Origin of the sequence: Pseudomonas sp. Je.1.5.c (genome assembly GCF_051129895.1) — a bacterium.
GTDB lineage: Bacteria > Pseudomonadota > Gammaproteobacteria > Pseudomonadales > Pseudomonadaceae > Aquipseudomonas > Aquipseudomonas urmiensis.
Genome location: NZ_JBCPSP010000008.1, coordinates 1 through 57,017 on the forward strand (window position 1 = coordinate 1; position 57,017 = coordinate 57,017).

Here is a 57,017-nt window from a genome sequence, read left to right on the forward strand (position 1 = left end):
CATTCTTTATCGGCGCTTTGGTGGAAGGGGTGGGGCGATGTCTCCCACGGTCTGTACTGCTGCGAACAGTCAGAATCGGGCATTTAGTCCCACCACCCCTTCAAGTCTAACCATACAAGCGGGCTTGCCCCGCGATGACGTCCGACAATCCACCCCATTTGTCACTATCGCCAGATAACGCCAGCCCAGGCGCCGCCACTAACTTCGCGCCTTCAGGAACCCGAAGCGCAGCGTAGGGCCGGGATGGTGGAGCGCAGAATTTTTTGGTTACTTTTTTTTCGCCTGAAACAAAGTAACCCGCCGTAAGGGCGGAAGGTGCCAGTGGCATCGCCACATCCAATGGATAAGCTCGCAGCCCAAGAGTCCAAGAGCGTGCAAGACCATTACCCCAAACGTCTAACTAAAGACGATGCTTTTAAATATCTACTGCGAAAGTGAGAATTATTCCGCCACCTACTTTGGTCGTATTGAGTTGCACGCTTAGTTACAGGGTTGAGCGATTTCTTGATCCAGATCATTACAGTCAGCAATTATTTTAGCTAATCAGCCCGTTGATCGATAAAACTTATCAAATGATCGAACGGGTCAATTGGCTCACTTGTTGTAGGGTCATTACAATGGCGGGCGCGTGCTGATTTGACGCATGGGGCGGGTAGAAAATTAGCCGGCCTCTTCGCGGAAAAGCCCGGCCTACTGGGGTTGTAGCGTCAATGAACGCTACGCGACCTTTGTGGGAGCAAGCCGGCCCGCGAAAAGTAAACCGCCGATTTCGACAACTAACGCCGCGTCGGCCTAACACTCCGTCCACGGACTTTTTCACACTTCATAACAGAGTGGCCCACGCCACCGCGCCTACTTGCCTGTGATTAACCCGGGCCTGCATGAGGAGAAATTCATGGCACTTGGCAGACGACAGTTCTTCAAACTTTGTACCGCCGGTGCGGCGGCAGCCACCACTGTTTCGCTCGGCTTCGGCCCGGCAGTGGCCAATGCCAGCCAATCTCGCCAGTACAAACTGCTGCGCGCCAAGGAAACCCGCAACAACTGCACCTATTGCTCGGTCGGTTGCGGCATCCTGATGTACAGCCTGGGCGATGGCGCGAAAAACGCCAAGGCGCGGATCTTCCACATCGAAGGCGACCCCGATCATCCCGTAAGCCGCGGCTCGCTATGCCCAAAAGGCGCTGGCCTGGTCGACTACATCCATAGCGAGCAACGCCTGCTGTACCCCGAGTACCGCGCCCCAGGCTCGGACAAATGGCAGCGGATCAGCTGGGACTATGCCATCGACCGCATCGCCCGGCTGATGAAGGATGACCGCGACGCCAACTTCATCGAGAAGAACGCCAAGGGCGTCACGGTCAACCGTTGGCTGTCGACCGGCATGCTCTGCTCTTCGGCAGCCAGCAGCGAAACCGGCTCGCTCGACCAGCGCTTCACCCGTGCCCTGGGCATCCTTGGCACCGATAGCCAGGCGCGGGTGTGTCACGCGCCGACCGTTTCCGCCCTGGCGCCGACCTTCGGCCGTGGCGCGATGACCAACAACTGGGTCGACATCAAGAACGCCAACGTGGTGCTGATCATGGGTGGCAATCCGGCCGAGGCGCACCCGGTGGGCTTCAAGTGGGTGATCGAGGCGAAGATTCGCAACGGCGCCAAGGTCATCGTCGTCGACCCACGGTTCAACCGCAGCGCCTCGGTGGCGGACATCTACTCGCCCGTACGCGCCGGCTCCGACATCACCTTCCTGATGGGCATGGTCAACTACCTGCTGACCCACGACCGCATCCAGCACGAATACGTGCGCGCCTACACCAACGCCTCGTTGATCGTGCGCAGCGACTACAGCTTCGATGATGGCCTGTTCAGCGGCTACGACGCCAAGAGCAAACGCTACGACCGCAGCTCCTGGGCCTATGAATTGGACGAGCACGGCCACGCCCGCCGCGACCTGAGCCTGAGCCACCCGCGCTGCGTGTTCAACCTGCTCAAGCAACACGTCAGCCGCTACACCCCAGAAGTGGTCAGCCAGATCTGCGGCACGCCCATGGACGACTTCCTGGAAATCTGCGAGATCATGGCCAGCACCAGCGCGCCGGACAAGACCGCGACCTTCCTCTATGCCCTGGGCTGGACCCACCACACCACCGGCGCGCAGATGATCCGCGGTTCGGGGATGATCCAGTTGCTGCTGGGCAACATCGGCATGGCCGGCGGCGGCGTCAACGCCCTGCGCGGGCACTCCAACATCCAGGGCTACACCGACCTGGGCCTGCTCTCGCAGCGCCTGCCGGGCTACATGAACCTGCCGTCCGATGAGCAGACCACGCTTGCCACCTACCTCAAGCAGACCACGCCCAGTGCCCAGCTGCCCGACCAGGTCAACTACTACCAGCACACGCCCAAGTTCTTCATCAGCCTGATGAAGAGCCTGTACGGCGACAAAGCTACCCGCGACAACGACTGGGGCTTTGACTGGCTGCCCAAGTGGGACGACAGCTATGACGTGCTGAACTTCTCCAACCGCATGTACGAGGGCAAGGTCAACGGCTACATTGCCCAAGGCTTCAACCCGATTGCCGCTTTCCCGGACAAGAACAAGGCTGCCCAGGCGCTGGCCAAGCTCAAGTTCCTGGTGATCATCGATCCGCTGGCCACCGAGACTTCGAGCTTCTGGCAGAACCACGGCGAGTCCAACGATGTCGATCCTGGGCAGATCCAGACCGAAGTGTTCCGCCTGCCATCGAGTTGCTTTGCCGAGGAGAATGGCTCGATCGTCAACTCCGGGCGCTGGCTGCAATGGCACTGGGCAGGCGCCGCGCCACCCGGCGAGGCCTGGCATGATGGCAAGATCCTCGGCCACCTGTTCATGAAGCTGCGCGAGCTGTACCGCACTGAAGGCGGCGCGTGCCCCGAGCAGGTGCTGAACATGGCCTGGGACTACAAGAATCCCTACGACCCTGACCCGGAAGAAGTGGCCAAGGAGTCCAATGGCTACGCCCTGGCCGACCTGCGCGACGACAAGGGCAACCTGATCTTGCGCAAGGGCCAGTTACTGGACAACTTCGGCCAGCTGCGCGACGACGGCAGCACCATGTGCTTCAACTGGGTCTTTGCCGGCTCCTGGACCGAGGCTGGCAACCAGATGGCCCGGCGCGACAATGCCGACAGCGGTTTGGGCTGCACCCCGGGCTGGGCGTGGGCCTGGCCGCAGAACCGGCGGATTCTCTACAACCGTGCCTCGGCCGACCCGCAGGGCAAGCCGTGGGATGCCAAGCGCAAGGTCATCGGTTGGGACGGCAGTCGCTGGAGCGGCATCGACGTGCCCGACTTCCCGGTCAACATCGCCCCGGGCACCCAGACCAACCCGTTCATCATGCTCCCCGAGGGCGTGGGCCGGCTGTTCTCGGTCGGCGCCATGAACGATGGGCCGTTCCCGGAACACTACGAGCCGACCGAAAGCCCGCTGGCGCAAAACCCGCTGCACCCCAATGTCAGCAAGAGCCCCACGGCGCGGCTGTACGACAGTGACCGGGCGCGCATGGGCGACCGTAAAGAATTCCCTTATGTGGCGACCACCTACTCGATCACCGAGCTGTTCCGTCACTGGACCAAGCACTCCAAGCTCAACGCGATCATCCAGCCCGAGCAGTTCATCGAGATCGGTGAACTGCTGGCCAAGGAAAAGGGCATCGTCCAAGGCGACCTGGTGCGGGTCACTACCAAGCGGGGCTATATCAAGGCCAAGGCGGTAGTGACCAAGCGGATCCGCCGCCTGCAAATCGACGGGCAGCCGGTCGACACCATCGGCATCCCGTGCCACTGGGGCTATGAAGGCGCGACCCGCAAGGGCTTCCTGGCCAATACCCTGACCCCTGGCATCGGTGATTCCAACACCAACACCCCGGAATACAAGGCGTTCCTGGTGAACGTGGAAAAGGCCTGACGGAGCGACTGACATGTCCCTGCAATCCCAAGACATCATCCGCCGTTCGGCGACCCACGCGTTCACCCCGGCGCCGCGCGCGCGCGATCACCAGGCCGAAGTGGCCAAGCTGATCGATGTGAGCATCTGCATCGGCTGCAAGGCCTGCCAGGTCGCGTGCAATGAATGGAACGACCTGCGCGATGAAGTCGGCCATAACGTCGGTGTCTACGACAACCCGGCCGACCTCACCGCCGATACCTGGACCTTGATGCGCTTTGATGAGCACGAGAACGAGGCGGGCAAACTCGAGTGGCTGATCCGCAAGGATGGCTGCATGCACTGCGCCGACCCTGGCTGCCTGAAAGCCTGCCCACAACCGGGCGCGATCATCCAGTACGCCAATGGCATCGTCGATTTCCAGTCCGAGCACTGTATTGGCTGCGGTTACTGCGTGGCCGGTTGCCCGTTCGATGTGCCGCGCATCAGCAAGAAGGACAACAAGGCCTACAAATGCACGCTGTGCGTCGACCGGGTGACGGTCGGCCAGGAGCCCGCCTGCGTCAAGACCTGCCCGACCGGTGCGATCAACTTCGGCAGCAAGGCCGACATGCTGGTGCAGGCCGAGGAGCGCGTTACCGAGCTGCACGGCCGCGGCTTTGCCGGCGCGGGTATCTATGACCCGCAAGCGGTGGGCGGCACCCATGTGTTCTATGTGTTGCAACACGCCGACAAGCCGCAGCTGTACCACAAACTAAACCCAGATCCGCGCATCAGCGGCGCCATCGAAGGCTGGAAAGGCTGGCTCAAGCCAGTGGCTGCGGCAGCGTTCTTCGCCACCCTCGCCGGTACGGTGTTCCACTACATCGGCGTTGGCCCTAACGAAGTCGAAGAAGATGAGAAGGAGAGCGCATGATGAACAAGGACAAACTGATCCTGCGGACCCGCTTCATCGACCGCGCCAGCCACTGGTTCATGGTCATCTGCTTCTTCATGGTGGCGCTGTCGGGGCTGTCGTGGTTCTTCCCGTCGCTGAACTGGCTCAACGGCGTGTTCGGCACGCCACAGCTGGCGCGCATCCTCCACCCGTTCCTGGGGGTGGTAGTGTTCGTGGTGTTGATGTTCCTGTTCGTGCGCTTTGTGAAGTACAACCTGCCCGAGCGCCAGGACGCGATCTGGTTTCGTAACGTCAAGACGGTGCTGGCGGGCGATCACAGCAAGCCCTTGCAGATCGGTAAATACAACGCCGGGCAGAAGATCCTGTTCTGGGGAATCATGGGCCTGATCAGCCTGTTGATGCTCAGTGGCGTGGTGATCTGGCGGCCGTGGTTTGCCGACTATTTCAGCATCCCGTTGATTCGCATCGCGCTGTTCACCCATGCCGTGGCCGGGATCTCGCTGATCTTGCTGATTATTGGCCACGCCTACCTGGCGTTCTGGGTCAAGGGTTCGATCCGCGGCATGGTTACCGGTTACGTGTCGCGTAGCTGGGCCAAATCGCACCACGACCGCTGGTACCAGCAGATTTCCAAGAGTGACAAGAAATGAGCAGCATCAAGTTAACCCCCGTGGAGCAGGCCAGCGGCGGCGTGGGCGAGATCAGCGCCTTGTTGCTGCCGCAGCTGCGCAACCACTACGGCCAGCGTGCGGCGCGTTTGCGCCAGTTGGCCGAGGGCCATGATCAGGCTGCGTACCTGGCATTCGCCGCGCGCATTGCCCAGGCCCAGCAGGCGCTGTTGGACAACCTGCCGGTGCCCGACGAAGAGCTGCAGACCCTGGCAGGGCGGGTAGGCGAGGGCGCGCCACTGGATGTGCGCAGCCTGCCGCGTTCGGCCTATTGGCAGGCGCTGCTCAAGCAGTTGCTGGAGCACCTCACGGCCGATGCCAGCGCGCCCGTGGCTGCCGCATTGCGGAGCATTGCCAGCATGACTGCCGAGCAGCGTGAAACCTGCGCAGAGCATTTGCTGCACGGTCGCTACGACCAGGTTGGCAGTGGCCAGGCGGTGTTCTTCTGGGCGGCGCTGATGCTCTACTTCAGCCAGCTTGCTGCGGCCTTGCCGGCCAGCGCCCAGGCGGCTGTCGGCGAGCAGCGCCAGTATTGCCCGGTGTGCAGCAGTGCGCCGCTGGCCAGCGTGATCCTCACCGGCAAGCGGGCCGGCCTGCGTTACCTGCAGTGTGGATTGTGCGAAAGCCGCTGGCATATGGTGCGGGCCAAGTGCAGCAACTGTGAAAGTACGGGCAAGCTCGACTACTGGTCGCTGGATCGCCAGGACAGCGCGGTGAAGGCCGAGAGCTGTGGCGACTGCGAAAGTTACCTGAAGGTGTTTTATTACGAGCATGATCAGGGGCTGGAGCCGGTCGCCGATGACCTTGCATCCTTGCTCCTGGATGCTGAGCTTGAGCGCGAAGGGTATGCCCGCAGCAGTATCAATCCGTTTTTGTTCCCGGGTTGAAGGGTTGACCGATTCATCGCTATCGCGGGCAAGCCCCTACAGGGTTTGAGGTATTCGGGTAGAGGCGGGCTTGCGCCGCGGTGGCGAGGGTGCGGCATAATGCTGACTTTTCGGCCGATCAGTCTGATCGCCACGGAGGGCATGCTGCATGCTGGCTTCGCTGTTCGCTGTTCTGGCTCCGGTGTTCATCGTCGCAGGCATCGGCTATGCCTGGGCCCGCAGCGGTATCGACTACCCGACCGAATTCATCGCCCGCATCGTCATGACCGTCGGTACCCCAGCCTTGGTCTTGTCGACCCTCAGCCGGACCAAACTGGACCAGAGCGCCTTCACCAGCATGGCCCTGGCCTGTGTGCTGTGCATGGCAGGCATGGCCCTGGCGGGCGTCATTGTCAGCCGTCTGTGCGGGCGGGACTGGCGGGTGCTGCTACCGGCGTTCATGTATCCCAACACCGGCAACATGGGCTTGCCGGTCAGCTTGTATGCGTTTGGCGAGCACGGCCTGGCGCTGGCGGTGGCGTTCTTCCTGACCTTGTCGATCTTCCAGTTCACCCTGGGTATTGTGCTTTCCGGCAACGCCAGCTCGGTCAAGGCGATGCTGCGCAACCCGATCGTGATCAGCCTGGCCGGGGCGATGCCGATCATCTTCTTCAACCTGGAGCTGCCGCGCTGGCTGGCCAATACCGCAGATCTGCTGGGGGGCATGACCATCCCGCTGATGCTGCTGACCTTGGGGGTGTCGCTGGCCAGCATTCGCCTGCATCACGTCGGCAGCGGCATGCTGCTCGGCGGCCTGCGCATCGTGCTGGGTGGGGCAGTGGGCTGGGGCGTGGGCGCGCTGCTGGGGCTTGAGCACATGGAAAAGGCGGTGCTGATGGTGCAGTCCTCGATGCCGGTGGCGGTATTCAACTACCTGCTGGCGGTGCGCGCCAACCGCTCGCCGGAGCAGGTGGCGAACCTGGTGATGTGTTCGACGGTGTTGTCGTTTGTCTGGTTGCCGGTGGTGCTGGCCTGGTGGCTCTGAGGGAGGGCGTTGCCCTGTGCTCAAAAAACGCTTCGCTCCACCATCAGTCCCGCCGTGGCGGGATCCCCTCGCGCCGGCGCGAAGGGACCCGTAGCGCAGCGCAGGGCCGTATGTAGGAGCGAGCGGTTTTGCTTACTTCTCCCAAGAGAAAAGTAAGCCGCCGTAAAGGCGGAAGGGGCCAGTAGCGCCGCCACCTCAAACGGATAAGTTCGCAAGCGGCCCTGGGCATCACTTGGCAATCAATCGCTCATGCACCCAGCCGTTGTTGGTCAGCACCATCGCGCGGGTTTCCTTCAAGGGTGCCTGGGCACTGGCAACCACTTTGTCCAACCCAGAGAGGTTGGCCTTGACGCCATCATTGGCCGTCCACGGCGGCAGGTCGGTGATCGTGTAGGCGTAGGTCACTCGCGAGATTTTCTGCCCCATCATCTCGCCCGGTTCAGTGTACTGATCGATCCCGGTCACTTGCGCCTTGCCAAAACACAGCCCCCCGACGGTCTTGCCATTCATCAGCTTCTGGCCATCGGCCTTGTAGTACTTGCGACCTTCGTCAGTCAGGTCATAGGCGTAGTAGATGTCGGTACGCGCTGGCTGCCAGAGGCGCTCGGGGACTTCAGTGCGAGAGATCTCTTTCTCGCTGACCACACCCACCTGGGCCAGGGCATGCAGGGCCTTGTTGGTGCCGTTGACGTCGAAGTCCTTGGTTTTGGTCGGGAACGAGCTGACCACGAAACAATGCGGGTACTGGGTGTCGAGGTAGGCTTGGGCGGCTTGCCGGAAGTTGGCTTCGGTGGCGTCCTTGGTGTCCGAGCAACCGGCCAGGGTGGCCAATAGCGCTAGCGGTACGAGCGTCCTGTACATGGTCGTGCGTCCTTGAATAGCGGAGTGCGAAAAGATGCCGGAATGACCGGTGGGTCGGGATTAAAACCCACGCGCTAGAGGGGCGCAATCGTGGCAAGACGGCATCGGGACGCATTTGGCAAAGCGTTGCTGCGCGCAGTGCAGGGTAGTTTTGTGGCTAACCCTAGCCTCATTCATACCCACACCCGCAGTTCACTCGGCACCCGTGCGCTGCAGCGCTTGAATCAGCGCCCCAAGGCACTGCTCAGGATCAGGCTCAGGACGCCCGCCAGCTCAAGGCGAACAAGGTCTGGGCAGGGACTTGGAAGTGAATCTGTCCGCCTGTGCAATCGACCGCTGCCGGGCGGCTGCGGCTGTCGGGGCCGAACAGACTCAGTGAAGGACAGGCGCGACCGACACCTTGCAGGGTCACGTGTTGCTGACGCTCAGCCTTGTTCACGCCGAGCACGCTGCGCTGGCGGTCGCGGGCCATGGCCAGGGCATCCACCTCGAAGGCGCTGTTGTCCATCCGTTGCACCTGATCGAGCCAGTGCGCCTGGATGAACTGCTGGGCAAGGCCGACGGGTTTCAATTCGAAGCGGTCTTGGCCGGGCAGGCGAATCATGCCCTTCATGTGGTCGGGATCATCTGCCGCCTGGAACCAGTTGAGCATGTCGAGCAGGCCATCCTGAGCCGAATTGATCGCCACCGAGGCCCACCATAACGAGGCGAAGTGGGTTTCCTGTTCGTAGGGGCTGACACTGGGGCCTGGGGAAATGTTGGTCTGGTCGAGCAGCAGCGCCTTGCGTGGCCGGCCCTCGGCGTTGATACCGACCACTTCAGCGGCGCGCCGCACGCTGTCGCGGTAGACGCGGGTGGCCAGCAGGTCGCGCACCATCCATTCGTGCCAGGCCAGGGCGTCGATCTGCGGCTCGGACTCCTTGAGCATGCGCCGCGCCCAGTCGATCCCGCGGTGCTGCTCACCGCGTGTGGTGAACGGGCCGTTGACGAAGCGCGAGCTGGCTGGCATGGCGATCCGCACCCCGGCCTCGCGCGCACCCGGGTAGGCGCGCACGTGTCGGTCCATGGCGTCGAAGTAGCGCTTGTAGGTGGCGTAGTCGGGGTAGTTGTAGTTGGGCTCGTCGGCAAACGACAGGTAGTGGGTGCCCTTGCCGCCCAAGGCTACGGTGGCCGCCAGCCAAGCGTCCAGGCCGGCCAGGCTCTGGCTGTTGGCTTGCAGGTCGTTACGGCGCTGGCTGGCGACCATCAGGGTGATGTTCAGGTTGATGCCGGCTTGCTCCAGGTAGAAGCGTCTGAAGGCATCTTCGTAGTGCGGGCGGTTGGCGAGGATGTCGACTGCGGTATAGAAACCGCCAGCGCGTGGCTTGAGCGTCTCCAGGGCGCCCCGGCTGGCCGGCGGTGGTAACAGGTAGGGCAGGGCCAGGCCCAGGCGCGGGGTGGGGCCGAGCATTTCCTTGTGCAGCTGCAGTTCGGCACGCCCTGGATCCTGGCGCAGTGGCTGCAAATGTTGCGCACGTTGGGCGAACAGGTTGGCCGTGCCGTCCAGCCAGAACGCTGCCTTGCCGCTGCCGTGAAGGCGCAAGCGCCAGACCTGTTCGGTGGCGCTGACTGGCAAGGCGGTCTGGTCGTAGCGTGGATAGTCCTTGTAGGCCTTGAGCTTGAGGGTGACCTGGGTGCGGTCGCCCAGGCGCTCGGCCTGCAGGCTGTTGACCCCGCCGAAGTACTTGCCTGCCAGCACCGCCCGCTCACCGGCAGCGACTTTGAAGTACAGCTCGACGCCATTGGGCGTTTCGGCGCTGAAGTGCACCTTGGTCGGGGAGAACAGCGCTACGGTGTTGTCATCGTGCTCGATGCGATAGCTGCGAAAACTGTAGCCAGGTACCTCCAGGCGGTAGGCGGCGGCGCTGGCCGGTAACGCCCAGACCTGCTGGCCACGGCCTTCGCTAGCGGCAATGAAGCGTTCGCCACGCAAGCGCCCCTGGCCATCGAGCAGGTACAGCCGCTCTTCGTTGGCGTTGGTCTGCCAGGCCGGCACCCAGCTGACCCGCACGCTATCGTCGCGTGCCGGCTGCAGGTACAGGCTGCCATCGCGAATATCGCCCCAACGCATGGGGGCCGCCTGGGCCAGGGTGCTGAATGCGCAGATCAAAACCGCCAGCGTTCGTTTCATACGAGCCCTTGCCTGGATGGGTTACCCATTAGTGAAATGGCCTTGGGCCATTATCTGCTGCACAACAATAGCCGGGTTAACCTTCAATGGTGTAACGCCGGTGTTGCATGCGATAAACGGTAGGCGCTTTACGCCAGCGCTGAAGGGCTGCTTTTATATTTAATTGTTGGATTTGATTTCAGTTTTTTACGCCGCGTTTTTTTGACGCGTTAAAGCGTCAAATTAACTTGGCATGAGCGGTCCTTGCTCTTTATTAGCGTGATGCTAACGTGACATCGTCTAACGAAATTTAGGTGATCAACCGCGATGCCAAAAGCCTGGCGCCGGTTTTTTTCAAGGCTTCGTTAGACCTGATCCAGAAGGGGTAATCAAGGAAAGGGCTTGGCTATGAGCGCGCAAGGGCGTTTCCATTCGCTGGACAGCTTCCGCGGCCTGTTTGCCCTGTCGGTGGTCGGCTATCACCTGCGGGTCAGTGGCAGTTTTACCGAGCTGGCGTTCTTTCGCCATGCCGAAGTGTTCGTGGCATTCTTCTTTGTGCTCAGTGGATTTGTCCTGGCGCACGCTTACGGCAATAGCGCGCAGTTCAACTTTCGCCGGTTCTTTATTTCGCGCACCTTCCGCTTGTTGCCCCTGCACCTGTTCATGCTGGCGGTATTCATTGTTTTGGAAGGCGGTCGTTATATTGCTTTTCAACAGGGCATGGAGTTCAACAATGCGCCGTTTACCGAGCGCTATGCGCCTGCTGAAATTCTGCCCAATGCACTGTTGCTGCAGTCCTGGACCCATTGGACCAACCCCTTGTCGTTCAACTACCCGTCCTGGAGCATCAGCATCGAGTACTACACCTACATGATCTTCGCCTTGCTCTTGAGCATTGCCGCTGGCCTGCGCCAATGGGTGTGGGCGGCATTGGTGGTGGCAGCACTGGGGCTGATGCATGTGGGTAATGGCTTGTTCACTATCGAGGCATTGCGCGGCTTGGCTTACTTTTTCACCGGCTGCCTGATCTACACCCTGTACCTCAAGCTTGCCCACTTCGAACGCCCCGGCTTCTGGCTGATGTCGCTGCTGGAGGTGATTGCCGTGGCGGCCGCCTTGCTGTTCGTGGTCAGCGACTTTGAAGCCAAGGCCTTGGTCGCCAGCCCGCTGTTCGGCAGCATCATCCTGATCTACGCCTTTGACGGTGGCGCAGTAGCACGCGTGTTGACCGGGCGCTGGTTTGCCTTGTTCGGCAAGTTGTCCTACTCCATTTACCTCACCCACGCGGCGATCCTGTTTTGCGTGGTGTCGGCGTTCATGCTGATCAAGAAGCTGATCGGCATCGATATCGCGCCGATGATCGACGGCACGCGTTACCTGGATACCGGCAGTGCACTGCTGAACAACCTGGTGGCGTTGCTGGTAGTGGCGATGGTGGTGCTGGTGTCGATGTTCACTTACCGCTACGTGGAAATGACCGGCCAGAACCTTGGCCGCGCACTTGCCAACAGACACGCGAATAAAAGCCCGGTGCTGGAGTCGTAAACCGGCTACGTCGCGCTACCGCCTCCCGAGGCTGACTGAAAGGATGTGGCCATGACCTCCGTTGCCCTGGCTCCGGCTGACAAGCTGGACAGTATTCAAATGCTGCGCGCCATCGCCGCGCTGGCGGTGGTGTTCTTCCACCTGCCGCTGTTTCGCAATGGCGATTGGGGCGTAGATATCTTCTTTGTCATCAGTGGCTTCATCATGGCCATGGTCACCACCCCGTCAGGCAGCCATTTCTTTACCAAGCGCCTGATTCGGGTGGTGCCGTTGTACTGGCTGGGCACGATCGGGGTGTTTTGCGTGGCGTTGGTATTGCCCAGCCTGCTGGACAATACCCGAGCGGACTTGACCGGCCTGGTCAAGTCGTTGCTGTTCATTCCCTACCAGAAGGGCGAGTTCGTGCAGCCGCTGCTGTATCTGGGCTGGACGCTGAACTTCGAGATGTTCTTCTACGCCGTGTTCGCCCTGTCCATGGCGATCAGTCATCGTTATCGGTTGTTGATCTGTTCGGGCTTGCTGCTGGGGTTGGTCATGCTCGGTCAATGGCTGACCTTCGAGAGCCTGTTGGCCAGGTTCTATACCCAGCAGATTCTGCTCGAGTTTGTCCTGGGCATGGGCTGCTATGTGCTATATGCACGTACCGCGAGCTGGCGCGCAGCGCCGGGCGGCTCGGCTGGGCGCGCCGCGCTGGTGTTGATTGGCTTGCTCGCCCTGGCCTATATGCCGTTGTCGGCCAGCCTGGGCGAGGACGTCGGGCGTGGAGTGGGGCGCGGGATACCGGCTGCGCTCATCGTCATCAGCCTGGTGCTGGGCTTGTCGCGAACCAGCTTGCCCAAGCTGCTGGTGCTGATCGGGGACGCCAGTTACTCGCTCTACCTGTTTCACCCGTACATACTGAAGGTGTTCAACAAGGTGTTCCACGTGTTCGATGCGCCGGGTGTGCTGGCTTATGTGATGGTGCCGGTGAGCATTGGCCTGTGCTGCGTGGTGGCAATCGCGGTCTATCGGCTGGTCGAGTTGCCACTGACCGGCTGGTTGCGCGTGCGCCTGATCGACCGCCGCACAGTGTGTGGCGCTACGCCGGTAGCGCCAGCGGGCAATGCTCAATCGTGAGCGGGATGTGCCTGCTCTGCGTGCTCGCGGGTATCGATGCTGACCACCACCGACATTCCCGGGCGCAGCCGCTGTGCCTCGGGCTGATCGGCGTCGACCGTGATCCGAACCGGGATCCGCTGGGCGATCTTGACGAAGTTGCCGGTGGCATTGTCAGCCTGCAACAGGGCGAACTCTGAGCCGGAGGCTGGCGAGATCTGCTGCACATGGCCGTAGAGTTTCAGGTGGTCCAGGGCATCCACGGTAAAGCTCACCGGTTGGCCGATGCGCACCTTGGCCATCTGCGTTTCCTTCATGTTGGCGATCACCCAGCGCGCGTCGGGCACTAGGGCCATCAACTGCGCCCCGGAATTGACATAGGCCCCCAGACGCGTGCCGATCTGCCCCAGCTGGCCATCACGCGGCGCGGTTACCCGGGTGTTGTCCAGATCGATGCGCGCCAGCTCCACGGCGGCCTTGGCGTTCTCTACCGAAGCCTCTAGCGCTGCGCGGTTGACGATCACGGTTTGCAGGTCCTGGCGGGCGATCTCCAGGGCGGCCTTGGCTTGCGCCAGGCTCGCTTGGGCAGCGGCGTGGCTGGCGCGGCTGACGTCCAGCTCGCGGCGCGACACCGACCCGTCGCTGACCAGCGCCTGGTTACGGCGCAAGTCGGCCTGGCTCTTGTCGGCCTGCGCTGCGGCATCGGCGATCGCCGCCTGGCGTTGGGCGATGGTGGCCTGGGCGCTGTTGCGCTGTTGCAGGTTATTGGCCAACGCCGCTTGCTGTTGTTGCAGTTGGGCAATCGATTGGGCCAGGCGCTGTTTGTAGATGCGGTCGTCCAGGCGCACCAGCAGGTCGCCGGCCTTGACGAATTGGAAGTCATGCACTGGCACTTCGACGACGTAGCCGGCCAGTTGCGGGCCGATGATCGTCACCAGGCCGCGCACCAAGGCGTTCTCGGTGCTTTCGATGGCGCTGCTGAAGGGTGGCAGGCGCCAGGCGTAGAGCACCAGCAGGATACCGGCCAGGGCCACGCCGGCAAAGGTCATCGAGGACAGCACGCGCACCCGCCGCGAACGTGCGGGGCTGCTCGGTTCGTTGGGCGGGGTGAGGCCTTCCGGGGTTTCGGCGATGGCGGTGGTAGAGGTGGTCGGTGTCTCTTGAGTCATCAGGTTCAAGCGCCGCTGGTGGTGTCGGAAGGGCGTGCTGTGCGAGTCGTGTACCAGACCCAGAGGCTGCGTAGCAAGATCCACAGCATGGTCAGCACGGCAATCGTGCCGATCAACATGAACACATCGTTGTAGGCCAGCACATTGGCTTCGCGGGTGGCGGCATTGGCCAACAGGCGGGTGCCGACTTCGCTGCGCAGGCCGGGGTCGGCGATGATCCCGGCATAGCCGCTGCCGCCGCTCTGCACCCTGGCGTTGACCAGCGGTTCGAGCCGGCTCAACTGCTCGGCGAGGTTGCTCGAATGAAACTTCTCGCGCACGGTCTGGAAGGTGCCTAGCAAGGCCGCGCCGATCAAGCCGCCGAGGTTGTTACAGATGCCGAACATCACCGAAAAACTCACCAGGTTGCGTGGGTTGGCGCGCACATGGCTGATGCCCAAGGCCATCGACGGGCCGAGAAAAAACGTGCTGCCGAAGGCCAGCATGAACTGGCTCAGGTACATCTGCGCAGGTCGGGTCAGGTTGCTTGAGCTACTGTCCATGAACGCCCCGCTGGCCATTAGCGCGAGCGAGACGAACAGCGGCATCACCAGGTGCTTGGGGTTGATGGTCAGGGCACTGGTGGCAAGCCCGGCGACCGCGCCGAGCAACATCACCCAGTACAGGCTGCGCAGTTGTTCGTTGCCCAGGTTCAGGGTTTGCAGAAAGCCCACCGCGCCGGTCGATTGCTCGGAGGTGACCATGCGGATCAGGATCACGCACAAGGCCAGGCGGATCACTGCCGCGCTGCCTAGCCAGCGGGTCATCAGCAGCGGGTTGCTGCGGTTGTGCTCGATCGCCAGGCCCGCGCAGATCAAACCGATCGCCGCTGCCAGGGCGACGCCGATCCATGGCGCATCCAACCACCAGTCGATACGCCCCAACGACAGGGCGGCGCAGAGCAGGGCGGTGCCGCTGGCCATCAGCGAGAAGGTGAGAAAGTCCAGCGGCTCGAAGGTTTTGAAACGGTCACCCGGGGGCAATTTGAGCAGCAACACGCAGCCCAATGCGGCCAGTGCCAAGCCCAACTCGAACATGTACAACCCGCGCCATTCGGCGATTTGCAGTAAATCTTCGGAGAACACCCGGGCCAGCGGTACGGCCAACTGCGAGGCGCCCAGGCCTAGTACCATGGCCTTCAAGCGCCACTGCGCAGGGAAGGCCTGGATCATGTAGTACAGGCCCAGTGAGCTCAGCGCGGCCCCGACCATACCGTGCGCGGCCCGCACGGCAATCGCCGAGTTGAGGTCGTTGACGAACAGGTGGGCGAAGGTCACCAGTGCGTAGAGCACCAGGAACACCTCGGTGAAGGCGCGCAGGCCGAACTGCTGGCGGAACTTCACCAGCAACAGGTTCATCGACACGTTGGTCATGACGAACGCCGCCGGTAGCCAGGCCATCTCGGCGGTGGTGGCGCCCAGTGCGCCCTGCAGGAAGGTCAAGTTGGCGGTGACCAGCGCGTTGCCCAGGCCGCCGGTGATCGCCACTAGCAAACCGACGGCGCCGTAGGCCAGGCGTGTGCCTGGGGCGTGCAGGGGGGTCGACGGAGAGCCGGGCAGGGTGGGTTTTTCGTGGGGCAGCCACTGGCGGGGGGTGTATTTGTCCATTGCAGGTACGGGGGCCTGGTTCGCGTAGGCAAACTCTACGCGAGCTGCCTGGCAAAGGAAATTTTCAGATGGGCGATTGATCCTGAGCGGATGGGCTTAGTTCCGGCCTCTTCGCGGGCAAGCCCGCTCCCACAGGGTTCCGGTTGTTCTCGGGGGCAGTGGGTGCTCAGGTACAGGCTGCTGCACTCAGGTCTCTTGGCAGGTCAGTATTTTATTAGCTTCAACCGGACCCCTTTGGGGGGCGGCTGTTCTCGGGTTCAGTGGGTATCCAGGTGCAGGCTGCTGTATTGAGGACCCTTGGCAGGTCAGCATTTTATTAGGTTCAACCGGGCCCCTGTGGGAGCAGGCTGTTCTCGGGGTCAGTGGGTGTTCAGGTACAGGCTGCTGCACTCAGGTCTCTTGGCAGGTCAACACTTTTCAGGTCCAGCCGGGGCCCTTTGGGAGCAGGTTGTTGCCGGGTTAGGTGGATATCCAGTGCCAGGCTGCTGTACTCGGGTTCCTTGGCAGGACAGCACTTTTCAGGTCCAACCAGGACCCTGTGGGAGCGGGCTTGCCCGCCAAAAGTACGACGCCGCTTTCAGCCGGCAAGCAATTGCCGCTCCTTGGCCCGTTTGGCATGGGTCACCGACACTTCGCCGGGCAACGCCACGTTGTTCTTTACCGCAAGAATCTCGGCCATGACGCTCACGGCAATCTCCGCCGGGGTCTTGCTGCCGATGTAGATGCCAATAGGTCCGTGCAGGCGCTTGAGCGAGGCTTGGGTCTCACCAAAGTGCTCGATCAAGCGCTCGCGGCGTTGCTGACTGTTGCGCCGCGAGCCTATGGCGCCAATGTAGAACGCCGGGCTATGCAGCGCTTCGAGCAAGGCCAGGTCGTCGAGCTTGGGGTCGTGGCTCAAGGCCAGAATGCAGGTGCGCACATCAGGCCGGAAGGCCCGCACCACATCGTCCGGCATGCCGACCAACTGCTCGACCCCAGCAACGTTGCAGGCCCCCATGTACTCGGGCCGGGGGTCGCAGACGCTGACTTTGAAGCCATTGAACTGGGCCATGGTGGCGACGTACTCGGCCAACGCCCCGGCGCCGATCAACAGCATGCGATAACCGGGGCCAAGGGTGCTGATCATGTACCGACCATCAAAGCTGAACTGATCCGGGCTGGCGCTAGGCTCAAGGCGCACTTCACCGCGGGACAGATCCAGCGTGCGCCGCGCCAGCTCGCCGGCATCGAGCCGAGCCAACAGCTGCTCGAGCAACTGCTGGCAAGGATTGAACTCCAGGATCAGCTCCAGGGTACCGCCACACGGCAACCCGAAACGGTGCGCCTCATCCGCGCTGACCCCGTACCGCACCACCTGGGGCAACCCTGGGGCAATACCCGTGCCGCCATAAACTCGGGTGTAGCGGTGGATCAGATCATCTTCGATGCAGCCGCCCGACACGCTACCGACCACCCGGCCGTCCTCGCGCAGCACCATCATCGAGCCTACCGGCCGTGGCGAGGAACCCCAGGTGCGCGCCACCGTAGCCAACAACACCCGCTCGCCGGCAGCCAGCCAGTCGCGGGCGCTACGCAGGACCATCAGGTCAATGCTCTCCATCCCGTCGCCTCCTGTTCAGCGCATCTGCAAAATGATCGGGCTGGCACTGGCAGGCCCGGTGTGTTCGCGCAGCTTGGCTACCTCTTGCGCCTGCACAGCGCCGCCATGATTGCCCCAGGTGCTGCGCACGAAGCTCAGCACATCGGCGATCTCGCGGTCGCTCAACTGCTCACGAAACGCCGGCATGCGGTAAGCGTCCGGTACCCCGGCAGTGACCACCCGTTGCGAGCCATTGAGGGTGATGTTGATGGCCGAGGCAGTTTCCTTGGCCAGGGCTGAGGTGGCACCGGCAAGCGGCGGCATCCACTCGGCCTGGCCACGGCCCTCCAGGCCATGACAGGAGGCGCAGACGGTGACATAGGTATGTGCACCCGGCGCTTGCAGGCGGGTAGCCGCCGACACCGCCTGGTACTGCCAGGGTTGCCCATCACGCTGGGGATCGCCGGGCAAGGATTTCAGGTAACGGGCGATGGCCGCCAGATCATCGTCGCTCATGAACTGGGTCGAGTTGTTGAACGCCTCGGTCATCGAGCCATAGACCACCGCATGCTGGTTACGACCGGTCTTGAGAAAGCGCACGATGTCCGCCTCGCTCCAGCGCCCCAGGCCGGTATTGGGGTCATTGCGCAGGCTGGGCGCGTACCAGCCATCGAGCAAGGCCCCGGCGACGAACGCGCTGCCATGCTCGCTCAGGGCCTTTTCGTTGAACGCCAGGCCGCGCGGTGTATGGCAACTGCCGCAGTGGCCGGGGCCTTGGACGATGTAGGCGCCACGGTTCCACAGCGGGTCTTGCTCGGTTTTTGCCGCGTACGGGGCAGCATCGGTGAAAACGCCATTCCACAGGGCAATTGGCCAGCGCAGGTTGAGTGGCCAGGGGATTTCCCCCGGTTTATTGGGCTGCTCGGCTGCCCGCACGCCTTTCATGAAGAAGGCATACAGGGCACGCACATCATAGTCACTGAGCTTGGCGTAGGAGGGGTAGGGCATTGCCGGATACAGCCGGCGCCCTCCAGGCGCGACCCCGTGCCGAACCGCCCTGTCGAAGTCCGCCAGGCTGTAAGCGCCAATGCCATGGCTGGCGTCGGGGGTGATGTTGGTGGCATAGATCGCCCCCAACGGCGTCGCCATCTTCAGCCCGCCGGCAAAGGGTGCGCCTTCGGGCAGGCTGTGACAGGCCACGCAGTCGCTGAGCCTGGCCACGTATTCGCCGCGTTGGATCAGGGCTTGATCCACAGTGGCCTGGCTGCTGGCTTGCGCATCGAACGGTGAGCCAGGCTCACGGGTGACATACCAGGCCAGCAGGCCCGCCGCGATCAGGCACGGTACGGCCAGCAAGCCTAGGGTTCTTGCAGTTGATTTTTGCGTCATGTGCAGGTCGTCCTGGCCAGCTAGCTGAAGGTATAGCGCGACAGCGGCATGCTACGGATGCGCTGGCCCGTCAGCCGCGCCACCGCATTGGCCACCGCCGGGGCTACGGCAGGCAAAGGCGGCTCACCGATCCCGCCCATCTTCTCGCCGCTTTCGACAATGCGCACATGCACCCGCGCCATACGCGCTGCAGGCAGGATTGGGTAGAGGTCGTAGTTGCGCGCGCGCGGCTTGCCGTCGACATACACCGCTTCCTCCAGCAGCACCTGGGACAGGCCCAGGGCCACTGCACCATTGACCTGCGCCTCGACAATCGCCGGGTTGACGATGCTGCCGGGGTCGATCGCCTGCCAGATGTCGTGGACCCGGACCTGGCCGTTTTCAATCGACACCTCGGCAATCACTGCCGCCTCGGAGCCGAACGGCGAGGCCATGGCCACGCCGCGGGCGCGCTTGCTGCCATCCTCGGCCGTGAACGGGCCGCGCTTCCAGCCGCCCGACAGCTCGCCCACCGCTTCGAGCAGGGTGCTCAAGCGTTGGTTGTCGCGCAGCAGGCGTCGGCGCAGTTCGAACGGATCCTGGCCGCCTTTATCGGCCAGTTCATCGAGGAAGGCTTCGTAGAAGAAGTCGTTCATCGAGTTGCCCACCGAACGCCAGTAACCGAGCATCGCCGGGCCTTTGACATAGACCTGCGCGATGCGCCGGTTGGCGATGGCGTAGGCTTTACCAGACAAACCTTCCAGGGCAGTGGGGTCGATCTTCTCGGCTTGCTTGCCAGCGATCGCCTCGGTCGGCCCTTCGGTGGCGCTGACTGCCTCAATGGCTACCGGCAGGCCATCGGCATCGAGCCCGGCGCGGAACTTGACCACGGCCATGGGCCGCAGCACATCGCGCAAAAACTCTTCCTCGCGGCTCCAGATCAACTTGATCGGCCGGCCGACCGCCTTGGCCAGGGCGATGGCTTGCGGGTAGGGGTTGGCGCTGTCGTAGAGGAAGTGCCGGCCAAAGAAGCCACCCAGCAGTGGCGAGTGCAGGGTGATCTGCGCCGGATCCAGGCCGGTACGCTTGGCGATGTCGGCGCGGAACATGTCTGGCGCCTGGTTGGGCAGCCAGACCTCCAGCGAGCCATCGGCGTTGAAGCGTGCCAAGGCGGAGGGCGGCTCCAGTTGCGCGTGGTTGAGAAACTGGTTGTGGTAGGTCGCCTCGACCTTGGTCTTGGCGCCGTCCAACGCTTTGGCGAAGTCGCCTTGTACTTCTTCGTCACGCGCAGGGCTGGTCGCGCTGCTTAGTCGTTCACGGAAACCCTCGGTGGAAAAATCTGCCGGCATGGGTCGCACCGGGGTGTCGGCGGCCGGCTCCTGCCACTGCACCTGGATCGCCTCCACCGCACGCTTGGCATGCCACCAGCGCTCGGCGACCACGGCCACCGCGCCGGGGAGTTGATGAATCGAATGCACCCCTGGCATGGCCTTGACCTGGGCTTCATTGCGCAGCTCGCCCACCGTCATGCCCAGGCGCGGGGCGTGTTGCACGGCGGCATGCAGCATGCCGTCGAGTTTCAGGTCGATGCAGTACAGCGCCTTGCCGGTGGATTTGTCGTAGGCGTCGACGCGCTTGACCGGCTTGCCGATCCAGCGGAATTGGCTGGGGTCACGCAGTTGGATGCTGGCCGGGTCGGGCACTGGCAGGTCCATCGCCTGGCTGGCCAGCTCGCCGTAGCTCAGCGACCGGCCTGAAGCTGCATGCAGCACCCGGCCCGGTTCGGTGCTCAGCTCGCTGACCGGCACTCCCAGCCGCTCGGCGCCGGCCTGCAGCAGCATGGCCCGCGCCAAGGCGCCGAGGCGGCGCATGGTGGGATAGCTCATGCGCACCGACATGCTGCCGCCGGTGATGCGCATGCCGTTCTCCATCACCACGTAGGCCTCGCCAGGCGGCGCGGCCTCGACCAGGAAGGTCGCAGGATCGGCGTCGAGCTCTTCGCCGACGATCTGCGCCATGGCGGTGAAGGTGCCTTGGCCACCCTCCATGAACGGGCTGAGCAGGCGAATGCTGTTGTCCGGGCGAATCTCCAGGAACGCCGGTACCTGGGTACCCTGGGCCGGTGCTGTAGCGGCCGCGGCCTGAACCCGCGAGACGCCAATCGGCAGGCCAAAGCCCAGCACCAACGCGCCGATTGCGCTGCCGGCCAAAAAGCGCCGCCGTGAGAGGTTGACCGGCTGATCCAGCTGCAACAGGTCGGCCGGGTAATCGACGGGCGTGTTCATCAGGCATTCTCCTGTTGAGCAGGCTGTTCGGCCAAGGCGTGCACGGCGCTGTGGATCGCGTTGTAGGTGCCGCAGCGGCACAGGTTGACCATCGCCGCGGCAATTTGCTCATCGCTGGGCTTGGGGTTGTGCTTGAGCAGTGCGGTGGCCGCCATGACTTGCCCGGATTGGCAGTAGCCGCATTGGGCAACTTGCTTTTCTACCCAGGTCGCGACCACCCGCTTGCCAACCTCGTCCGCTTCGATGGCCTCGATGGTGGTGATCTCGCGCCCAACCACCCCGGCCACCGGGGTGACGCAGGCACGCACCACATTACCGTCGACCAGCACCGAACAGGCGCCGCATTGGGCCAGGCCGCAGCCGTATTTGGTGCCGGTCATGCCCAGATCATCGCGGATCACCCAGAGCAGGGGGGTATCCGCTTCTGCATCGACCTCGTAGGTCTTTTGGTTGATTCGAAGCTGCATGGCTCACCCGTAATCAGTCGGTTGGTTGATCGATCTTTAGTTTTGTCGCGCCGCGCAGCTGGCTCTGCGCGCACCCTGCAGAAAACCTAGCACAGGGCCAGGCGTGCAGGTTTGCACGATCCTGCCGAGATCCGGTCAATCGGCACGGGACTGTGAAGTTGGGCTAATTTGGTTGAGTGCTTCAAACACTCAGGAGAACCGCCATGACACCCGCTACCAGCACCCGCCCGCCATTGCCGCCGTTCACCCGCGAATCGGCTATCGAAAAAGTGCGAATGGCCGAGGATGGCTGGAACAGCCGTGATCCGAAGAAGGTGGCCACGGCCTATACCCTCGACACCCAGTGGCGCAACCGCGCTGAGTTCATTCATGGCCGAGACGAGGTCGAGGCGTTTCTGACCCGTAAATGGAATAAAGAACTCGACTACCGCCTGATCAAGGAACTGTGGGCCTTCAGCGCCAATCGTATTGCCGTGCGTTATGCCTATGAATGGCACGATGATTCGGGGAACTGGTTTCGCTCTTACGGCAACGAGAACTGGGAGTTTGCCGACGATGGGCTGATGGCGGTGCGCTTTGCATGTATCAATGATCTGCCCATTCATCCCTCGGATCGCAAGTACCTCTGGCCGCTGGGGCGGCGGCCGGATGGTCATCCGGGGTTGTCTGAGTTGGGGCTGTAGAATGGGCGATTGTTGTTGTGCATTCTGGCCTTATCGCGCGACGAGTCGCAGCGCGTTAAGGGGCGTGCAGACAACAAACGCTCAATGGCCCTTGTACTGGCGCGGATCGATCCCCCACTTTTTCAGGCGCGAGGCCAGCGTGGTGGGCTTGAGCCCCAGCAGCTGCGCAGCCCCGTGCGCGCCCGATATCTTGCCTGCCGTGCGTTTGAGGACGCTGATGACATTGAGCTGGATCTGTCGTTGCCACTCTTGATCGGCAGTCGGTTCAGCATCGGCCGTAGCTGGGGTTGGCTGGCTGCGATGAGCTTGACCGCTGCTTGCCAGTAATTCGTCGAAGCTGACCCGCCCCTCGCGGGCGACGATGGTCTGGCGTTCGATGACGTTTTGCAGTTCGCGGATATTGCCCGGCCAGGGGTACTGCTTGAGCACCTCGACCTGCGTCAGGGGCATGCGCACATCGGGTTTGTTGAAGGCCTGACTGGCCCGCTTGAGGAAGTGGCTGGCGAGCAGGGGGATGTCTTCAAGCCGCTCACGCAGCGGCACCGAGCGGATCGGAAACACATTCAGACGAAAATACAGGTCTTCGCGGAAACTGCCCTGGGCGACCATTTCGCGCAGATCACGGTTGGTCGCGGCGATCACCCGCACATCCACCGCCCGAGTGCGGTTATCGCCGACCGCCTCGAACTGGCGATCCTGCAGTACGCGTAGCAGCTTACTCTGCAGCTCAAGGGGGATTTCACCCACCTCGTCGAGGAACAACGTACCGCCGTCGGCCAGTTCGAAGCGGCCCACGCGGTTGCTCACGGCGCCGGTGAATGCGCCCTTGAGATGACCGAAAAACTCGCTTTCGAACAGTTCGCGAGGGATTGCCGCGCAGTTGACCCGGATCAGTGGGCGGTCAGCGCGGCGACTGCTGGCATGGATGGCCCGGGCAATCAGCTCCTTGCCGGTGCCGGATTCGCCGCTGACCAGCACGTTGGCATCGGTGGCGGCGACCAGTTCGATCTGCTGGATCAGGTGGCGCACGGCCGGGCTCTTACCAACGATTTCGTGGTGGTTGGTCTGGGCGTTGATCTCTTCTTGCAGGTACTGGTTTTCCATTTCCAGCCGGCGCTGCAATTGCTCGACCTCAGTGAGCGCTTCACGCAGTCGCGCCTCGGTACACTGGCGCTGGCGAATATCGCGAAACAGCACCACGGCGCCGACCAGCCTGCCCATCTCGAAAATCGGTGTGCTGGTGTATTCGACGGCGATCGGCTCGCCATTCTTGTGCCAGAACACCTCGTGGTCGACCCGATGCACCTGGCCATCGCTGAACGAGGCATGAATGGAGCACTGGTTGACGGCAAACACCCGGCCGTCGCTGTGGCTGTGATGGAACAGTTGGTGGGCGTCCTGGCCGATCATGTCGGCAGCGCTCCAGCCCAGAATACGTTCGGCCGCAGGGTTGATGAAGGTGGTCTGGCCGCGGGTATCCAGGCCGTAAATGCCTTCCCCGACGGCGCCAAGGATCAGCCGGTTCTGTTGCTGGATGCGCTCGAAGACCTGGCTGATGCGTTCCCAGCCGACATGGCCAAGGCGATGTTGCCGGCGCGCCTCGGCGCGGTTGCGGCGCTGCTCGAGCAGGTCGCGACGCTGGATCATCATCAGGATGCGCTGCTGATCCATGGCCCGGGCGGTGATCTCGACCGCTTGTTGGCGGTGCAGCAGGTCGACCAGGGTCAAATCGTCCGACCACGCCTGGCCTTGGGTCAGGACTTCATCGCTGAAGCTCACCCATAGCGAAATGGCACCGCGCAAGAACTGGCTGAACGCAAGCTCATCTGCCGCCTGCGCCGAGCAGGCCAGCAGCTCTAGCGCGGCGAGGTTGGCTTGCACGATGCGGTCCTCGACAGCATCGACCAGCAACATGGCAATGGGCGCATCGGCGCAAATCTGCGGCGCCAGAGGGGCGGGCATGGGCGTTTTCCTGTGGGTCCGATTTAACGAAACTTCGTCAGTAGAGTCCCGATATTTCGTTATTAACGAACTATCGTCAATCCGCGTCTCGGTACGTAGAGGAAAATATCAATAAATTCAACGATCTATAGATTAAGCACAATTGGCACATCTCTCGCTATAGAGCGTTTAGTCCTAACCGCTAACCCGAGAGATAAACATGATGAACAAAGTTGAAATGCACCACCTGATCATGGCCGCCAAAGCGCGTAAAGGCTTTAGCTGGGATGACCTCAGCGCTGCCGTAGGTAAGGCGCCGGTGTGGTTGGCGTCAGTCTGCTACGGCATGAACAGCGCGCCCCAGGAGGTGGCCGCGCATCTGTGTGAAGTGCTCGAACTGGACGCCGAAGTCGCCACGGCAATGACCGCTTACCCGGTCAAGGGCTGGGACCAGGCCATCCCTCAGGACCCTTTGATCTATCGCTTGTACGAAGTGGTCGGGGTGTACGGCCCGACCCTTAAAGACGTGATTCAGGAGAAGTTCGGCGACGGCATCATGAGCGCGATCGACTTCTCGATGCATGTCGAAAAAATCGAGGACCCCAAGGGCGACCGCGTGCTGCTGACCCTCAATGGCAAGTTTTTGCCGTACCGCTCCTGGTAATCGATCTGCCATTCTGGCGCCTCAGTGATGGGGCGTCCTTGACCGCTTTGTGCCGAGGGAAACTGCAATGTCCTATCTACTACCCGCCGAGTTCGTCACCAAGATGCTCGATGCCGGCGCCTCGAAGATCCACATGTCGACCCGCGACACCCTGATCCGCAGCTACATGGCTGGCGCCATTCTGGCGCTGGCGGCAGTGTTCGCCGTCACCATCGCAGTACAGACCGGTTCGGCCCTACTTGGCGCAGTGCTGTTCCCGGTCGGCTTTTCGATGCTGTACCTGATGGGCTTCGACCTGCTTACCGGGGTGTTCATGCTCACGCCCCTGGCGCTGCTGGATAAACGCCCGGGAGTCACGGTGCAGGGCATCCTGCGCAACTGGGGGCTGGTGTTCGTCGGCAACTTTGCCGGCGCCTTGACCGTCGCGTTGATGATGGCCTTTGTCTTCACCTATGGCTTCAACGCCTCCCCAGGCGCCGTGGGGGAAAAGATCGCCAGCATCGGCGAGGCGAGGACCTTGGGCTATGAGCAATACGGACTTGCCGGCTGGCTGACGATTTTCCTGCGCGGGGTACTGTGCAACTGGATGGTGTCGATGGGGGTGGTCGGGGCGATGATTTCCACCTCAGTGAGCGGCAAGGTGATCGCCATGTGGATGCCGATCATGCTGTTCTTCTACATGGGTTTCGAGCATTCGGTGGTGAACATGTTCCTGTTCCCGTCGGCGATGATCATGGGCGGCGGCTTCTCGGTCATGGATTACCTGGTGTGGAACGAGATCCCCACCGTGCTGGGTAACCTGGTCGGTGGCTTGGCCTTCACCGGGCTGACCTTGTATGGCACGCACATCCGCACTGCCGGCAAGGCGGCCCAGGTCGTGCGGCCTTAACCGGCCAAGGTCAGTCGGTCGTTGCGTCGTTGTCGGTTAGCAGGCAAGTGGCGGTGCCGGTCAGGCCGCTGGCATGCACGCTGACGTGGCGTACTGAAAAGCCGGGTTTACCGACCCTCTGCGCCGCAGTCCAGCCATCGCCATTATCAACCTGGTAGCTAATCGCGCCATCGCGGTGCCAGCTCAGGCGCAGGCCGAAGGCGTCATCGTTGTTGGGGGCGCGCAGCACCGCGGCGTCGATGATTGGCTTGGCGCGGTTGAAGGTGCGCAGGTGGAAGCGGCGCTGGTCACTGCCTGCGACCGGATCGCTGGAGAGAAACAAGGTGTCGTCTTCAGCATCGTCTTCGGCGGCGGCGATAATCACCGAGGGCACCCATTTGGGGCCTGTGTGGTTCTGTTTGATCTTGACCTTGCAGCTCAGTTGGCCTTGCTGGCCGACTGCCTCACGCAGGACGGTTTGGTACCGGCCGTACTCGACGTCGAACTGCAGCTCTTTTTCGTTTGGTGTGCAACCGAGCAACGGGGCGAGGGCGAGCAGCGCCAAGCAGGGTTTGATGCGATTCACTGAAAAACGGTCCTTGTCCATCCTGGCGATCTGCCGGGGGCGTCAGGCTACCGACGCTGCGTAAGCAATGCAAACCCTGCCACAAGCCAGCAAGGAGCACAGATGTACTCCTTGCGTGGCTGCCTCAGCCAATGACCGGGTTGGTCGCTTACGCTCAGGGTGTCGCCTAAAGTGCTACCGCCGGGGTCAAGGCCGCAGGCTCACGGCGAATGCTGGCCAGCGGTACGCTCACCAGCAGCAGGGTCAACACCACGGTCACGCCGATTCCCCACGCCGCGAGGGTGAAGCCGCCCAGGGAGATCAGCCCACCGGAGATCGCCGGGCCTACCGCCAGGCCCAGGCTCAGGAAGCTGCTGGCGGCGGCTACCACGCGACCTTCGCGATCCAGCGCTACGGCCAGGCCAGTCAGGTAGCTCAGGGCATAGAAATAGGTCACGCAGATGGTCATCACGCCTGCGGTGTAGAGGGTCTTGGAGTGCTCGCCAAGCACGTAGCTCAGGCTGGTTGCGCCGGTCAGCAGGATCGCCAGGATCACCGGGGTGCTCATGCCGAAGCGTTTACCGACCATGGCCGCGATCAGCGGACCGATCAGGCCGACGAACGACTGGAACGACAACAGTACGCCCAGCTCATCGCCGCTGTAGCCGACCATCGTGCCGATCCGTTCGACGAAGGCCCAGCCCATGGTGTCGCGGGCCTGGAACACGAACATCGCCAGCATCATGCAGATCGCCGGCAGGCTGAGCAGGATATTGCCGCCGCCCTTGCCGCTGCCCAGGCTCACGGGTGCAGCGTCGGCCACTGGCGCACGTTGGGCCATTGCCGGGATGGCCAACAGCATCACCGCCATGGTCGCGGCCATGGCGTAGTACAAGCCCGACAGACCGTATAGGGCCATGACCTTGGCGTAGCCGAGCATCACCACGATCATCAGGACCACCGAAAGCACGTTCATGTGCCCGGCGATCCGGTCAGGGTGCTTGGCGCTGGACACCGCCGCATTGCCACAGGCCAGGGCCAGGCCGGCGCCGATACCCGCGACGCAGCGGACTGCGGCCAGGCCATAGAGGCTGTCGACATTGGCACTGACCAGGTTGGCGGCGATCGCCAGCACGGTGCCGAGCAAGGCCAGGGTGCGCCGTGGTGCGCGGCCCATGAACGGCGCGACCAGCAATGAGGCGAGCATGGTGAAGCCAAATTCTGCCGACATCAGCAGCCCGGCCTGGGCCTCGTTGAGCTGCAGGTCATGAATGATTGCACTGATCAGGAACGGCAAGGCCCACAGGCCAAGCAAACCGACCCCGTAGGCGGAACCGGCGGCAGAGAACACCAGGCTCCAGCTTTCGGGCAAGACGTTGCGTATTGTTTTCATGGGTGAACCCTTGTTAGAAGCACGTCGTGGGGTAATGGCGCGCCCTCATCGGCGCGCCTGCGGGTTTGCATTTATTGCTGGCTTTCGTCGACCGGGGTGCCGTCGTCGTATTGCGCCAGCCAGCTGACCATGGCATCGCGGTAGCGGGTAAAGCCCTTGTAATCCACCAACTCCTGGTCGAGGTCGCGGATCACCCGGTGCATGCGCTTGGCCCATTGCGGGGCAAACTCGGCCAGTTGCGCGAGGCTGACCAGGTAGGTGCGCACCGGGAACAGCACGGCGTTGCTGCGCGGCAGGCGGTGCAGCGGCTGCAGTTCGACCCGCAGGTTGACCAGCTCGCCGGCGTTTTCTGGGGTGACGATGGTGCGATCAGGCGCCCAGTCCGGCAGGGTTTCGGCGGAGGTTTCCAGGCGCGGATTGACCGTGATCGACCAGTTGGTCCGGCGTACCGGGTGGCCTGGCCGCAGGCGCAGGAGGAACTTCAGCGCGCGCTGCAAGATGCCCATCTCGTGCAACTTGGGCACCGGGCCGTGGAACTCCATGAAGCTCATGCCCAGGTTGAAGCGCAGCGAGTAGTCGGCGCGCTGGGTGGCCATGCCGGCGCCCATCACCAAGGTGTCGTCACGTTCTTCGAGGAGGATGAACTCGCCCTGGGCCTGGCGGGTGATGTACTCCATCGGCTCCATCGGCAGGGTGCTGGCGTCGCCGAAGGTGAAGGTGTCGTCGATTTGCAGCGGGCGGTTGACCCAGTGCCACTGGCTGCCGTTCTTCTCCAGGCTGAAGTGCTCGGGGAAGTCCCGCGAATACGACTCCATCAACAGTTCGAGCAAGTCCCACTGGGCTTCCATCATGTGCGGCAGGGCGGCGTAGTGCACCCCTGGCTGGCTGTCGAGGGTCTGCGCGCGGTGATGGCATTCGGAGATGTAGTGCTCGTCGATGTCGAACTGCGCGCGCAGGGCGCCGTTGCCAAACGGTACATGCGGCTCGACGTTCATCGAGTACATGTACTGGTCTTCCGGATAAGGGAAGGGCAGGCGCAGGATCGCTTCGCGGCTGTTGCTGTAGGTGTGGCCGGCGCCAACGTCGGCGTAGGTTTCGATAGGCTTGAATACGGTCATGTTGTTGTTTTCCTGTCTCAGAGGTCTACGACCAGGCGGCTGCAATTGGCGCGGGATACGCAAGGCATGAATTTGCGATTGCTCAGCTTGTCTTCATCGCTGAGCCAGTCGTCGCGATGGTCGAGCTCGCCATCGACATGCAGGACTTCGGTCTCGCAGTAGCCACAGGCGCCGCCGCGGCACAGGTAGGGCACCTTGTGGCCGGCCTGCTCGGCGGCTTCGAGCAGCGACTGCTCGGCCGGCACTTCGAGGGTGACGCCCTGGCGCGCCAGGGTGACGCTGAACGGCTGGCCGCTGGAGCCTTGCTCGACGAAACGCTCGTAGTGGATGTGGCTGTCGGTCCAGCCCAGGGCGTGGGCGCTGTCGAGGGTGTCGTCGATCATGCTGTCCGGGCCACAGACGTAGACATGACTGCCCAGCGGGCGAGTGGCGAGGATGGTGCGGATGTCCATGCGCGTGTCCTGGCCCTGCACATACAAGTGCACTCGATCGCCATAGCGCGCTTGCAGTTCATGGCCCAGGGCGGTGTGCTGCGGGCCGCGCACGGCCAGATGCAGCTCGAAGGTCGACTGCTTGAGCTGCAGCTCCTCGAGTTGCGAATACACCGGTGTGATGCCCACGCCGCCAGCGATGAACAGGTGCTGACGAGCGTGCTTGGCCAGGGGGAACAGGTTGGCCGGCTGCAGGATCTGCAGCAGCGCGCCTTCGCTGACGTGCTCATGCAGGTAGCGTGAACCGCCACGACCGTCGCTGACCCGGCGTACGGCGATCTGGTAGGCGCTGGAGTCGTAGGGCGAGCTCATCAGCGAGTAGGCATTGCGGTGGGTCTTGTCGCCGTCTTCCATTACCACCACCACATGGCTGCCGCCGGAGAACGCTGGCAAGTGCTTGCCATACGGGTCGACCAGGGTGAAGCGCTTGATCTCAGGGGTCAGTTGCTCGATGCGGGCAACCCGCACGCTGAGCGTGCCGTTATGGGTATTCATGTGTCGAGCTCCTCGGCTGCGGGCAGTTCGCCTGGGACTTCGCCATCGGCCTTGATGCCCTGGAAGGCGGCCAGGCGACGGGAATAGTGGTCACGCACCACCAGGTCGAGCTGGCAGCCCGGGCAGCTGAAGACCCTTTGCGTTACGTTTTCGGTGTAGGTGTCGCAGTGCGCGCACCAGACTCGGCGGACCAAGGTGCCGCTGTGTTCGCGTAGCACTTCGTCGCGGTTCAGGTCGACGGCGTTGGCCGCTTGCATGGCGGTGCCGATGAAGCTTTCCGAGCCGCTGAGATACAGCCGAGTGCCCATGCACGCCACGCCGAGCTGCGCACGCAGGGCGTCGAGCAGCGCCTGGTTGCTGGGGAACGCTTGCAGGTCGGCAACCTGCGCCGCTTGCAGGGCCTGCAAGTGGTCGTGGCCAGAGAATGACTCGCTGGAATAGAGCACGGTGCTGTGCTGGCGTTGGCCGGGGGTCATGTCTGCGATCAAGCGCAGCATGGCCGCACCGCCGCTACCCTGGCCCGCGATCAAATGGCGCAGGCCACCTGTCATGGGTTGCAGCCGGTCGTAGACCGGACGGCTCTTAATGCCGGTAATAAGCATGGTGACACACCTCGTAAGCCGTTACCCCGGTTGTGCCGGGAAGTAACAAAGACGGCTGGTTTCAGGCTCGAGCAGGGTGCATAGCAGAACCCATGCCATATTGCCTATGGTTTTATATGTTTTATGTCGAGGACGCGTTTGTAGCGTTTTCCATCAGGATTGTTTGGGTAATGCTGCTGCTCGGTAGTGCGCGCCGCCCCGATCAGGTGCGCCGCGCATACCGGGGTCAGTGCTTGAACATGACGTGGCGCACGCAGGTGTAGTCTTCCAGGCCGTACATGGACATGTCCTTGCCGTAGCCGGACTGCTTCATGCCGCCATGGGGCATTTCGCTGACCAGCATGAAGTGCGTATTGACCCAGGTGCAGCCGTATTGCAGGCGCGCAGCGAGGCGGTTGGCACGGCCGACGTCGCGGGTCCAGACCGAGGAGGCCAGGCCGTAGTCGGAGTCATTGGCATAGGCCAGGGCCTGGGCTTCATCAGTGAACGGGGTGATGCTCAGCACTGGCCCGAACACCTCGCGCTGTACGATCTCATCGTCCTGGCGGGCATCGGCCAGCACGGTCGGCTCGAAGAAGAAACCCGGCCCAGGGCCGCGCTTGCCGCCGGTGATCACACGGATGTGCGGCTGCGCCTTGGCGCGTTCGACAAAGCCTTCGACGCGTTCCAGGTGTTCACGGGTGATCAGCGGCCCCAATTCGGTCTCAGGATCGTCCTGCAGGCCCATGCGCAGGCTGCCAACCGCCTCGCCAAGCTTGCTGACGAACTGCTCGTAGACGCCTTGCTGCACATACAGGCGGCAGGCGGCGGTGCAGTCTTGGCCGGCGTTGTAGAAGCCAAAGGCGCGAATACCCTCGACGGCGGCGTCGATGTCGGCATCGTCGAAGATCAGGACCGGTGCCTTGCCGCCCAGTTCCATGTGCGTGCGTTTGACGCTGCTGGCAGTGCTGGAGATGATCCGCGAGCCGGTGGCCACCGAACCGGTCAGCGATACCAGGCGCACCTTGGGGTGGTTGACCAGTGGCTCACCAACGTTGGCGCCGCGACCAAAGAGGACATTGACGACGCCAGCGGGGAACAGCTCGGCCATGATCGCGGCCAGGGCCAGGGCGGTCAGCGGGGTCTGCTCGGATGGTTTGAGGACCACGCAATTGCCAGCCGCCAGGGCAGGGGCGAGCTTCCAGGCGACCATCATCAGTGGGTAGTTCCACGGTGCGATCGAGGCGACCACGCCGAGCGGGTCGCGGCGGATCATCGAGGTGTGCCCCGGCAGGTACTCGCCACCTGCAGAGCCCGACAGACAGCGGCTGGCCCCAGCGAAGAAGCGGAATACGTCGGCAATCGCCGGAATCTCGTCATTGAGCGCAGCCTGATAGGGCTTGCCGCAATTCTGCGACTCCAGACGGGCCAGGTGCTCAGCTTCAGCTTCGATGCGATCGGCGAGTTTGAGCAGCAGCTGCGCGCGTTCCTTGGGCGGGGTCTGCGACCAACTGTCGAAGGCCTGGTCGGCAGCTTGCACGGCGGCATCGACCTGGGCCGTGCAGGCTTCTGGGATGTGCACCAGCACTTCGCCCAGGGACGGGTTGTATACGGCGTAGGGCTCGCCTTGGCCCTCGACCAACTGGCCGTTGATCAGGAGTTTGGTTTGCATGGCGTATTCCTTGGTCGGTCTTATTGGTGGAAGTCGCTTGACGCAGGTCGCGCAGAACCCTGTTGCGGCCCGCTGAATCTCTAAACCTATGAAACCATATCTTAATGTTTGAAGTTTGCCAATATCTTCGAAAAGCTCCTTTTGCCCGGTAGAATGAGAAATTCATCGGTATCGGACGGGCGGCCGTTCGCTATAAGATGCGAAACTGAACCTTTTCGCCGAGGCCCCCGCCACGCCTTGCAATGCTTGTTAGGGAGAGGCAATGACTGCCCTGAATACTGCTCGAAATACCGCGTTCATACGGCTGCGCCAGGAAGGGCGTACCGATGAGGTGGCGCGGCGGCTGGTCGAAGCCATCGAGCTCGGACTGTTCGCCGAGGGTCAGCAACTGCCCAGCGAGTCGGAGCTGGCCCTGCAGCTGGGGGTTGCCACAGTGACCCTGCGCGAGGCTTTGGTGGTGCTGCGTCAGCGCGGCCTGATCGAGACCCGCCGGGGTCGCAATGGCGGCAGTTTCGTCTGCACCCCGGTCGAGTTGCCCGAGGCGTTGCTGATGCAGCGCCTGCGCGAGATGAGTGGCCCCGATCTGCGCGACCTGGGCGATGAGCAAACTGCTATTTCGGGCACTGCGGCGCGCCTGGCAGCCAAGCGCAGCTCACCCGAGCAGCAAGCGCGCATCGCCCAGCATATCGAAACCCTCAGGCAGGCGGGCTCGCGCCTGGCCCGCCACCGCGCCGACGCGCGCTTTCATATCGAAGTGGCGGCTGCCGCGCAGTCGTTGCGTTTGACCCACGCCGAGATGCGCTTGCAATCGGAAGTCGGGGAGTTGCTGTGGATGGAAGCCGCTGGTGGCGGCGATGTGAGCGTGGTCGAACACGAGCACCAGGCGATTCTGCAGGCGCTGGTCGCAGGTGACGCGGTGTTGGCTGGAGCGTTGGCCGAGGCCCATGTCAGCCGCGGTATCAAACGCTTGATCAGCTTGCGCCTGGAGCTGCTGGCCCAGGCCGAGGAGCACTGACGCCCCTTACCGCTGTGCCATCGCCCTATAACAAGAAAGCCGAAACCTGCGTGAGGTAATGCCATGTTTGCCCTGAGCGATAACGACCCCTTGTCGGCCTGTGCCGAACAGCTCGACACCACCCTGGGGACCATCTTCAGCCAGGTTCGCCTGTTGGTCGAAGAAACCCGAGCGCTGTGGCAACGGGTCCTGGCCGAAGGGCGCCAGCCGCTCGCCAAAGACCTGGCCACCTTGCGTCCAGCCATCGACCAGCAATTGCTGGCCACCGGCGCCTTTGGCTGTGGCGGCGGGGTGATTGTCGAGCCCAATTGCCTGGCCGACCGCGAGATGCACCTGGAATGGTGGTACTTGGCTGATGGCGGCAAGACCCTGCCACTGCGGCCGAACTTCGACCGTCGCCGGGAGAACTTCTACGACTACACCGCAATGCCCTGGTACCGCCGCCCGCGCGATACCGGCAAAAGCGTGGTGGAAGGTCCGTACGTGGATCTGTACGGTACCAACATGTATGTGCTGACCTTCACCATGCCGATCGTGGTAGAGGGGCGCTTCATTGGCGTTGCCGGGCTGGATTTGTCGTTGCACAACCTTGAGCGCTTGCTGGTACGCAGCCTGATGCGCCTGGACCACGAAGCGGTGCTGATTTCCGCCGATGGCCGGGTGATCGCCTCCAATACCGCCAACTGGATGGTCGGTGATTTGGCTCAGGCCTTGTTGAACACGGTACCGCAGAATGGCGTGCGGTTGGCGTTGGCTGAGTCGCAAGCGGGCTGGTCGCTGGTACGCTTGCCGGCGCTGCGCAAAGCGCCTTGACCTGCGCCAAGCACTCAGCCGTTGTTGCGCTGCTCCAGGCGCTGGGCAAACTGGCCAATCACCTGCACCACTTGCTGGGCGCCTTGATGGATGTCGCCAATCACCGCGCCTGCCTGGTTCGCCAAGGCAACGCCTTGCTCGGTTTTCAGGGTGCTGGAGTGCATGCTGGCAACCGCCTGTTGCGCCAGTTGGCGGTTTTTCCCGACCACCTCACTGATTGCCACGGTTGCCTTGCTGGTACGTTGGGCAAGATTACGCACTTCGTCAGCGACCACGGCAAAACCCCGCCCTTGCTCGCCCGCACGGGCGGCTTCGATGGCGGCGTTGAGGGCCAGCAGGTTGGTCTGCTCGGCGATGCTGCCAATCGCATCGACAATGCTGCCGATCTGTTCGGATTGCGCGCTCAGGGCGCTGACCCCGCTGGCCATCTGCTCAAGCTCGTCGGCAATGCTCTGCACCACGGTCACGGTCTGTTGGACCACCGCAGCACCGCGCTGGGTATGTTCATCGGTCGCTCGGGAGGTCTCGAACGCCAGCAGCGCCGCGTGTGATTCGGCCTGGCGCTGCTCGACATCGGGGGTCACGTTGGTGGCGAACTTGACCACCCCATAGAGTTTGCCTTGGTCGTCGTAGAGCGGGTTGTAGCTGGCCTGTAACCAGATGCTGACGCCGCGGCTGTCGACACGCTGGAACAGCCCTGTTTTGTATACGCCGCGGTTGAGCTCAGACCAGAACGCTTGATAGCCGGCACTGTGGGTTTCACTGGGCAAGCAGAACATCTGATGATGCTTGCCGCGCACCTGCTCCAGGCGATAGCCCATCACCTTGAGGAAATTTGCGTTGGCGTTGATCACCACGCCATCCAGGTCAAACTCGATCACCGCCATCGAGCGATCGATTGCAGTGCTGTAGCTGGATTGCTTGTGCGCCCGCAGCTTATAGCCGTCGATCTCCCGTTCAAGGCTCGCCAGCGATTCCCGCAGGGCGGCCAACTCACCTTCCAGCGCGGTCTGCTGTGCCTGAGACTTTTGCAAAAGCTGCTGGTGGATGCGGGTGCGCATGAACATCTAGGAGGCTCCGAGGGAGGATGCTGCGCGGCGGTAATCATAAAGGGGAGGGCAGCAGGTGGCGCTATTAAGCCATCACCCGCCGAATAATTGTACAAAAATATATTCTTGTACAACTTTACGCGCTACTGCCATTCGATCAACCACTGATTGGGGGACGTGCCTGTACGGTCTCGGCAACCGTTTCAGCGCGGCCGGCGCGTAGGATCGACGCTCTGCGCTGCTCATATTGTTCCAGCGTCAGGCCTTGACGGGCCAGGGCTTCAAGCTGCAATTGGCGGGTTTCTTCGGCGCTGTAGGGGCGCAGTTCGGGATGATTGGCACAGCCGCTTAGCACACTAATGCCAATGGCGATCAAGGTAGCGAAGAGCATGCGGGCTGTGATGGTCATTGAAGGTGGCTCCTTGTTTTGCGCGAGATTGGTGAGTGGCGAGTCGATGACGCAAGGTTAAGGAGGGGGTGTATTTTGTTGAAATTGCTTTGGTCGATAGTGGGTATTGGTTTTGCCTAAGGGTAGATTTGGCGCCGCTTGCGCGGTGCCAAGCTACAGGGCGCTCGAAGCCGTTCGATTATCGAGCACACATCGCGTCTGAGCGCTAAACCTTCCGCGATCAATGCCGAACGTAATGGGTAGTACATTTTGTTGCCACTCGGATGCGTCGCCATGTCACTACGCCACCTCAACATCGCCACTCGCTCTTACTTGAGCTTCAGCCTGATCGCCGCCCTGGTGGTGGTGCTCGGGCTGTTTTCCATCGACAAGATCTCCAGCATGCGCGAAGCGGTGGTGTACACCGAGCAGGTAACCAACGTCGGCACTCGCTACCTGGGCGAGGTGCGCAGCCACATGCTCGGCCTGCGGGTCATCACCCTGCGTATGGCCATCGCCCGCGATCCTGCCCAGCTGGCGCCAACCGTGGCGCGCCTGGAAGTGCTCAAGGGGCTGCTCGACAAAGGCGTAAAAGGTTACGGCGCAGTGCTGCCGGCAGCGGGCAAACCGGCGTTTGCCGAAATGCAGCAACTGATCGACCAGTACCGGGTGCTGCTCGACCAGTACAAGGACTTGTCCGAGCGCAACCAGTTGGCGTCGATGCAGACCATGCTCAGCGGCGCCATGCAGGACATCTCCAACCGCATCGGCGAGCTGTACGACAGCCTGGTCAGGTTCAGCAGCGAAGCCGCCGAGCAGCACACCGCTCAGGCCCGCGCCGATTACCAGCGGGCGCTGTACCTTACCTTCAGCGTCATTGGCTTGGAGCTGTTGCTGACCATTGCCCTGGCCTGGCTGCTGACCCGCAGTATCGTCAGCCCTCTGCGCGAAGCCATCCGCGTCGCGCAGAATATCGCCGATGGTGATCTCTCACATGCCGTACAGGCCACTGGCCGTGACGAGGCGACCCAGCTGATGCATGCCCTGGCGGCGATGCAGGCCAGCCTCAAGGATGCCCTGCGGCTGATCGGCGATTCCTCGCATCAGCTGGCGGCAGCCAGCGAACAGATGTCGGCGATTACCCAGCAGACCTCCGGCGACCTCAATCGACAGAGCGACGAGATCCAGCAAGCCGCCACCGCTGTGACCGAAATGAGCGTTGCGGTGGAAGAAGTGGCGCGCAACACGGTGAGCACCTCTGAGATCTCCCGCCAGTCGGAGGACGCTGCACGGCGCGGGCGTGAGCGGGTGGGCGAGGCAATCAATTCGATCAGCAAGATGAGCCACGATGTGCATGAGGCATCGCGGCAGATCGAGGCCCTGGCATTGTTATCGCAACAGGTAGGCAAGGTGCTCGATGTGATTGGCGCGATTGCCGGGCAGACCAACCTGCTGGCGCTCAATGCGGCAATCGAGGCGGCGCGGGCGGGTGAAGCCGGACGGGGCTTTGCCGTAGTGGCCGATGAGGTCAGGGCGCTGGCGGCACGGACCCAGAGCTCGACGTTGGAGATCGAGGAGATGGTCAATGCCATTCGCGAGGGCACGGCGCGGGTCGTCGAGTCGATGCACAGCAACAGCCAGCAGGTCGGTCATACCCTGCAGGTGGCTGAGCTTGCCGGGCAAGCGCTGGATGAAATCACCAACGGCGCAACCACCATCCATGAGCGCAACCTGGTGGTGGCCAGCGCCACTGAAGAGCAGGCTCAAGTTGCCCGCGAGGTGGACCGCAACCTGCTCAACATCCGCGACCTGGCGGTGCAGACCTCCGAGGGCGCGGATCAGATCAGTGCGGCAAGCCAGGAATTGGCCAGCCTGTCGATTGGCTTGAGCGGCATGATGAAGCGGTTCCGCCTCTGAGCTGCGCTCAAGCGTGGCGACTAGGCAAGAAACTCAGACTCCGCAGGGCAAGCGGCCTGCTTGTCCTGCTGGATACTGGTGTACACCGCGAGACTGCACACCCCGACCAGCCCCACACTGGCTAGCAGGATATCGCCCAGCAGCATACCGACCAGCAGCAGGAATACGGTGATGCGAAAGAGGGTGGTCATGACTGCCTCCGATGCAGATGCGATGGTCTCCAGAGCCTCACCATAACGTCCTGCCCGCCAGAGTGCAGCCCGCTTGAGCGGAGCTGGCACACCTTCCCTCTGATTTGGCAGATCGAGCGTCGCTGGCGCTGCCTCAGGGTGTGTAGGAGCGGGCTTGTCCCACGATGAGGCCAGACCCGCCACCCCCAACGCCGTAGCAATTAGCTCCCGGCATAGCCGACCGATTTCCCCGCCAACCGGCCACGCATCACGAAATACGCCGCCACCACAATCAACGACGTCACCGTGGTGAACCAGAACTGGAACCGCGACGCCGGATCGAATGCCTGGGTAACGATCACCGCCAGCAGGGCGAACAGCGCAACGATGTTGGCGTACGGGAAGAACCACGCGCGGAACGCGCTCGGGTCCACCGGCTCATGCCGGGTTTTCCAGCGCATGGCCAAGTGGGCAATGATGATGAAGATCCACACGATCATCACGAACGTACCGCTGCTTTTGGCCAGGGTCATGAACAGGTCACCACCGCTGACGAAGTGCACGGTCAGAATCAACAAGCAGATACTCAAGCTGAGCAACAACGCGTTCAGCGGCACCCCTTTGGAGGTAGTGCGCGAGAACAACTTCGGCGCATGGCCACGCTGGCTCAGCGAGAACAGCATGCGCGAGTTGGAGAACATGAACGAGTTCATCACCGACATGAACGAGATGAACAACACGATCTTCATCGCCACCGCGGCACCGCTGAAGCCAGCCAGGGTGAACAACGAGACATACGGTGAGGCCAGGTTGGCGGTGTCGGTCCAAGGCAGGCACAGGATCAGAATCGACACGGAGCCCACATAGAACAGCATCACCCGCAGGATCACGCTCTTGATCGCGCGAATGACGTTCTTGCGTGGATTTTCCGATTCACCGGCCGCCACGGCGGCGATTTCACTGCCGCCCAGCGAGAAGATCACCACCACCACACCTGCCATGACTGGCGACAGGCCATTGGGCATGAAGCCGTCGTGAGCAGTCAGGTTGACCCAGCCAGGGGAGGGGATGTCGCTGTGCAGGCCAAGCAGGATCGAGATGCCCAGCGTCATGAAGATGACAATCGTGGCCACCTTCATTGCCGCCAGCCAATACTCCACTTCGGCGAAGGATCTAACCGAGTAGGCGTTACTCGCCATCAGTGTCACCAGCATGATGAAAGCGCCTGCCCAGATCGGTAGCCCTGGTAGAAAATCATTCAGGATTGCGCCTAGTAGCACTGCTTCCAAGGTGATGGTCAACATCGACTTGAACCAGTACAACCAGCCGACAGCAAAGCCTGCCCATTCGCCGAGGTAGGTGTTGGCGTAGGTCGAGAACGAGCCGGCATCTGGGTTGCGACAGGCCATCTCGCCCAGCATGAACATCACCAAGGTGACCACTATGCCGCCGATGAAGTACGACAGAATTGCGGCAGGCCCGGCTGAGGCAATCAGTTTGCCCGAGCCCATGAACAGCCCCGCGCCGATCACCCCGCCCAGCGCGATCATGGTGATATGCCGTTGTTTGAGGCTTTGCTTCAGACTGTTGGAATGCATTTCCTTGTCCTCTCTTATTATTCGGGAGGAGTCGGCGACAGTTGCGCAGCGCACCCAATCGGTGTCGCCCGCAGAGACTGTCGCCCCCCAACGCAAGCATCGTCGTGCGCCTGCGTCCACGCCCTGTAGCCTTTCTTTAGGCAATGGCTATCAGGCTGGCCACCTTGGACAAGGCTGGCGTGCATCTCAAGCGAATTCTGCGCACAACATCCTGCGAATTTTTCTTGAGGGCGGTGCTTGCAAAGCGGCGGCGACAGTCGATCCAGCTAGGGGAACTTGATCGGGTAGTTCGATCAGGCAATTGCCATTGCCATCGTATTGACGGCTGCCTGCCAGGCTTGTCGGCGCTATTCTTAAACCTCGAACCATCGAGGTATCTATCATGAACAGGTTGCTGCTAGGGCTAGCAATAACGCTGGTTGCTGGCTGTCAGACGCCGATGCCCGTCGCCAATCCGCAGATGGCCTGGGTCGATTTCTCGACGCCATTTCCCAACGACAGAGTGCTGATGGCCGAACGCTTGGATAAACAGCGCCTGCGCGATGGGCGGTTTTTTCAAGTGACCCCGGGTCGTCATGAACTGGTGGTCAGGTTCGATTACGAAGTCAACGGTGGCGCAGGCATCAGCCTGATGGGTGGCACCACGGTTCGCCAATGCTACCTGACCGTCAACTACCCGCATTTCCAGGCGGGCCAACGCTATGTTCTTGAGGCGCGCTCGATGGCACTGACGCCGGAAGCGCGGTTGTACGATGCCAAGGGCGAGGTGGTTGCAGAGGTTAGCGAGTTTTATTGCTTGATGTGATGCCTGCCGGCAGAGCGCTGGCAAACCAGGTCTTTGCCAAGCGCTGCAGTTCACCGTTAGCTTGCTCAGCCACCTTTCATGCGCCGTGCCATCAGAAATATCCCAAGGCCTATCAACGCGGTAACAGCACCGATGTAGCCAGTACTTGTCCACCCTAAACCGGCCGTGATCGCCATACCGCCAAGCCAGGGGCCGAGTGCATTGGCCAGGTTGAAGGCAGCGTGGTTGGACGCAGCAGCCAGGCTTGGAGCCTCGTGTGCAATGTCCATCAGGCGAATCTGCAACGGCGCGGCCAATGCGATCATCGTACCGACCAGCCCAATCCCGAAAAGGATCGACCAAAGCGAGTTAGCTGCGACGGTAAAGAACAGCAGCACGGCGATCGACCACACCAGGACGTATCCCACCGCGCGAAACTGGAATCGGTCGAATAGCTTGCCGCCTGCGATGTTGCCAATGATGCCGCCGATCCCGAATGCTGCCAGGCCGAATGGAATCCACTCGGGAGAAACTTTGGTCACCTCGAGCATCGTTGGCGCCAAGTAGCTGAAAACGGTGAACATGCCCGCAAAGCCAATGGACGCTATCGCAAGTGCCATCCAGACTTGCGGAAGACGAAACGCCTGAAGCTCCTTGCGCGGATCACTCCGGACTTCATCCTGAGGCTGAGGTACCAAGCGCCAGATCAGGGCAACGGTGCAAACGGCGATGGCCCCAACCAGCACGAATGCCGAGCGCCAGCCGAATAATTGACCAAGGAACGTGGCGACTGGATTGCCTAGGAGCATGGCGAGGGTCAACCCCATCATTACCCTGGCGACGGCGCCAGCGCGTTGGTTGGTCGGCACTATGCTTGAGGCCACCACCGCGGCGATACCGAAGTACGCGCCATGAGGCAGGCCACTGATGAAACGGAACGTGACCAGCCCACCGAAGGATGGCGCAAAGGCTGTGGCAAGGTTGCCGATAGCGTAGAGCGCCATTAGCAGGAGCAGCATGTGTTTGCGCAGAAGTTTGGCGCCCAGTATCGCGAGCACAGGTGCCCCAACCATTACGCCCAGAGCATAGGCACTGATCGCATGACCAACTTGAGGCTCACTCAGCTGCAAGTTCCGGGCAATTTCGGGCATCAGGCCCATGATGGCAAACTCGCCGGTGCCGATTGCAAAGCTCCCCAGAGCCATTGCCGCTTCCATCTTGGCAGCAGTGCTTCTGGCGGGCAGGGCAGGTGGCACTTGATGAACAGACATCTAAATCCTTAGCGAAACACGCTGAAGCGTTAAAGCTGCAGATGGTAGACAATACGCCATAGTCGCGTCGAGGGTAGTCGTCGCTGATTCTTTGAAGGCAGTATGCTTTTGCTGTGCATCAGCGTAGATAGAATGGCGACGGTGGCATCGAGGTTGACAATGTTATCCATGGGCTAATGGCCCAAGGCTTCGACAAGAGGACGTTATGGAGCGCCAACCCCCTGGCCCTATGCATGGCATGGATGTTCCGGCATCACACAATCAAGGCCATGCCTTTGCAACGGATGCATCAGAGCGTTTGCAGTTGGCACTCGATGCTGGCGCGATTGTCGGTACCTGGGTGTGGGATATCCCGGCTAACCGTGTGACCGCTGACGAGCGCTTTTCCAGATCCTTTGGACTGCCTGCGCACAAGTGCATGGCCGGCATTCCTATCGAGGAGGCGTTTTCGTCTATTCATCCAAACGACCGTGATCGCGTCTCGACCGACATCCAGGAAGCCATGCGTCGCGGCGGTGCCTACCGGTGTGAATACCGCGTTCGACAGCACGACGGTAGCTACCGTTGGATCGAAGCCAATGGCCGGGCGGAGCTCGATGAACAGGGCAGGGCGATCAGGTTTCCCGGGGTTCTCATGAATATTGAGTCCCGTCGCACAGCTGAGGCTGAGCGTGACAGGATGTCGGCATTGCTGCGCACATTCACTGCCGCCGTGCCCGGTGTTGTCTACGCCAAGGATCTGGAGGGCAGGCTACTTGTAGCGAACCATGGCGCCACGCAACTGATCGGCAAACCGCCAGAGTTTTACCTGGGCAAAACCGATCTGGAGTTTCTTGAGGACAAAGCCCAGGCACGTCAGGTCATGGAAACCGATCAGCGCGTGATGCAGGGTGGCAAAGCGGTGCAGATCGAAGAGCGGGTCGATATGCCGGACGGTACAGCGACCTACTGGTTATCAATGAAAGCGCCACTTTGCGACGATGCGGGGGAGGTCATTGGGCTGATCGGCTCGTCCATTGACGTGACTGCGCGCAAGAATGCCGAGTCGCAGCTTGTAGAACTCAATCGCACCTTGGAAGCACGGATCGAGGAGGCTGTGGCCGAGCGGGAAGCGGTTCAAGCGGCGCTTCGACAATCTCAAAAGATGGAAGCGGTTGGCCAGCTGACAGGAGGGATCGCTCACGATTTCAACAATCTATTGGCGGGGATCACAGGTAGCCTGGATCTGGTCAAGCGCCGTTTGAAGCAGCGGCGCATTGCCGATGTTGAACGTTATCTTGGGGTGGCCCAAGGCGCCGCCCTGAGAGCGGCATCGCTGACGCATCGGCTCCTGGCATTCTCTCGTCGCCAAACGCTGATGCCTCTTCATATCGACGTGAACAGCCTGATCAGCGATATGCAAGAGCTGATCAGCCGCACAGTAGGGCCCTCGATCAAATTGAAGGTGGAACTGAGCGCGAAATCGAGTATTTGCCTGGTCGACCCGGCACAAGTAGAGAACTCGCTGTTGAACCTGTGTATCAACGCCCGCGACGCATTAGCCAGCAGCGGCTGCATTGCCATTACCACGTTCAACCAAGAGTTGGTACTAGGGCCAGAATTGGATCCTGAACTGCCTCCCGGAAATTATTTGACGATTTGTGTCGCTGACGACGGAATTGGCATGAGCGCCCAGACGCTTTCCCGCGCATTCGAGCCGTTCTTCACCACCAAACCAGTCGGGGCCGGTACTGGTCTTGGCTTATCGATGATCTATGGCTTTGCCAAACAATCAGGAGGCCAGGTCAGGATCGAGTCAGTTGAGGATCACGGCACCCGTGTTTATCTTCAATTGCCTAGCCAAACGGCCCGAATCACGGTGCCGGAGCGTATGGAGCCACTGGATGAGACGACATTATCTGCATCAGGTGAGACAGTGTTGGTCGTCGATGACGAGCCATCAGTGCGCATGTTTGTGAGCGAAATGCTAGATAACTGTGGGTACCGGGTTGTCGAAGCCGCCGACAGCCTCGCTGGCCTTCAGTTACTTTGTTCAGACACTCAAATCGACTTGCTCGTGACGGACATAGGCCTGCCGGGTGGTATCGACGGTAGACAAATGGCAGATGAGGGGCGTAGAGCCAGGCCTGGATTGCCAATTTTGTTCATGACGGGCTATGCGCAGCCAAATGTGCTCGACAGCGTCCAGCTTGAACCTTGCACTGCGGTGCTGACCAAGCCTTTTTCACTTGAGGCGCTAATGCTGAATATCAGGGCATTGCTCAGGAAAAACGACTGCTAGATCGTGAGGATGTTGAGCGCCTGTGGGCGCGGGAGCGCCCGCGAAGTGGCCGGTCCAGTTAATCGGTCACGTGTCGAGACAGGCAACGGCGCTGCAGCGAGTGGGCTGCGTGAGGATATTACTAGATTTAACATAATATACATTATGCGTAGTTTCGCATTAAGGTGCGGCCCTGGTTCCCACCAGATCCAAAGCCACGCCGCAGCCATCTACTGCTTCTGATCCAGCGCCTTACTCACTGCATTCACGAACAACGCCTGTTCGTCATACAACGAGCTCGGTGTCTCGGCATTCTTCCAGGTCGACCATTGCACCATCACCAGATGCTCAACCGGATTGATCGCGATCGTCTGACCGTAGATGCCCAGCGCCCAGAATGTTTGCTCGCTGGTAGCGGTCTTCTTCGGTTCGGCATCTGCATCCGGTGCCGGCGCGTTGTACCACCATTGGTAGCCGTACTGACCATTAGGTGCGGCTTTGGTTACCGAGCCTTTGGCTGTAGTCCAGTGCGTCGAGCGTGCAAGCCAAGCGTTGGGCAGCAACTTTTCGCCGTTCGGCAATTGGCCGCCGCTGAGCACGAACTGGCCGAAGCGCCCCCAGTCACGCAGCGTGGCATTGAAGCCGTGACCACCCATGTCGACCTTACCCGGTACCAGTGCGTGCCAGACGCCATCTTGCTGCATGCCATAGCGGCTCCAGATCTGGCTTTCCAGGTACTTGGCGATGGTCTGGCCAGTGGCGTTCTCTAGCACGCGGCCGACCAGCCAGGCGCCGCCGGTGTTGTATGACCAGACTTCGCCAGGCTTCACCCCGGGCTTGCGCTTGACCGATTTGACCAGGTTGAGCACGCAATCGTAAGGATCTGGCTTGGCCTCGCATTGGGTCATGTGGGAGAAATCAGAGTCTGGCGATGCGTAATTCTCATCCCAGACCACACCTGAGGTATGTTGCATCAGCTGATGCAGGGTTACATCCTGCCACTCGGTGCCTTTGAGTTCGGGGATATACGCGGTGATCTTGTCGTCTACCGACTTGATCTTGCCGGCTTTTATAGCAACCCCCACCAGCACGCTGACTACCGACTTGGCAACTGAGCGTGAAGTCCACAGGGTCTGCGCAGTGTTGCCTTTGCCGTAGTATTCGTAAGCAATTTTGCCGTCTTTGAGCACCAACAGCCCGGTTACGCTCTGGTTTTCCAGGTAGTCGGCAAGTCCCTGGCGCTTGCCCTCCAGGCTGTATTGAACGTTGCTGAGCAGATGATCCGCTGCTGGTAACGGACTTGGGGTGGCGCCCTGGGTAGAAAATACATCCCCTTCGTACAGGCGGTAGGTATTACGGAACCCCACTACTCGGGTGTCTTGATCCCAGGTCAGCATGTCCTTGGCTGGCGGCAGCACTTTGTCGAACGGCTGCGGGCATGTGTGCAGGTTGGGTACGCCGCACGCGCCCTTGCTATCGGCAGCCTGGGCGGTGCTGGCGGTAGCTGCCAGGGCTAGCGTAAGGATGGAAAAGACAGTGGACGGTTTGATTGTTATTGGTGTTGCCCGCATGGGGTTTTCCTCAAGTTTTGCTGTGCGTGGGACACTTCACGGGGCTAGCCCGCGCCCACCGTGAGTCTCAGCAACTTGAACGGCGCGGAAAAGAACAATAAATTGACTGCCACTAATACAAAAACTAATACCCCGAGGCGCGCATGGCCATCGACCGGCTTCCCCCACTCAATGCCATCCGTGCTTTCGAGGCCGCAGCGCGGCTTGGCAGTTACGTGGCGGCGTCAGAAGCTTTGCATGTGACTCAGCCTGCGATCGGTCGCCATGTGAAGAATCTGGAAGACTGGCTGGGTGTGCGTCTGCTTGAGCGCGGCCCGCGCGGCGTCACCCTGACGTTGCTAGGTGCGCACTATTACCAAGCGGTATCGCAGGCACTGCAGATCCTTGCCGACGCCAGTGCCCGCCTGGCCAGGCACGACAACCAGCGTTGGATGCGCATCCTGTGCGTACCGGCCTTCGCTTCACGCTGGTTGACCCCGCGGATCGACAGTCTGCGCAAGCTGCGACCTGACCTGAAGATCGCCATCGAGCCCAATGCCTCGTTTACTGCAGTGGATGCCAGGCAAGCTGACCTGGGTATAGCCTATGGCTTGCCTGGCGAGCTATCGGGCGTGCGTGAGGTCTTGATTCGCCCGGCAGTGTTTGCCGTCTGCTCGCCCAGCTTTCTTGCGCAGTTGCCAGGGCCGCTGACGATTGCCGATTTGCCCCCAAACAAGCTGATTCACGTCGATGACGGCACATGGTGGAACAGCTGGTTCGCCGCCAATGGCCTGCGTGTGCGGGTCAAGTCCGATGCTTCGCACATGAGCAATGACATTGTGCTCAACCTCGCAGAACGTGGCCATGGCATCGCGCTGGCAACCGAGGTACTGGTTCAGCGCGAGCTTGAGCAAGGTACGCTGATACGCTGCCTGGATCAGGCAGCGCCGCTGGAAAGTTATCAGGTTCTCACGCCGTCCCAGGCACCAAACGAGGATGCGCTGTGGTTCATCAATTGGCTTAAATCCAGCCTGCGCGAGGCATTTCCCCAGGCCAGAGTTGAATCCGTGGGCGTTCTCCCATAAGGTACTGCCCTGCCCTATATTATAAGTTTCAGTGATAACTCAACTAAATATTCATTTAGTTGAGTTATATAATATTCAAAAGCACCCCATCCCTACTGAAACGCTCTCTACAAGGACGTCCATGAAGCTTCAATCGCTGTGCTGGCCTTTTTGGGCGCTCAGTACGCTAGCCTGCGCCGCAGTGCCCGATGACGGTCTGGTCTTCTCCCACAAGGACTGGGACCTCGCCTGCAACAAGTCTGGCCAGTGCATCGCGATGGGTTACTCCCCGGGCGATGGCATCGATGGCATCAGCCTGGGCCTGCAACGCGAGGCTGGCCCCAACACCGCTGTCACTGGCACGTTGATGTTCGCCAACCTCGGTGGCGAGCCCCCTGTCCCGCCGGTACAACTGGTGATCGACGAGGTGGTCGTGGGTACCCTGCGCGATGATGCTTCGGATTTTCATATCGAGCACGACCAGGTCTTGGCCCTGCTCGCTGCGCTGCCTGGCAGCACGCAGATCAAGGTGGTCGACTCCCGTGGGGCTGTGCGCACCCTCTCGGATGCCGGCGCTGCGGCAGTGCTGCTGAAAATGGATGAAGTTCAGGAACGGCTCGGCACGCCAGGCGCGCTGGTCAGCCGCGGCGCTGAGGATGAGCAGCTGGTACCAGGGCCAAGGCGCGCAGCGCCGCCTATCGAGCGCCCGCCCTTGGTTGACAATCGCCCTGAAGACCAGGCCTTAGCGCAACTCCCGGTCTTGCGCCAAGCCCTGCGCCAGACCTTGACCGGCCCTCGCCAGTGCCCCGATCTACAAGACTCCAGCCGTGCGCTGCCACTGACCGTGGAGCGGCTCGATGAGCAGCGTGTGCTGGTCGCCACGCAATGCCGGGCCAACAGCTTCAACACGGCCAACGGTTACTGGGTGGTCCAGGATCAGCCGCCCTACGCTGCGCAATTGGTCACCACTGAAGCCACACAATTCGAACGGCGCATGGCCCAGATCAGTTCCTGGCAAAAGAAGCGCGCCCTGGATGACTGCTCCACGCTGTCGTTCTGGGTTTGGAACGGTGCGCAGTTCGAGCTGTGGTACCGCAACGGTTACAACCGCTGCCGAGGCTTCAGATACGGCGCTTGGGGGATGCCGACCTACGTACGCTGAGCTTCAGGCCAAGCCGCCGAAACGCTTGTAGAAGCTCTCGTTGACATCCGGCAACGGCCCGTCGGCGGTCTCCAGGGCGCTGTTCAGCCACTCCTCGGCCTTGGCGCACACCAGTCGATACAGGTTGCGGCACAGCTGGCGGGCAGCCCTGCCCTCCCAATCGCCCGGCAGCAACTCATCTGGCAGTTGTGGGTCACGCAGCAGTAGCCGGCGATATTCATGGATCAGCAGTGTGCGCGCCAGGAAGCAGTCCTGGGCGTCAAGCGCTTGCTGTTCCTTGAGGGCTTGCCACAGCGGCCGGAACAGGCGGATGAACTCGCTGTAATGCTCGCCCAGCTCCTCGATCCGCCAGCTTTCGCGAACCTGGGCGCGCATGGCTTTAGAGGCCAGCACTTCCTGGGTGTGGGTTTCAAAGACGATGCTGTCGTCGGTGGCGTCCAGCTCACGCAAGGTTGCGGCAAGATCGCTGCGGTCGGCGCGCGGGCAGCCCAGCACGTTCGGCGCGATCGCACCATAACCTTGCCACTCCAGCTCTTCGCGAACGGCCTTGCGCTTGCTGGCCTCCAGTTGCGACAGCAAGACCAGCGTCCAGGCGCCATCCCAGGCCGGCAGGCTTGGGCTGTAGACCCGCTTGAAGGCCTTTTCGAAACGCCGCCGGCCAGTGCCGGTGAGGCTGTAGTAGCTGCGTCGGCCGACTTTTTCGGCGGTCAACCAACCTTCTTTGCTCAAGCGGAAGATCGAGGTACGGATCAGCCGCTCATTGATGCCGATTGGCTCGAGCAGATTGATCAAGCTGCCCAGCCACACCGTGCCGCCATGCGGCTCGATGGCGTCGCCATACAGGGTGATGATCAGCGAACTGGCGCGGATTGGCGTCTGTTCCTGGAAACGGGTGATCAGCGTATTAAGGGGGGCAAGGCTGCTCATGGGAGAACTGGAAGCGGATGGAACCCCGACTATACCTGCACGCCGCCCTGCCTGGCCATTACGTGGCAACGCTTGGTTCATGCCCCCTGCTCCGCTTTTGGCCGCAAGCCCGAGTCACCCATGCGCGGTCGCAGCGCTTCGACTTCGGTCAGCGGCGGGCACTCGACCAGCGCGGCCATGCAGCGCTTGGCCAGCAGCTGATATTCGGCGGTACCCCGTTGCTTCCAGGCGATTTCCTGGTCGCTGAGCGTGCGTTTGGCCTGGGCCGGTGAGCCGACCACCAGGCTTTGCTCAGGGCATTGGAAACCTGCCTTGACGAACGCCGTGGCGGCGACGATGCAGCGTGGCGCGATGTAGGCGCCATCCATCACCACGGCGTTCATGCCCACCAGGGCGTCCTCACCTACCCGGCAACCGTGCAGCACCGCGCCGTGGCCGACATGCCCGTTGCGCTCTATGACCGTATCGCCGCCAGGGAAGCCATGCATCACGCAGGTGTCCTGCAGATTGGCGCCCTCCTCCAGCACGATGCGGCCAAAGTCGCCGCGCAGTGAGGCCAATGGCCCTACGTAGCAGTGTGGACCAATGATCACGTCGCCAATCAGCACAGCGCTTGGGTGTACGTAGGCAGTGGGATGGATTACCGGTGTCAGGCCGTCCAGTCGATAGCAAGGCATGTCACACCTCTCCACATGATTCGGAATGTGCATCGATCATGTATCACAATAAAACTGATCGTCAATCTAGAATTTCCTGTATCGCTTTCGTGGGCTCGTTAAATGGGTCATTAAAACCCTTATTTTGCGGCATATCTGCTGATAAAGGCTGAATATTGTGAAAGGCATCAGCTCACTACTAGACACACAAAACAATTATCCAGTTGCAGTTATGTATCGCATAAGGCATATACTTGGCTCACCTGAGCAGGCGTCGCGCTGCGCCCCCTGCTCCTGCGGACAATTCCAATAAATGCCGGCCTCAAGGCCGTGCGTGCAGCCTGAGGAACCCAACATGCCTCGCTACCTCGTTGTGCAGGCGCCTGAGGACGGCGTCCGTCTGATCACCCTGCAACGGCCCGAAGCGCTCAATGCGCTAAATACCGAACTGCTCGCGGAACTCGCCGCCGAGCTGGACAGCGCCGACCGCGACCCGGCGATCGCTGTGGTGGTAATAACCGGCAACCGGAAAGCGTTCGCCGCCGGTGCCGACATTCGCGAGATGGCCGAGCGCGACCTGGTCGGCATCCTCAATGACCCGCGGGTCGCCCATTGGCAGCGGATCGCCGCCTTCTCCAAACCGCTGATCGCCGCCGTCAACGGCTTCGCCCTGGGTGGCGGTTGTGAGCTGGTGATGTGCGCCGACATCGTCATCGCTGGCGAAGATGCACGTTTCGGCCAGCCGGAAATCAACCTGGGCATCATCCCCGGCGCCGGCGGCACCCAACGTTTGTTGCGCGCAGTCGGCAAGCCGCTGGCGATGCAGATGGTGCTGACCGGCGAGTCGATCAGCGCCCGCCACGCCCAGCAGGCCGGGCTGGTCAGTGAAGTCAGCCAACCCGAGCTGACCGTTGAGCGCGCCATGCAGATTGGCGCGGCGATTGCCCGCAAGGCGCCGCTGGCGGTGCGTTTGGCCAAGGAAGCGCTGCTCAAGGCCGCAGACACCGACCTTGCCACCGGCCTGCGCTTGGAGCGCCACGCGTTCACCCTGCTGGCCGGCACCGCCGACCGCGCCGAAGGCATTCGCGCCTTCCAGGAAAAACGCCCGGCCCATTTCCAGGGCCAGTAATCGGCCCCTTCCCATCGACTGACGGAGCGAGTCTGCAATGACTTTCGAGCACATCCTGTTTTCCATCGAGGACGGTGTCGCCCTCCTCTCGCTGAATCGGCCCGACCAGCTGAACAGCTTCAATACCCAGATGCACAAGGAAGTGCGCGAGGCCCTCAAACAGGTGCGCCAGGCCCCGCAAGTGCGAGTGCTGCTGTTGACGGGTGAAGGCCGCGGTTTCTGCGCCGGCCAAGATCTGTCGGATCGCAATGTCGCACCAGGCGCGCAGATGCCCGACCTGGGCGAGTCGATCGAGCAGTTCTACAACCCGATGATCCGCACCCTGCGCGAGCTACCGATGCCGGTGATCTGCGCAGTCAACGGCGTGGCGGCGGGGGCCGGGGCGAATATCCCGCTGGCCTGCGATCTGGTCCTGGCAGCGCGCTCGGCAAGCTTCATCCAAGCCTTCTGCAAGATCGGCCTGGTGCCCGATTCTGGGGGCACCTGGCAATTGCCGCGGCTGATCGGCATGGCCCGGGCCAAGGCGTTGGCCCTGCTCGGTGAGCGATTAAGCGCGGAGCAAGCCGAACACTGGGGGCTGATCAACCGGGTGGTCGATGATGCTGCGCTGCGCGACGAGGCCCTGAGCTTGGCACGCCACCTGGCAACCCAGCCGACCTACGGCCTGGCCCTGATCAAGCGCGCCCTGAATGCCAGCTTCGACAACCGCTTCGACCAGCAGTTGGAGCTGGAGCGGGACCTGCAACGCCTGGCCGGGCGCAGCGAGGACTACCGCGAAGGCGTCGCTGCGTTCATGGACAAACGCCAGCCAGCATTCAAGGGGTGCTGACATGAGTGTGTTCAACACTAATACCCGGGTTGCAGTGATCGGCGCCGGTGCCATGGGCGCCGGCATCGCTCAGGTGGCGGCCCAGGCCGGTCACCCGGTGCAGCTCTACGACAACCGCCCCGGCGCGGCGGCCCAGGCGCTGCAAGGTATCGATCGGCAGCTCGGGCAGCTGGTCGACAAAGGCAAGCTCGACGCCGCCGAGCGCGAGGCGATCAGCGCTCGCCTGCAGCCGGTCGAATCGATAGAAGCATTGGCCGATGCACAGCTGGTGATCGAGGCCATCGTCGAGAACTTGCAGGTCAAGCAGGACTTGCTGCGCCAACTCGAAGCACTGTGCGCCGACGATTGCATCCTCGCCAGCAACACCTCATCGCTGTCGATCACCAGCCTTGCGGCGGGGCTGCGCCGGCCGCAGCGGGTAATTGGCATGCACTTCTTCAACCCCGCGCCGGTCATGGCGCTGGTCGAGGTCGTCAGCGGCCTTGCCACGGATCCGCAATTGGCTGCCCGGCTGTATCAACTGGCCAAGGCCTGGGGCAAGCAGCCGGTCCATACCCGTTCCACCCCTGGTTTTATCGTCAACCGGGTCGCGCGGCCGTTCTACGCCGAAAGCCTGCGTCTGCTCCAGGAAGGCGCGGCGGACTGCGCCACCCTCGATGCGCTGCTGCGCGATGCAGGCGGTTTTCGCATGGGCCCATTCGAGCTGACCGATTTGATCGGCCACGACGTCAACTATGCCGTGACCTGCTCGGTGTTCGATGCGTTCTATGGCGACTTCCGCTTCCAACCTTCGCTGGTGCAAAAAGAGCTGGTCGATGCCGGCCGCTTGGGGCGCAAGAGCGGCCAGGGTTTCTACGACTACCGCGAAGGCGCCGAGCGCCCGCCGGCAGCTGAGCTTCAGAGCACGGCGCGCGTCGATCGTTGTGTAGTGGAAGGTTGCCTGGGGGTGATGCAGCCATTGCTGCAGCGGCTCAAAGCCAGTGGCATCAGTGTCACTGAACGTCCAGGCAATGGCCTGCTGCGCGTGGGCGATGCGACCTTGGCGCTATCCGACGGTCGCCTGGCCAGCCAGCGCGCACGCGAAGATGGCCTGAGCAACCTGCTGCTGGTCGATCTTGCTCTGGACTACACCAGCGCAGCGCGCATCGCCATCAGCAAGGCGGCGGACACCACCGCCCAAGCGCAGGACCAGGCGATTGCCCTGCTGCGCCAAGCAGGTTTCAGCGTGAGCGAGGTGGCCGACCTACCAGGCCTGGTGGTGCTGCGAACCGTGGCAACCCTTGCCAACGAGGCGGCGGACGCCGTGCTGCAAGGCGTCGGATCAGCCGCTGATATCGATCTGGCCATGCGCGCTGGCGTCAACTACCCCTGCGGCCCGCTGGCCTGGGCTGAGCACATTGGCCTGGGCTACACCCTGCGCGTGCTGCAGAACCTGCAAAGCAGCTATGGCGAAACCCGCTATCGCCCTTCCCTGCTGCTGCGTCGCGTGCATGCCCAAGGAGGCCATCTGCATGACTGAAAGCCAACGCACCCCCGATGAACTGGCCCGCGCCTGTAGCGATGCGATGTTCTCCCGCGACCGAGCAACCCAGGCCATGGGCGCTCGCCTGCTCGACAGCGGCCCAGGCCGTGCGCGCCTGAGCATGCAGGTCCGGGCAGACATGATCCAAGGGCACGGCACCTGCCATGGCGGTTACCTGTTTGCCCTGGCCGACTCGGCGTTCGCCTTCGCCTGCAACAGTTACGACGAAGCCACGGTGGCCCAGGGCTGCAGCATCGATTACCTGGCCCCGGCGGTTGTGCACGATGTACTCACTGCCACTGCCAGCGAACTCAGCCGCAAAGGCCGCACCGGCCTGTATGACGTCAGGCTGGAAAATCAGCGGGGTGAGCTGATTGCCCTGTTCCGCGGTAAATCCTACAAAGTGCGCGGCACGGTGCTGGCGCAGGAGAGCAAAGATGACTGACCAGACCCGCAACGATGCGCTGATCATCGACGCCGTGCGTACGCCCATCGGCCGCTATGGCGGTGCCCTCAGCACGGTACGCGCCGATGATCTTGCAGCTGTACCGATCAAGGCGCTGATGGCGCGTCACCCGCAGTTGGACTGGAGCGCTATCGATGACGTGATCCTTGGCTGCGCCAACCAGGCCGGGGAAGACAACCGCAACGTGGCCCGCATGGCCACCCTGCTCGCCGGGTTGCCGCAGGCGGTACCGGGCACCACCCTCAATCGCCTGTGTGGCTCAGGGCTGGACGCCATCGGCAGCGCAGCCCGCGCCCTGCGCTGTGGCGAGGCTGGGCTGATGCTGGCAGGCGGGGTCGAATCGATGTCGCGCGCGCCGTTTGTCATGGGCAAATCCGAGCAGGCGTTCGGCCGTGGCGCCGAGCTGTTCGATACCACCATCGGCTGGCGTTTCGTCAATAAGCTGTTGCAGGCCCAATACGGCATCGACTCGATGCCTGAGACCGCCGAGAACGTTGCCGCCCAGTTCGCTATTTCCCGCGCCGATCAAGATGCATTTGCCTTGCGCAGCCAGCACAAAGCCGCTGCTGCCCAGGCCCGCGGCCGTTTGGCGCAGGAGATCGTGCCGGTCGAAATTGCCCAGCGCAAAGGCCCGGCGAAGCTGGTCGAGCACGACGAGCATCCGCGTGCCGACACCACCCTGGAGCAACTGGCCAAGCTCGGCACGCCGTTCCGCGAGGGTGGCAGCGTTACCGCTGGCAATGCGTCGGGCGTCAACGACGGTGCCTGTGCGCTGTTGCTGGCCAGCAGCGCAGCCGCCCGCCGCCATGGTTTGCAAGCGCGCGGCCGGATCGTCGGCATGGCGGCGGCGGGGGTCGAGCCGCGAATCATGGGCATTGGCCCGGTGCCGGCGACCCACAAGGTGCTGGAACTGACCGGCCTGGCCCTGGCCGACATGGATGTCATCGAGCTCAACGAAGCCTTCGCCGCCCAAGGCCTGGCAGTGCTGCGTGAGCTGGGCCTGGCGGACGACGACCCGCGGGTCAACCGCAATGGCGGTGCCATTGCCCTCGGCCACCCGCTGGGCATGAGCGGGGCGCGGCTGGTCACCACGGCGCTGCACGAGCTGGAAGAAACCGACGGGCGCTACGCCCTGTGCACCATGTGCATCGGCGTCGGCCAGGGCATTGCCCTGATCATCGAGCGCCTCAGACCAACGGACTGAGACTGAACCTGCTACGGGCAGTATGCTGCCCGCATGACACTCAAGGCCTCTGCGCCTACGTACAAGAACAATTCGAGTGAAGCCATGAACATGTACCACGATGCCGAACGCGCCTTGCTGGACCCGATGGAAACCGCCAGTGTCGATCAACTGCGCCAGCATCAGCTGGAGCGCCTGCGCTGGAGCCTGAACCACGCCTACGCCAATGTGCCGCTGTACCGTCAGCGTTTTGCTGAGTCTGGCGCGCACCCTGATGACCTGAAATCACTGGAAGACCTGGCCAAGTTCCCCTTCACCGGCAAGAACGACCTGCGCGACAACTACCCGTACGGCATGTTCGCCGTGCCCCAGCAGGAAGTGGTGCGCCTGCACGCCTCCAGCGGCACTACCGGCAAGCCGACGGTGGTCGGCTATACCCAGGCCGATATCGACACCTGGGCCAATGTCGTCGCCCGTTCGATCCGCGCCGCAGGTGGGCGCAAGGGCGACAAGGTGCATGTCTCCTACGGCTATGGGCTGTTCACCGGCGGCCTGGGCGCGCACTACGGCGCCGAGCGCCTGGGCTGCACGGTCATCCCCATGTCCGGTGGCCAGACTGAAAAACAAGTGCAGCTGATCCGCGATTTTCAGCCTGACATCATCATGGTCACACCCTCCTACATGCTCAACCTGGCTGACGAGATCGAGCGCCAGGGCATCGACCCGCATCAGCTCAAGCTGCGCCTGGGGATCTTCGGTGCCGAGCCTTGGACCGACGAACTGCGTCGCTCCATCGAGCAGCGCCTGGGGATCAATGCCCTGGATATCTATGGCCTGTCGGAAATCATGGGCCCAGGGGTTGCCATGGAGTGCATCGAAACCAAGGATGGCCCGACCATCTGGGAGGACCACTTCTACCCCGAAATCATTGACCCGATAACCGGTCAAGTGCTGCCCGATGGTCAGTTGGGTGAGTTGGTGTTCACCTCGCTGAGCAAGGAGGCGCTGCCGATGATCCGCTACCGCACCCGCGACCTCACCCGCCTGCTGCCCGGCACGGCGCGGCCGATGCGGCGGATTGGCAAGATCACCGGGCGCAGTGACGACATGCTGATCATTCGGGGGGTTAACGTGTTCCCCACGCAGATTGAAGAGCAGGTGCTGAAAATAAAACAGCTTTCTGAGCTTTATGAGATTCACCTGTATCGCAATGGCAATCTCGACAGCGTTGAGGTGCATGTCGAGTTGCGCGGCGAATGCCAGGCGCTGGATGAGGCGCAGCGCCAGCAGGTGGTTGGCGAATTGGGCCGGCAGATCAAGACTTACATTGGCATCAGCACCCAGGTATTGCTCAAGCCTTGCGGCACCTTGAAGCGTTCGGAAGGTAAGGCTTGCCACGTTTACGATAAACGCCTGGCTAGCTGAGTCTTCGCTAGTCCCCCAGCCCCGGCCAATGGCCGTCATGCTGTTCACTTAAGATTTTGGGGCCGCTTTGCGCCCCTTCGCGGGCAAGCCCGCTCCCACAGGTACGGCGCCGACCGCGAAAGCGGCGCTATCCCTGTGGGAGCGGGCTTGCCCGCGAAGGGGCGCAAAGCGGCCCCAGTATTTCAAAGCGATACACAATTAGTATTCGATACATCAAAATATGTTTGATGTTGTGTTTTGTATCGCTTATAAATGACTCATGCCCCACCCAGCCCTGAGGCAGGAGTCAGAACATGTACGCACAGCTAGTGGAAACCGGTGTAAAGCACATCAAGTCGCTCGAGGAGATGTCCCCCGAGGAGCGTGCCTTCCAGGAAAAAATCGACGCCGAGATCAAGATCGAAGCCAAGAACTGGATGCCCGACGCCTACCGCCAGACCTTGATCCGGCAGATCTCGCAACACGCCCATTCGGAAATCGTCGGCATGCTGCCTGAAGGCAACTGGGTCACCCGTGCCCCCAGCCTCAAGCGCAAGCTGCAACTGATGGCCAAGATCCAGGACGAAGCCGGCCACGGCCTGTACCTGTACAGCGCCATGGAAACCCTCGGCGCCGACCGCGACGAAGAAATCGCCAAGCTGCACAGCGGCAAGGCCAAGTATTCGAGCATCTTCAACTACCCGACCTTGAGCTGGGCCGACATGGGCGCGGTCGGCTGGCTGGTCGATGGCGCGGCGATCGTCAACCAGGTGGTGCTGCAGCGCACCTCCTATGGCCCCTACTCGCGGGCGATGATCCGCATCTGCAAGGAAGAAAGCTTCCACCAGCGCCAGGGCTACGAGTTGCTGCTGACCATGATGCGCCACGGCACCCAGGCGCAAAAAGACATGGTCCAGGATGCGATCAACCGCCTCTGGTGGCCGGCGCTGATGATGTTCGGCCCCAGCGACGAGCACTCGCCCAACAGCGCCCAATCAATGGCCTGGAAGATCAAGCGCCAGACCAACGACGAGCTGCGCCAGCGTTTCATCGACCAGACCATCCCCCAACTCGAACTGCTTGGCTGCACCGCGCCCGACCCAGACCTCAAGTGGAACGAGGCGCGCGGCCACTACGACTTCGGCGAGATCCAGTGGGATGAATTCTACGAAGTGATCAAAGGCAACGGCCCCTGCAACCAGGAGCGCGTCGCCACCCGCCGCCAGGCCATCGAAGACGGCGCCTGGGTACGCGAGGCCGCCGTGGCCTACGCACGCAAGCAACAGAACAAGAACGCCGCCTGAAGCGGCGATTGATGCGGAGATCGAACATGTCTGTCTGGACCCTCTACGAAGTATTTGTGCGCAGCAAGCACGGCCTGAACCATAAACATGTGGGCAGCGTGCATGCCGCCGACGCCGCCATGGCCATCGAGAACGCCCGTGAGCTGTACACCCGCCGCAGCGAAGGGGTGAGCCTGTGGGTCGTGCCCTCGGCACTGATCACCGCCTCCTCGCCAGATGACAAAGACCCGCTGTTCGCCCCTGCCGACGACAAGGTCTACCGCCATGCCAGCTTCTACCAGCTGCCTGATGAAGTCGGACACATGTGAGGCCCGCCATGCACAATCAAGCACTCATCCAATACCTGCTGCTGCTCGGTGACAGCGCCCTGATCCAGGGCCAGCGCCTTTGCCAGTGGTGCGGCCATGCGCCGGCTCTGGAAGAAGAGCTGGCCCTGATGAACGTCGGCCTCGATTTGGTCGGCCAGGCACGCAACTGGCTGGAATACGCCGCCGAACTGAGCGACGACGGCCTCGACGC

General features: G+C 62.0%; 49 protein-coding genes and 1 pseudogene (1 of these 50 running past the window's edge). 26 read left to right on the forward strand and 24 right to left on the reverse strand.

Annotated features, from left to right (window positions below; all coding sequences use genetic code 11):
• Window positions 1–895: 895 nt before the first annotated feature.
• The 5 genes from fdnG (at window position 896) to AAZU54_RS08780 (ending at window position 7,402) form a co-directional block, all read left to right on the forward strand.
• Window positions 896–3,946 (forward strand): formate dehydrogenase-N subunit alpha, encoded by a 3,051-nt coding sequence (fdnG, locus tag AAZU54_RS08760; RefSeq protein WP_186554526.1) that lies wholly within the window; start codon window positions 896–898, stop codon window positions 3,944–3,946.
• 13 nt (window positions 3,947–3,959) lie between these two features.
• Complete coding sequence (gene fdxH / locus AAZU54_RS08765; RefSeq protein ID WP_186554525.1) at window positions 3,960–4,841, forward strand: formate dehydrogenase subunit beta; 882 nt, start codon at window positions 3,960–3,962, stop codon at window positions 4,839–4,841.
• Window positions 4,841–5,473, forward strand: coding sequence for a formate dehydrogenase subunit gamma (locus AAZU54_RS08770; RefSeq protein WP_186554611.1), 633 nt, complete (start codon window positions 4,841–4,843; stop codon window positions 5,471–5,473). Before fdxH ends, AAZU54_RS08770 begins: the two co-directional genes overlap by 1 nt.
• Window positions 5,470–6,378 (forward strand): formate dehydrogenase accessory protein FdhE, encoded by a 909-nt coding sequence (gene fdhE / locus AAZU54_RS08775; RefSeq protein ID WP_434727009.1) that lies wholly within the window; start codon window positions 5,470–5,472, stop codon window positions 6,376–6,378. The genes AAZU54_RS08770 and fdhE overlap by 4 nt, the downstream gene beginning before the upstream one ends.
• A 148-nt stretch (window positions 6,379–6,526) precedes the next feature.
• Window positions 6,527–7,402, forward strand: coding sequence for an AEC family transporter (locus tag AAZU54_RS08780; RefSeq protein ID WP_186554523.1), 876 nt, complete (start codon window positions 6,527–6,529; stop codon window positions 7,400–7,402).
• A gap of 228 nt (window positions 7,403–7,630) precedes the next feature.
• Here the strand turns inward: AAZU54_RS08780 and AAZU54_RS08785 are convergent, their stop codons facing one another.
• Both AAZU54_RS08785 and AAZU54_RS08790 read right to left on the reverse strand, forming a co-directional pair.
• The gene (locus AAZU54_RS08785) at window positions 7,631–8,263 is read right to left on the reverse strand and encodes a hypothetical protein (protein WP_186554522.1); all 633 of its coding nucleotides are present in this window, start codon (window positions 8,261–8,263) and stop codon (window positions 7,631–7,633) included.
• 256 nt (window positions 8,264–8,519) lie between these two features.
• A complete protein-coding gene (locus AAZU54_RS08790) occupies window positions 8,520–10,433 on the reverse strand; it encodes a hypothetical protein (protein WP_434727010.1) in 1,914 nt (637 codons plus the stop codon).
• A 387-nt stretch (window positions 10,434–10,820) separates the two neighbouring features.
• Between AAZU54_RS08790 and AAZU54_RS08795 the strand changes: the two genes are divergently transcribed.
• Window positions 10,821–11,957 (forward strand): acyltransferase family protein, encoded by a 1,137-nt coding sequence (locus AAZU54_RS08795; RefSeq protein ID WP_434727011.1) that lies wholly within the window; start codon window positions 10,821–10,823, stop codon window positions 11,955–11,957.
• A 51-nt stretch (window positions 11,958–12,008) separates the two neighbouring features.
• The gene (locus AAZU54_RS08800; protein WP_434727012.1) at window positions 12,009–13,073 is read left to right on the forward strand and encodes an acyltransferase family protein; all 1,065 of its coding nucleotides are present in this window, start codon (window positions 12,009–12,011) and stop codon (window positions 13,071–13,073) included.
• Here the strand turns inward: AAZU54_RS08800 and AAZU54_RS08805 are convergent.
• The 6 genes from AAZU54_RS08805 to AAZU54_RS08830 form a co-directional block, all read right to left on the reverse strand.
• On the reverse strand, window positions 13,064–14,221 hold the full coding sequence (locus tag AAZU54_RS08805; RefSeq protein WP_434727013.1) for an HlyD family secretion protein: 1,158 nt from the start codon (window positions 14,219–14,221) through the stop codon (window positions 13,064–13,066). The genes AAZU54_RS08800 and AAZU54_RS08805 overlap by 10 nt on opposite strands.
• 5 nt (window positions 14,222–14,226) lie before the next feature.
• Window positions 14,227–15,867: an MFS transporter gene (locus AAZU54_RS08810; protein ID WP_312155400.1), complete on the reverse strand. Its 1,641-nt coding sequence runs from the start codon at window positions 15,865–15,867 to the stop codon at window positions 14,227–14,229.
• Window positions 15,868–16,444: 577 nt separating this feature from the next.
• A complete protein-coding gene (locus AAZU54_RS08815; protein ID WP_434727014.1) occupies window positions 16,445–17,467 on the reverse strand; it encodes an XdhC family protein in 1,023 nt (340 codons plus the stop codon).
• Between the two features lie 15 nt (window positions 17,468–17,482).
• Window positions 17,483–18,835 (reverse strand): c-type cytochrome, encoded by a 1,353-nt coding sequence (locus AAZU54_RS08820; RefSeq protein WP_434727015.1) that lies wholly within the window; start codon window positions 18,833–18,835, stop codon window positions 17,483–17,485.
• 20 nt (window positions 18,836–18,855) lie between these two features.
• Window positions 18,856–21,099, reverse strand: a complete 2,244-nt coding sequence (locus AAZU54_RS08825; protein ID WP_405129108.1) for a xanthine dehydrogenase family protein molybdopterin-binding subunit — start codon at window positions 21,097–21,099, stop codon at window positions 18,856–18,858.
• Window positions 21,099–21,566 (reverse strand): (2Fe-2S)-binding protein, encoded by a 468-nt coding sequence (locus AAZU54_RS08830; protein WP_186554513.1) that lies wholly within the window; start codon window positions 21,564–21,566, stop codon window positions 21,099–21,101. The genes AAZU54_RS08825 and AAZU54_RS08830 overlap by 1 nt, the downstream gene beginning before the upstream one ends.
• 203 nt (window positions 21,567–21,769) lie before the next feature.
• Between AAZU54_RS08830 and AAZU54_RS08835 the strand changes: the two genes are divergently transcribed.
• Window positions 21,770–22,249, forward strand: a complete 480-nt coding sequence (locus AAZU54_RS08835) for a DUF1348 family protein (RefSeq protein ID WP_434727016.1) — start codon at window positions 21,770–21,772, stop codon at window positions 22,247–22,249.
• 81 nt (window positions 22,250–22,330) lie between these two features.
• Here the strand turns inward: AAZU54_RS08835 and AAZU54_RS08840 are convergent, their stop codons facing one another.
• Entirely contained in the window at window positions 22,331–24,211 is a 1,881-nt protein-coding gene (locus AAZU54_RS08840; RefSeq protein WP_434727017.1) for a sigma-54 interaction domain-containing protein, read from the reverse strand.
• 202 nt (window positions 24,212–24,413) lie between these two features.
• On the opposite strand from AAZU54_RS08840, the gene cynS reads away from it, so the two are divergent.
• Window positions 24,414–24,854: a cyanase gene (gene cynS, locus AAZU54_RS08845; protein WP_186554610.1), complete on the forward strand. Its 441-nt coding sequence runs from the start codon at window positions 24,414–24,416 to the stop codon at window positions 24,852–24,854.
• 67 nt (window positions 24,855–24,921) lie between these two features.
• Entirely contained in the window at window positions 24,922–25,743 is an 822-nt protein-coding gene (locus AAZU54_RS08850) for a formate/nitrite transporter family protein (RefSeq protein WP_186554510.1), read from the forward strand.
• A 10-nt stretch (window positions 25,744–25,753) separates the two neighbouring features.
• On the opposite strand, the gene AAZU54_RS08855 is transcribed toward AAZU54_RS08850, so the two are convergent.
• The 6 genes from AAZU54_RS08855 to AAZU54_RS08880 form a co-directional block, all read right to left on the reverse strand.
• Window positions 25,754–26,308 (reverse strand): hypothetical protein, encoded by a 555-nt coding sequence (locus AAZU54_RS08855; RefSeq protein ID WP_434727018.1) that lies wholly within the window; start codon window positions 26,306–26,308, stop codon window positions 25,754–25,756.
• Window positions 26,309–26,474: 166 nt separating this feature from the next.
• Entirely contained in the window at window positions 26,475–27,680 is a 1,206-nt protein-coding gene (locus AAZU54_RS08860; protein WP_434727019.1) for an MFS transporter, read from the reverse strand.
• 71 nt (window positions 27,681–27,751) lie between these two features.
• Entirely contained in the window at window positions 27,752–28,798 is a 1,047-nt protein-coding gene (locus AAZU54_RS08865) for a heme-dependent oxidative N-demethylase family protein (RefSeq protein ID WP_186554507.1), read from the reverse strand.
• Window positions 28,799–28,815: 17 nt separating this feature from the next.
• Window positions 28,816–29,784: a PDR/VanB family oxidoreductase gene (locus tag AAZU54_RS08870; RefSeq protein WP_434727020.1), complete on the reverse strand. Its 969-nt coding sequence runs from the start codon at window positions 29,782–29,784 to the stop codon at window positions 28,816–28,818.
• A complete protein-coding gene (locus AAZU54_RS08875; RefSeq protein ID WP_186554505.1) occupies window positions 29,781–30,386 on the reverse strand; it encodes a dimethylamine monooxygenase subunit DmmA family protein in 606 nt (201 codons plus the stop codon). The genes AAZU54_RS08870 and AAZU54_RS08875 overlap by 4 nt, the downstream gene beginning before the upstream one ends.
• A gap of 226 nt (window positions 30,387–30,612) precedes the next feature.
• Window positions 30,613–32,037 carry a gamma-aminobutyraldehyde dehydrogenase gene (locus AAZU54_RS08880; RefSeq protein ID WP_186554504.1) on the reverse strand — a complete coding sequence of 475 codons (1,425 nt, stop codon included), beginning with the start codon at window positions 32,035–32,037 and terminating at the stop codon, window positions 30,613–30,615.
• Window positions 32,038–32,299: 262 nt separating this feature from the next.
• On the opposite strand from AAZU54_RS08880, the gene AAZU54_RS08885 reads away from it, so the two are divergent.
• Together AAZU54_RS08885 and AAZU54_RS08890 are read left to right on the forward strand one after the other, a co-directional pair.
• Complete coding sequence (locus tag AAZU54_RS08885; RefSeq protein WP_186554503.1) at window positions 32,300–33,052, forward strand: FadR/GntR family transcriptional regulator; 753 nt, start codon at window positions 32,300–32,302, stop codon at window positions 33,050–33,052.
• 63 nt (window positions 33,053–33,115) lie between these two features.
• On the forward strand, window positions 33,116–33,865 hold the full coding sequence (locus AAZU54_RS08890) for a PDC sensor domain-containing protein (protein WP_186554502.1): 750 nt from the start codon (window positions 33,116–33,118) through the stop codon (window positions 33,863–33,865).
• 14 nt (window positions 33,866–33,879) lie between these two features.
• Here the strand turns inward: AAZU54_RS08890 and AAZU54_RS08895 are convergent, their stop codons facing one another.
• From AAZU54_RS08895 to AAZU54_RS08905, 3 genes and pseudogenes are all read right to left on the reverse strand, one after another.
• Complete coding sequence (locus AAZU54_RS08895; RefSeq protein ID WP_405129166.1) at window positions 33,880–34,449, reverse strand: methyl-accepting chemotaxis protein; 570 nt, start codon at window positions 34,447–34,449, stop codon at window positions 33,880–33,882.
• Window positions 34,432–34,932, reverse strand: a pseudogene (locus tag AAZU54_RS08900) (PAS domain-containing protein); the annotation flags it as partial. The gene AAZU54_RS08895 and the pseudogene AAZU54_RS08900, both read right to left, overlap by 18 nt.
• Before the next feature lie 139 nt (window positions 34,933–35,071).
• Window positions 35,072–35,323, reverse strand: a complete 252-nt coding sequence (locus AAZU54_RS08905) for a hypothetical protein (RefSeq protein WP_312155175.1) — start codon at window positions 35,321–35,323, stop codon at window positions 35,072–35,074.
• Between the two features lie 273 nt (window positions 35,324–35,596).
• Here AAZU54_RS08905 and AAZU54_RS08910 point away from each other — a divergent pair, with 273 nt between their 5' ends.
• Window positions 35,597–37,219, forward strand: a complete 1,623-nt coding sequence (locus AAZU54_RS08910) for a methyl-accepting chemotaxis protein (RefSeq protein WP_434727021.1) — start codon at window positions 35,597–35,599, stop codon at window positions 37,217–37,219.
• Window positions 37,220–37,239: 20 nt separating this feature from the next.
• On the opposite strand, the gene AAZU54_RS08915 is transcribed toward AAZU54_RS08910, so the two are convergent.
• Window positions 37,240–37,410 (reverse strand): hypothetical protein, encoded by a 171-nt coding sequence (locus AAZU54_RS08915; protein ID WP_434727022.1) that lies wholly within the window; start codon window positions 37,408–37,410, stop codon window positions 37,240–37,242.
• A 200-nt stretch (window positions 37,411–37,610) separates the two neighbouring features.
• Window positions 37,611–38,987, reverse strand: coding sequence for an amino acid permease (locus AAZU54_RS08920; RefSeq protein WP_434727023.1), 1,377 nt, complete (start codon window positions 38,985–38,987; stop codon window positions 37,611–37,613).
• Between the two features lie 382 nt (window positions 38,988–39,369).
• Here AAZU54_RS08920 and AAZU54_RS08925 point away from each other — a divergent pair, with 382 nt between their 5' ends.
• Window positions 39,370–39,792: a hypothetical protein gene (locus AAZU54_RS08925; RefSeq protein WP_186554496.1), complete on the forward strand. Its 423-nt coding sequence runs from the start codon at window positions 39,370–39,372 to the stop codon at window positions 39,790–39,792.
• 65 nt (window positions 39,793–39,857) lie between these two features.
• On the opposite strand, the gene AAZU54_RS08930 is transcribed toward AAZU54_RS08925, so the two are convergent.
• Entirely contained in the window at window positions 39,858–41,042 is a 1,185-nt protein-coding gene (locus AAZU54_RS08930; protein ID WP_186554495.1) for an MFS transporter, read from the reverse strand.
• 229 nt (window positions 41,043–41,271) lie between these two features.
• Here AAZU54_RS08930 and AAZU54_RS08935 point away from each other — a divergent pair, with 229 nt between their 5' ends.
• The gene (locus AAZU54_RS08935) at window positions 41,272–43,323 is read left to right on the forward strand and encodes a PAS domain-containing protein (RefSeq protein ID WP_434727073.1); all 2,052 of its coding nucleotides are present in this window, start codon (window positions 41,272–41,274) and stop codon (window positions 43,321–43,323) included.
• Window positions 43,324–43,532: 209 nt separating this feature from the next.
• Here AAZU54_RS08935 and AAZU54_RS08940 read toward each other — a convergent pair whose 3' ends face one another.
• The gene (locus tag AAZU54_RS08940) at window positions 43,533–44,873 is read right to left on the reverse strand and encodes a serine hydrolase domain-containing protein (RefSeq protein WP_434727024.1); all 1,341 of its coding nucleotides are present in this window, start codon (window positions 44,871–44,873) and stop codon (window positions 43,533–43,535) included.
• 143 nt (window positions 44,874–45,016) lie between these two features.
• Between AAZU54_RS08940 and AAZU54_RS08945 the strand changes: the two genes are divergently transcribed.
• Window positions 45,017–45,937 (forward strand): LysR substrate-binding domain-containing protein, encoded by a 921-nt coding sequence (locus tag AAZU54_RS08945; RefSeq protein ID WP_434727025.1) that lies wholly within the window; start codon window positions 45,017–45,019, stop codon window positions 45,935–45,937.
• A 121-nt stretch (window positions 45,938–46,058) separates the two neighbouring features.
• Window positions 46,059–47,078 (forward strand): DUF1176 domain-containing protein, encoded by a 1,020-nt coding sequence (locus AAZU54_RS08950; RefSeq protein ID WP_392467116.1) that lies wholly within the window; start codon window positions 46,059–46,061, stop codon window positions 47,076–47,078.
• Between the two features lie 3 nt (window positions 47,079–47,081).
• Here the strand turns inward: AAZU54_RS08950 and paaX are convergent, their stop codons facing one another.
• Both paaX and paaY read right to left on the reverse strand, forming a co-directional pair.
• Window positions 47,082–48,005, reverse strand: a complete 924-nt coding sequence (gene paaX / locus AAZU54_RS08955) for a phenylacetic acid degradation operon negative regulatory protein PaaX (RefSeq protein ID WP_186554490.1) — start codon at window positions 48,003–48,005, stop codon at window positions 47,082–47,084.
• Between the two features lie 77 nt (window positions 48,006–48,082).
• On the reverse strand, window positions 48,083–48,682 hold the full coding sequence (gene paaY, locus AAZU54_RS08960; protein WP_434727026.1) for a phenylacetic acid degradation protein PaaY: 600 nt from the start codon (window positions 48,680–48,682) through the stop codon (window positions 48,083–48,085).
• A 334-nt stretch (window positions 48,683–49,016) separates the two neighbouring features.
• On the opposite strand from paaY, the gene paaF reads away from it, so the two are divergent.
• The 9 genes from paaF to paaC all read left to right on the forward strand — a co-directional run.
• On the forward strand, window positions 49,017–49,790 hold the full coding sequence (gene paaF / locus AAZU54_RS08965) for a 2,3-dehydroadipyl-CoA hydratase PaaF (protein ID WP_312156268.1): 774 nt from the start codon (window positions 49,017–49,019) through the stop codon (window positions 49,788–49,790).
• Between the two features lie 37 nt (window positions 49,791–49,827).
• Window positions 49,828–50,619, forward strand: coding sequence for a 2-(1,2-epoxy-1,2-dihydrophenyl)acetyl-CoA isomerase PaaG (paaG, locus tag AAZU54_RS08970; protein WP_405129155.1), 792 nt, complete (start codon window positions 49,828–49,830; stop codon window positions 50,617–50,619).
• A 1-nt stretch (window position 50,620) separates the two neighbouring features.
• A complete protein-coding gene (gene paaH / locus AAZU54_RS08975; protein ID WP_405129156.1) occupies window positions 50,621–52,138 on the forward strand; it encodes a 3-hydroxyacyl-CoA dehydrogenase PaaH in 1,518 nt (505 codons plus the stop codon).
• On the forward strand, window positions 52,131–52,586 hold the full coding sequence (gene paaI / locus AAZU54_RS08980; protein WP_434727027.1) for a hydroxyphenylacetyl-CoA thioesterase PaaI: 456 nt from the start codon (window positions 52,131–52,133) through the stop codon (window positions 52,584–52,586). The genes paaH and paaI overlap by 8 nt, the downstream gene beginning before the upstream one ends.
• Window positions 52,579–53,811 carry a 3-oxoadipyl-CoA thiolase gene (pcaF, locus tag AAZU54_RS08985; protein ID WP_434727028.1) on the forward strand — a complete coding sequence of 411 codons (1,233 nt, stop codon included), beginning with the start codon at window positions 52,579–52,581 and terminating at the stop codon, window positions 53,809–53,811. Before paaI ends, pcaF begins: the two co-directional genes overlap by 8 nt.
• 84 nt (window positions 53,812–53,895) lie before the next feature.
• Window positions 53,896–55,215 (forward strand): phenylacetate--CoA ligase PaaK, encoded by a 1,320-nt coding sequence (gene paaK, locus AAZU54_RS08990; protein ID WP_405129158.1) that lies wholly within the window; start codon window positions 53,896–53,898, stop codon window positions 55,213–55,215.
• 293 nt (window positions 55,216–55,508) lie between these two features.
• A complete protein-coding gene (paaA, locus tag AAZU54_RS08995; protein ID WP_186554482.1) occupies window positions 55,509–56,498 on the forward strand; it encodes a 1,2-phenylacetyl-CoA epoxidase subunit PaaA in 990 nt (329 codons plus the stop codon).
• Between the two features lie 26 nt (window positions 56,499–56,524).
• Window positions 56,525–56,806: a 1,2-phenylacetyl-CoA epoxidase subunit PaaB gene (gene paaB / locus AAZU54_RS09000; RefSeq protein ID WP_186554481.1), complete on the forward strand. Its 282-nt coding sequence runs from the start codon at window positions 56,525–56,527 to the stop codon at window positions 56,804–56,806.
• A gap of 8 nt (window positions 56,807–56,814) precedes the next feature.
• Window positions 56,815–57,017, forward strand: the beginning of a protein-coding gene (paaC, locus tag AAZU54_RS09005; protein WP_405129160.1) for a 1,2-phenylacetyl-CoA epoxidase subunit PaaC. 556 nt of this gene lie beyond the right edge of the window; 203 of the gene's 759 nt are visible here — the first part of the coding sequence; the start codon lies at window positions 56,815–56,817; its stop codon lies beyond the right edge, outside the window.

Coding starts and splice junctions, on each gene's coding strand:
- fdnG (WP_186554526.1), top strand. CDS start 896: ATGGCACTTGGCAGACGACAGTTCTTCAAACTTTGTACCGCCGGTGCG.
- fdxH (WP_186554525.1), top strand. CDS start 3,960: ATGTCCCTGCAATCCCAAGACATCATCCGCCGTTCGGCGACCCACGCG.
- AAZU54_RS08770 (WP_186554611.1), top strand. CDS start 4,841: ATGAACAAGGACAAACTGATCCTGCGGACCCGCTTCATCGACCGCGCC.
- fdhE (WP_434727009.1), top strand. CDS start 5,470: ATGAGCAGCATCAAGTTAACCCCCGTGGAGCAGGCCAGCGGCGGCGTG.
- AAZU54_RS08780 (WP_186554523.1), top strand. CDS start 6,527: ATGCTGGCTTCGCTGTTCGCTGTTCTGGCTCCGGTGTTCATCGTCGCA.
- AAZU54_RS08785 (WP_186554522.1), bottom strand. CDS start 8,263: ATGTACAGGACGCTCGTACCGCTAGCGCTATTGGCCACCCTGGCCGGT.
- AAZU54_RS08790 (WP_434727010.1), bottom strand. CDS start 10,433: ATGAAACGAACGCTGGCGGTTTTGATCTGCGCATTCAGCACCCTGGCC.
- AAZU54_RS08795 (WP_434727011.1), top strand. CDS start 10,821: ATGAGCGCGCAAGGGCGTTTCCATTCGCTGGACAGCTTCCGCGGCCTG.
- AAZU54_RS08800 (WP_434727012.1), top strand. CDS start 12,009: ATGACCTCCGTTGCCCTGGCTCCGGCTGACAAGCTGGACAGTATTCAA.
- AAZU54_RS08805 (WP_434727013.1), bottom strand. CDS start 14,221: ATGACTCAAGAGACACCGACCACCTCTACCACCGCCATCGCCGAAACC.
- AAZU54_RS08810 (WP_312155400.1), bottom strand. CDS start 15,867: ATGGACAAATACACCCCCCGCCAGTGGCTGCCCCACGAAAAACCCACC.
- AAZU54_RS08815 (WP_434727014.1), bottom strand. CDS start 17,467: ATGGAGAGCATTGACCTGATGGTCCTGCGTAGCGCCCGCGACTGGCTG.
- AAZU54_RS08820 (WP_434727015.1), bottom strand. CDS start 18,835: ATGACGCAAAAATCAACTGCAAGAACCCTAGGCTTGCTGGCCGTACCG.
- AAZU54_RS08825 (WP_405129108.1), bottom strand. CDS start 21,099: ATGAACACGCCCGTCGATTACCCGGCCGACCTGTTGCAGCTGGATCAG.
- AAZU54_RS08830 (WP_186554513.1), bottom strand. CDS start 21,566: ATGCAGCTTCGAATCAACCAAAAGACCTACGAGGTCGATGCAGAAGCG.
- AAZU54_RS08835 (WP_434727016.1), top strand. CDS start 21,770: ATGACACCCGCTACCAGCACCCGCCCGCCATTGCCGCCGTTCACCCGC.
- AAZU54_RS08840 (WP_434727017.1), bottom strand. CDS start 24,211: ATGCCCGCCCCTCTGGCGCCGCAGATTTGCGCCGATGCGCCCATTGCC.
- cynS (WP_186554610.1), top strand. CDS start 24,414: ATGAACAAAGTTGAAATGCACCACCTGATCATGGCCGCCAAAGCGCGT.
- AAZU54_RS08850 (WP_186554510.1), top strand. CDS start 24,922: ATGTCCTATCTACTACCCGCCGAGTTCGTCACCAAGATGCTCGATGCC.
- AAZU54_RS08860 (WP_434727019.1), bottom strand. CDS start 27,680: ATGAAAACAATACGCAACGTCTTGCCCGAAAGCTGGAGCCTGGTGTTC.
- AAZU54_RS08865 (WP_186554507.1), bottom strand. CDS start 28,798: ATGACCGTATTCAAGCCTATCGAAACCTACGCCGACGTTGGCGCCGGC.
- AAZU54_RS08870 (WP_434727020.1), bottom strand. CDS start 29,784: ATGAATACCCATAACGGCACGCTCAGCGTGCGGGTTGCCCGCATCGAG.
- AAZU54_RS08875 (WP_186554505.1), bottom strand. CDS start 30,386: ATGCTTATTACCGGCATTAAGAGCCGTCCGGTCTACGACCGGCTGCAA.
- AAZU54_RS08880 (WP_186554504.1), bottom strand. CDS start 32,037: ATGCAAACCAAACTCCTGATCAACGGCCAGTTGGTCGAGGGCCAAGGC.
- AAZU54_RS08885 (WP_186554503.1), top strand. CDS start 32,300: ATGACTGCCCTGAATACTGCTCGAAATACCGCGTTCATACGGCTGCGC.
- AAZU54_RS08890 (WP_186554502.1), top strand. CDS start 33,116: ATGTTTGCCCTGAGCGATAACGACCCCTTGTCGGCCTGTGCCGAACAG.
- AAZU54_RS08905 (WP_312155175.1), bottom strand. CDS start 35,323: ATGACCATCACAGCCCGCATGCTCTTCGCTACCTTGATCGCCATTGGC.
- AAZU54_RS08910 (WP_434727021.1), top strand. CDS start 35,597: ATGTCACTACGCCACCTCAACATCGCCACTCGCTCTTACTTGAGCTTC.
- AAZU54_RS08915 (WP_434727022.1), bottom strand. CDS start 37,410: ATGACCACCCTCTTTCGCATCACCGTATTCCTGCTGCTGGTCGGTATG.
- AAZU54_RS08920 (WP_434727023.1), bottom strand. CDS start 38,987: ATGCATTCCAACAGTCTGAAGCAAAGCCTCAAACAACGGCATATCACC.
- AAZU54_RS08925 (WP_186554496.1), top strand. CDS start 39,370: ATGAACAGGTTGCTGCTAGGGCTAGCAATAACGCTGGTTGCTGGCTGT.
- AAZU54_RS08930 (WP_186554495.1), bottom strand. CDS start 41,042: ATGTCTGTTCATCAAGTGCCACCTGCCCTGCCCGCCAGAAGCACTGCT.
- AAZU54_RS08935 (WP_434727073.1), top strand. CDS start 41,272: ATGCATGGCATGGATGTTCCGGCATCACACAATCAAGGCCATGCCTTT.
- AAZU54_RS08940 (WP_434727024.1), bottom strand. CDS start 44,873: ATGCGGGCAACACCAATAACAATCAAACCGTCCACTGTCTTTTCCATC.
- AAZU54_RS08945 (WP_434727025.1), top strand. CDS start 45,017: ATGGCCATCGACCGGCTTCCCCCACTCAATGCCATCCGTGCTTTCGAG.
- AAZU54_RS08950 (WP_392467116.1), top strand. CDS start 46,059: ATGAAGCTTCAATCGCTGTGCTGGCCTTTTTGGGCGCTCAGTACGCTA.
- paaX (WP_186554490.1), bottom strand. CDS start 48,005: ATGAGCAGCCTTGCCCCCCTTAATACGCTGATCACCCGTTTCCAGGAA.
- paaY (WP_434727026.1), bottom strand. CDS start 48,682: ATGCCTTGCTATCGACTGGACGGCCTGACACCGGTAATCCATCCCACT.
- paaF (WP_312156268.1), top strand. CDS start 49,017: ATGCCTCGCTACCTCGTTGTGCAGGCGCCTGAGGACGGCGTCCGTCTG.
- paaG (WP_405129155.1), top strand. CDS start 49,828: ATGACTTTCGAGCACATCCTGTTTTCCATCGAGGACGGTGTCGCCCTC.
- paaH (WP_405129156.1), top strand. CDS start 50,621: ATGAGTGTGTTCAACACTAATACCCGGGTTGCAGTGATCGGCGCCGGT.
- paaI (WP_434727027.1), top strand. CDS start 52,131: ATGACTGAAAGCCAACGCACCCCCGATGAACTGGCCCGCGCCTGTAGC.
- pcaF (WP_434727028.1), top strand. CDS start 52,579: ATGACTGACCAGACCCGCAACGATGCGCTGATCATCGACGCCGTGCGT.
- paaK (WP_405129158.1), top strand. CDS start 53,896: ATGAACATGTACCACGATGCCGAACGCGCCTTGCTGGACCCGATGGAA.
- paaA (WP_186554482.1), top strand. CDS start 55,509: ATGTACGCACAGCTAGTGGAAACCGGTGTAAAGCACATCAAGTCGCTC.
- paaB (WP_186554481.1), top strand. CDS start 56,525: ATGTCTGTCTGGACCCTCTACGAAGTATTTGTGCGCAGCAAGCACGGC.